Source organism: Kitasatospora cheerisanensis KCTC 2395, from assembly GCF_000696185.1.
GTDB lineage: Bacteria > Actinomycetota > Actinomycetes > Streptomycetales > Streptomycetaceae > Kitasatospora > Kitasatospora cheerisanensis.
On sequence record NZ_KK853997.1, the window covers coordinates 501,900 to 552,683 of the forward strand.

43 protein-coding genes, 1 tRNA gene and 5 pseudogenes are annotated in these 50,784 nt (G+C 75.1%); 20 read left to right on the forward strand and 29 right to left on the reverse strand.

The features are described 5' to 3' along the window. Positions 1-115: 115 nt before the first annotated feature. Both KCH_RS02220 and KCH_RS02225 read right to left on the reverse strand, forming a co-directional pair. A complete protein-coding gene (locus KCH_RS02220; protein ID WP_035858482.1) occupies positions 116-715 on the reverse strand; it encodes a DinB family protein in 600 nt (199 codons plus the stop codon). 16 nt (positions 716-731) lie between these two features. Continuing rightward, complete coding sequence (locus tag KCH_RS02225) at positions 732-1,088, reverse strand: VOC family protein (protein WP_035858484.1); 357 nt, start codon at positions 1,086-1,088, stop codon at positions 732-734. A 72-nt stretch (positions 1,089-1,160) separates the two neighbouring features. Between KCH_RS02225 and KCH_RS02230 the strand changes: the two genes are divergently transcribed. Then, entirely contained in the window at positions 1,161-2,171 is a 1,011-nt protein-coding gene (locus tag KCH_RS02230; RefSeq protein ID WP_084223125.1) for a sigma-70 family RNA polymerase sigma factor, read from the forward strand. Positions 2,172-2,517: 346 nt separating this feature from the next. On the opposite strand, the gene KCH_RS02235 is transcribed toward KCH_RS02230, so the two are convergent. The 3 genes from KCH_RS02235 to KCH_RS02245 are packed head-to-tail and all read right to left on the reverse strand — an operon-like array spanning position 2,518 to position 5,149. Continuing rightward, positions 2,518-3,189 carry a response regulator transcription factor gene (locus tag KCH_RS02235; protein ID WP_035858487.1) on the reverse strand — a complete coding sequence of 224 codons (672 nt, stop codon included), beginning with the start codon at positions 3,187-3,189 and terminating at the stop codon, positions 2,518-2,520. Further along, positions 3,186-4,421, reverse strand: a complete 1,236-nt coding sequence (locus KCH_RS02240) for a sensor histidine kinase (RefSeq protein WP_244305098.1) — start codon at positions 4,419-4,421, stop codon at positions 3,186-3,188. Before KCH_RS02240 ends, KCH_RS02235 begins: the two co-directional genes overlap by 4 nt. A gap of 20 nt (positions 4,422-4,441) precedes the next feature. Continuing rightward, a complete protein-coding gene (locus tag KCH_RS02245; RefSeq protein WP_157031843.1) occupies positions 4,442-5,149 on the reverse strand; it encodes a hypothetical protein in 708 nt (235 codons plus the stop codon). A gap of 706 nt (positions 5,150-5,855) precedes the next feature. Between KCH_RS02245 and KCH_RS02250 the strand changes: the two genes are divergently transcribed. Then, positions 5,856-6,266 (forward strand): hypothetical protein, encoded by a 411-nt coding sequence (locus tag KCH_RS02250; RefSeq protein WP_035858489.1) that lies wholly within the window; start codon positions 5,856-5,858, stop codon positions 6,264-6,266. Positions 6,267-6,310: 44 nt separating this feature from the next. Here KCH_RS02250 and KCH_RS02255 read toward each other — a convergent pair whose 3' ends face one another. After that, positions 6,311-7,822, reverse strand: a complete 1,512-nt coding sequence (locus tag KCH_RS02255; RefSeq protein WP_084224136.1) for an MFS transporter — start codon at positions 7,820-7,822, stop codon at positions 6,311-6,313. A gap of 259 nt (positions 7,823-8,081) precedes the next feature. Between KCH_RS02255 and KCH_RS45795 the strand changes: the two genes are divergently transcribed. Then, positions 8,082-9,074, forward strand: a complete 993-nt coding sequence (locus KCH_RS45795) for an Lrp/AsnC family transcriptional regulator (protein WP_035858491.1) — start codon at positions 8,082-8,084, stop codon at positions 9,072-9,074. 153 nt (positions 9,075-9,227) lie between these two features. On the opposite strand, the pseudogene KCH_RS46405 reads toward KCH_RS45795, so the two are convergent. From KCH_RS46405 to KCH_RS02270, 3 genes and pseudogenes are all read right to left on the reverse strand, one after another. Beyond that, positions 9,228-10,343, reverse strand: a pseudogene (locus KCH_RS46405) (FtsX-like permease family protein); the annotation flags it as partial. A gap of 218 nt (positions 10,344-10,561) precedes the next feature. Then, on the reverse strand, positions 10,562-11,674 hold the full coding sequence (locus KCH_RS43785; protein ID WP_244305101.1) for an ABC transporter permease: 1,113 nt from the start codon (positions 11,672-11,674) through the stop codon (positions 10,562-10,564). 25 nt (positions 11,675-11,699) lie between these two features. Beyond that, a complete protein-coding gene (locus tag KCH_RS02270; RefSeq protein WP_035858493.1) occupies positions 11,700-12,473 on the reverse strand; it encodes an ABC transporter ATP-binding protein in 774 nt (257 codons plus the stop codon). 148 nt (positions 12,474-12,621) lie between these two features. Here KCH_RS02270 and KCH_RS02275 point away from each other — a divergent pair, with 148 nt between their 5' ends. Both KCH_RS02275 and KCH_RS02280 read left to right on the forward strand, forming a co-directional pair. Then, entirely contained in the window at positions 12,622-13,914 is a 1,293-nt protein-coding gene (locus tag KCH_RS02275) for a sensor histidine kinase (RefSeq protein WP_035858495.1), read from the forward strand. After that, a pseudogene (locus KCH_RS02280) lies at positions 13,902-14,563 on the forward strand (LuxR C-terminal-related transcriptional regulator). Before KCH_RS02275 ends, KCH_RS02280 begins: the two are co-directional and overlap by 13 nt. A 373-nt stretch (positions 14,564-14,936) precedes the next feature. Here the strand turns inward: KCH_RS02280 and KCH_RS02285 are convergent. The 8 genes and pseudogenes from KCH_RS02285 to KCH_RS38985 form a co-directional block, all read right to left on the reverse strand. Beyond that, on the reverse strand, positions 14,937-16,292 hold the full coding sequence (locus tag KCH_RS02285) for a PP2C family protein-serine/threonine phosphatase (protein ID WP_084223127.1): 1,356 nt from the start codon (positions 16,290-16,292) through the stop codon (positions 14,937-14,939). Positions 16,293-16,827: 535 nt separating this feature from the next. Next, positions 16,828-17,967 (reverse strand): protein kinase domain-containing protein, encoded by a 1,140-nt coding sequence (locus KCH_RS38980; protein WP_157031845.1) that lies wholly within the window; start codon positions 17,965-17,967, stop codon positions 16,828-16,830. Next, a complete protein-coding gene (locus KCH_RS36650) occupies positions 17,964-19,436 on the reverse strand; it encodes a WD40 repeat domain-containing protein (RefSeq protein WP_051652643.1) in 1,473 nt (490 codons plus the stop codon). Before KCH_RS36650 ends, KCH_RS38980 begins: the two co-directional genes overlap by 4 nt. Continuing rightward, positions 19,433-20,860 carry an SAV_2336 N-terminal domain-related protein gene (locus KCH_RS02300; RefSeq protein ID WP_279635821.1) on the reverse strand — a complete coding sequence of 476 codons (1,428 nt, stop codon included), beginning with the start codon at positions 20,858-20,860 and terminating at the stop codon, positions 19,433-19,435. The genes KCH_RS36650 and KCH_RS02300 overlap by 4 nt, the downstream gene beginning before the upstream one ends. 3 nt (positions 20,861-20,863) lie before the next feature. Beyond that, positions 20,864-21,885: pseudogene (locus tag KCH_RS02305) on the reverse strand (AAA family ATPase). Positions 21,886-21,919: 34 nt separating this feature from the next. Then, positions 21,920-24,139, reverse strand: a complete 2,220-nt coding sequence (locus KCH_RS45800) for a VMAP-C domain-containing protein (RefSeq protein WP_035858501.1) — start codon at positions 24,137-24,139, stop codon at positions 21,920-21,922. Positions 24,140-24,144: 5 nt separating this feature from the next. Beyond that, a complete protein-coding gene (locus KCH_RS02315) occupies positions 24,145-24,579 on the reverse strand; it encodes a CU044_2847 family protein (protein WP_063750250.1) in 435 nt (144 codons plus the stop codon). A 69-nt stretch (positions 24,580-24,648) separates the two neighbouring features. Further along, positions 24,649-25,845: a GyrI-like domain-containing protein gene (locus KCH_RS38985; RefSeq protein WP_084223131.1), complete on the reverse strand. Its 1,197-nt coding sequence runs from the start codon at positions 25,843-25,845 to the stop codon at positions 24,649-24,651. Positions 25,846-26,074: 229 nt separating this feature from the next. Between KCH_RS38985 and KCH_RS02325 the strand changes: the two genes are divergently transcribed. Next, complete coding sequence (locus KCH_RS02325; protein ID WP_035858502.1) at positions 26,075-26,464, forward strand: hypothetical protein; 390 nt, start codon at positions 26,075-26,077, stop codon at positions 26,462-26,464. A 99-nt stretch (positions 26,465-26,563) separates the two neighbouring features. On the opposite strand, the gene KCH_RS02330 is transcribed toward KCH_RS02325, so the two are convergent. Continuing rightward, a complete protein-coding gene (locus KCH_RS02330; protein WP_157031846.1) occupies positions 26,564-27,193 on the reverse strand; it encodes a hypothetical protein in 630 nt (209 codons plus the stop codon). Positions 27,194-27,516: 323 nt separating this feature from the next. Beyond that, positions 27,517-28,326, reverse strand: a complete 810-nt coding sequence (locus KCH_RS02335) for a class I SAM-dependent methyltransferase (RefSeq protein WP_341865332.1) — start codon at positions 28,324-28,326, stop codon at positions 27,517-27,519. Between the two features lie 383 nt (positions 28,327-28,709). Between KCH_RS02335 and KCH_RS02340 the strand changes: the two genes are divergently transcribed. From KCH_RS02340 to KCH_RS02355, 4 genes are read left to right on the forward strand one after another with little or no spacing between them, the layout of a single operon-like run. Further along, the gene (locus KCH_RS02340) at positions 28,710-28,916 is read left to right on the forward strand and encodes a hypothetical protein (protein ID WP_035858506.1); all 207 of its coding nucleotides are present in this window, start codon (positions 28,710-28,712) and stop codon (positions 28,914-28,916) included. A gap of 41 nt (positions 28,917-28,957) precedes the next feature. Then, positions 28,958-29,632: a hypothetical protein gene (locus KCH_RS02345; RefSeq protein ID WP_035858508.1), complete on the forward strand. Its 675-nt coding sequence runs from the start codon at positions 28,958-28,960 to the stop codon at positions 29,630-29,632. Beyond that, positions 29,629-30,549 (forward strand): DUF6895 family protein, encoded by a 921-nt coding sequence (locus tag KCH_RS02350; protein ID WP_035858510.1) that lies wholly within the window; start codon positions 29,629-29,631, stop codon positions 30,547-30,549. The genes KCH_RS02345 and KCH_RS02350 overlap by 4 nt, the downstream gene beginning before the upstream one ends. After that, positions 30,546-31,511 carry a serine hydrolase domain-containing protein gene (locus KCH_RS02355; RefSeq protein WP_051652647.1) on the forward strand — a complete coding sequence of 322 codons (966 nt, stop codon included), beginning with the start codon at positions 30,546-30,548 and terminating at the stop codon, positions 31,509-31,511. Before KCH_RS02350 ends, KCH_RS02355 begins: the two co-directional genes overlap by 4 nt. A gap of 70 nt (positions 31,512-31,581) precedes the next feature. Here the strand turns inward: KCH_RS02355 and KCH_RS38500 are convergent, their stop codons facing one another. Both KCH_RS38500 and KCH_RS02365 read right to left on the reverse strand, forming a co-directional pair. Further along, entirely contained in the window at positions 31,582-32,166 is a 585-nt protein-coding gene (locus tag KCH_RS38500; protein ID WP_157031847.1) for a hypothetical protein, read from the reverse strand. Next, positions 32,166-35,555 carry a hypothetical protein gene (locus KCH_RS02365; RefSeq protein ID WP_035858512.1) on the reverse strand — a complete coding sequence of 1,130 codons (3,390 nt, stop codon included), beginning with the start codon at positions 35,553-35,555 and terminating at the stop codon, positions 32,166-32,168. Before KCH_RS02365 ends, KCH_RS38500 begins: the two co-directional genes overlap by 1 nt. Positions 35,556-35,974: 419 nt before the next feature. On the opposite strand from KCH_RS02365, the gene KCH_RS02370 reads away from it, so the two are divergent. Continuing rightward, complete coding sequence (locus tag KCH_RS02370) at positions 35,975-37,213, forward strand: S53 family peptidase (RefSeq protein WP_035858514.1); 1,239 nt, start codon at positions 35,975-35,977, stop codon at positions 37,211-37,213. Positions 37,214-37,318: 105 nt separating this feature from the next. Here the strand turns inward: KCH_RS02370 and KCH_RS02375 are convergent, their stop codons facing one another. Then, the gene (locus KCH_RS02375) at positions 37,319-37,753 is read right to left on the reverse strand and encodes a RidA family protein (RefSeq protein WP_035858516.1); all 435 of its coding nucleotides are present in this window, start codon (positions 37,751-37,753) and stop codon (positions 37,319-37,321) included. Between the two features lie 136 nt (positions 37,754-37,889). Here KCH_RS02375 and KCH_RS02380 point away from each other — a divergent pair, with 136 nt between their 5' ends. From KCH_RS02380 to KCH_RS02405, 6 genes and pseudogenes are all read left to right on the forward strand, one after another. Continuing rightward, on the forward strand, positions 37,890-38,696 hold the full coding sequence (locus tag KCH_RS02380; protein ID WP_035870527.1) for a fumarylacetoacetate hydrolase family protein: 807 nt from the start codon (positions 37,890-37,892) through the stop codon (positions 38,694-38,696). A gap of 152 nt (positions 38,697-38,848) precedes the next feature. Continuing rightward, positions 38,849-39,352 carry a cupin domain-containing protein gene (locus KCH_RS02385; protein WP_035858519.1) on the forward strand — a complete coding sequence of 168 codons (504 nt, stop codon included), beginning with the start codon at positions 38,849-38,851 and terminating at the stop codon, positions 39,350-39,352. Next, positions 39,352-40,278, forward strand: coding sequence for an acyl-CoA thioesterase (locus tag KCH_RS02390; protein ID WP_035858521.1), 927 nt, complete (start codon positions 39,352-39,354; stop codon positions 40,276-40,278). The genes KCH_RS02385 and KCH_RS02390 overlap by 1 nt, the downstream gene beginning before the upstream one ends. After that, positions 40,275-41,884: pseudogene (locus KCH_RS02395) on the forward strand (AMP-binding protein). The gene KCH_RS02390 and the pseudogene KCH_RS02395 overlap by 4 nt, the downstream one beginning before the upstream one ends. Further along, complete coding sequence (locus KCH_RS02400) at positions 41,881-44,259, forward strand: bifunctional salicylyl-CoA 5-hydroxylase/oxidoreductase (RefSeq protein WP_035858523.1); 2,379 nt, start codon at positions 41,881-41,883, stop codon at positions 44,257-44,259. Before KCH_RS02395 ends, KCH_RS02400 begins: the two are co-directional and overlap by 4 nt. A 58-nt stretch (positions 44,260-44,317) precedes the next feature. Next, positions 44,318-45,175, forward strand: coding sequence for a PaaX family transcriptional regulator (locus tag KCH_RS02405; protein ID WP_244305102.1), 858 nt, complete (start codon positions 44,318-44,320; stop codon positions 45,173-45,175). A 57-nt stretch (positions 45,176-45,232) separates the two neighbouring features. Here the strand turns inward: KCH_RS02405 and KCH_RS02410 are convergent. The 4 genes and pseudogenes from KCH_RS02410 to KCH_RS02425 form a co-directional block, all read right to left on the reverse strand. Beyond that, positions 45,233-45,306: transfer RNA gene (locus tag KCH_RS02410), tRNA-Met, on the reverse strand. A gap of 75 nt (positions 45,307-45,381) precedes the next feature. Next, entirely contained in the window at positions 45,382-46,038 is a 657-nt protein-coding gene (locus tag KCH_RS36655) for a DUF4232 domain-containing protein (RefSeq protein ID WP_051652648.1), read from the reverse strand. Positions 46,039-46,172: 134 nt separating this feature from the next. After that, positions 46,173-46,772, reverse strand: a complete 600-nt coding sequence (locus tag KCH_RS02420; RefSeq protein ID WP_157031848.1) for a hypothetical protein — start codon at positions 46,770-46,772, stop codon at positions 46,173-46,175. A 144-nt stretch (positions 46,773-46,916) separates the two neighbouring features. Continuing rightward, positions 46,917-47,254, reverse strand: a pseudogene (locus tag KCH_RS02425) (response regulator transcription factor); the annotation flags it as partial. A gap of 134 nt (positions 47,255-47,388) precedes the next feature. On the opposite strand from KCH_RS02425, the gene KCH_RS02430 reads away from it, so the two are divergent. Beyond that, positions 47,389-47,865, forward strand: a complete 477-nt coding sequence (locus KCH_RS02430) for a hypothetical protein (RefSeq protein ID WP_051652650.1) — start codon at positions 47,389-47,391, stop codon at positions 47,863-47,865. 23 nt (positions 47,866-47,888) lie between these two features. Here the strand turns inward: KCH_RS02430 and KCH_RS40790 are convergent, their stop codons facing one another. Then, complete coding sequence (locus KCH_RS40790; protein ID WP_051652651.1) at positions 47,889-48,494, reverse strand: helix-turn-helix transcriptional regulator; 606 nt, start codon at positions 48,492-48,494, stop codon at positions 47,889-47,891. Next, entirely contained in the window at positions 48,440-48,751 is a 312-nt protein-coding gene (locus KCH_RS40795) for a hypothetical protein (RefSeq protein ID WP_157031849.1), read from the reverse strand. The genes KCH_RS40790 and KCH_RS40795 overlap by 55 nt, the downstream gene beginning before the upstream one ends. 263 nt (positions 48,752-49,014) lie before the next feature. On the opposite strand from KCH_RS40795, the gene KCH_RS02440 reads away from it, so the two are divergent. Then, on the forward strand, positions 49,015-49,521 hold the full coding sequence (locus KCH_RS02440) for a BlaI/MecI/CopY family transcriptional regulator (protein WP_063750101.1): 507 nt from the start codon (positions 49,015-49,017) through the stop codon (positions 49,519-49,521). An 86-nt stretch (positions 49,522-49,607) separates the two neighbouring features. Further along, positions 49,608-50,111 (forward strand): MarR family winged helix-turn-helix transcriptional regulator, encoded by a 504-nt coding sequence (locus KCH_RS02445; RefSeq protein ID WP_035858527.1) that lies wholly within the window; start codon positions 49,608-49,610, stop codon positions 50,109-50,111. A gap of 77 nt (positions 50,112-50,188) precedes the next feature. On the opposite strand, the gene KCH_RS02450 is transcribed toward KCH_RS02445, so the two are convergent. After that, complete coding sequence (locus KCH_RS02450; RefSeq protein ID WP_035858529.1) at positions 50,189-50,683, reverse strand: DUF2231 domain-containing protein; 495 nt, start codon at positions 50,681-50,683, stop codon at positions 50,189-50,191. Between the last annotated feature and the right edge of the window lie 101 nt (positions 50,684-50,784).

The window sequence follows — 50,784 nt, forward strand, 5'->3', positions numbered from 1 at the left end:
GGCGCAGCGCCCGGGCGCACGGGTGCGGGCCGACGACGGCGAGTACGACGACGGGCACGGCCAACAGGTCGGCCACGAAAGCGTCAGGAGGGAGGCGGGTGCGGCCCCCGTCGAATCAGCTCCGTTCGGCCGCCGCCGCGACCCGCTCGCGGTGCCGGGCCCACCAGTGCGAGTCGGCGGTGGGCAGCCGGTCGACGTCCGGCCGGTAGCCCACCCTCCCGTCGATCAGCTCGCGGACGATGTCGGCGTGGCCGGTGTGCCGTTCGGTCTCGGCGATCAGGTGGACCAGCACCCGGTGCAGCGTGGGCGTGCCGGACTGCGCCGGCCACCAGGGGACGTGGCCGACGGCGTCCAGCGGCAGCGCGTCGACGGTGGAGTCGGCGTGCCGCCAGGCCATCCGGTAGGTGTCCGTGATGTACCCGCGGGACTCCTCCGCGGTGGCCCACTGGTCGGTGTTGGGCGGGAGGCCGTCCGGGCCGAGGTCCGGGCGGAACCAGGGCACCGGCTCCGCGCAGTGCCGGTCGAACACCCAGCCCAGGTACAGGAGTTCGACTCCGGCCAGGTGCTTGACCAGGCCGAGCAGGTTGGTCCCGGTCGGGGTGAGCGGGCGGCGGACGTCGCGCTCGGGCAGGCCGTCGAGCTTCCACAGGACGGTCTCGCGGGCGTCCTGCAGGTGCCGGCGCAGGTCGCTCTTGGGGTCGGTGGTCGTGGTCATCGCGGTTCTCCCGGTCTCAGGCACCGAGCAGGCCGACGGGGTTGCCGTCCGGGTCGTCGAACACGGCGATCCGGCCCCGGCCGGGCACGCTCCGCGGCTCCAGCCGGCGGCGCCCGCCGAGCTCCTCGGCCCTGGCGAGCGCCTTCTCGACGTCCGCGACCGGGAAGTACACGACGATGCCGGTGTACGGGCTGTCCGGGCCGGCCTGGCCGATCCCGCCGGCCGGCTCGCCGCCGTCCGCGCCCACCAGCGCGTACGTGTCGTCCAGCACCTGCACCGGCCAGCCGAACAGTTCCTGGTAGAAGCGGTGGGCGCGCGGCGCGTCGGGGGTGGAGATGTCGAACCAGGCGGGGTGGGCGGCATCGCTCGTCATGGGGGTTCTCCTCGGGTGTCGGGAACGGTCGGTCGAGGAAGTGACTCCCGCGGTGGGGCAGAATCGTCGCCCGTGAGCGAGGAATTTTCCGATCTGGTGGCGGCCCGCGACGGCGACGACGCCGCGTTCGCCCGCCTGGTGGCGCCGCTGCACCGGGAGTTGCACGCGCACTGCTACCGCATGCTGGGTTCCGCGCACGACGCCGACGACGCGCTGCAGGAGGCGCTGGTGCGGGCCTGGCGCGGCATCGCCCGCTTCGAGGGCCGCAGTTCGCTGCGCTCCTGGCTGTACACGGTGGCCACCCGCACCTGCCTGGACGCCGTCGAGCGCCGCGGCCGGCGGGCGCTGCCCGTCGACCTGGGCCCGGCCAGCCCCCGTGCGGTGGTGGACGCCGCGCCGCTGACGGAGGTCTCCTGGCTGGGCCCGTACGCCGACGCGGGTCTGCCGGTCGGGCCGGCCGGACCGGCCGCCCGGTACGAGCAGCGCGAGGCGGTGGAGCTCGCCTTCGTCGCGGCGGTGCAGCACCTGTCGGGCAATCAGCGGGCCGCGCTGCTGCTGTTCGACGTGCTGGGGTTCTCGGCCGAGGAGATCGCCGCCATGATGGACACCTCCGCCGCCGCGGTGAACTCCGCGCTGGCCCGGGCCCGGCGGCAGCTCGCGGCGAAGGCCCCGGACGTCTCCCAGCAGCAGACGCTGCGGACCCTCGGCGACACCCGCGTCCGGAGCATCGCCAGCTCCTTCGCCACCGCGCTGGAACGCGGCGACGCCGATGCCCTGGTCGCGCTGCTCACCGAGGACGTCACCTGGTCGATGCCGCCGCTGCCGCACTGGTACGCCGGCCGCGACGCCGTCCGGGAGTTCGCCGTGGCCGTCCCGATCACCCGCTGCCCGAGCTGGCGCCACCGCCTGACCACGGCCAACGGCCAGCCCGCGGTGGCCTTCTACGTCGGCGCGGCACCGGACGCGGTGCACGGGGCCTGGTCCCTCACCGTGCTGACGCTCCGTCAAGGTGCGATCTCGGAGCTCGTCTCCTTCCTGGGCCCGGAGCACGTGCTGCGCGCCGGCCTGCCGGAGACGCTCTGACCGCCGGTTCGCCGTACCGTCGGTTCGCCGTGCCGTACTCGCGCCAGGTGCCTTCCCCCTGGCCGAGGCGGCCGTTGGCCTTGACGAGGACGGTCGTCTGCCACTGGTGGCCGCCGGCCTCGCGCAGCGCGGCGAGCATTTCGGGGAGGTCGTCGGGCCCGGCGCCGGGGGTGCGGACGGACCGGGCGTCCTCCGCCGCGAAGTCCCCGGCGAGCTCGTGGAGGCGCCAGGGGCGGCCGGTGAACGCGGACCCGGCCATGCGTGCCAGGGGTTCCACCCACCATCTGCACGGTTCCGTACGACTATTTGTGCGCCAGCGTACAGATCGGGCCCGAGCAAGGGCCGGTCACCGGGCCGGGCCGGCCCCGCCCGCCGTGACGAAGCCGCTCTCGTAGGCGGCGATGACGGCCTGGGTGCGGTCGCGCACCCCGAGCTTGCCGAGGATCCGGCCGACGTGCGTCTTGACCGTCTCGGCCCCGACCCGCATCCGCCCGGCGATCTCCGCGTTCGCCAGTCCGGCGGCCATCAGGCGCAGGACCTCGCGCTCCCGGTCGGAGAGCCGGTCGACCCGGGAGCGGTCGGGGGCGACGGGGGCGTGCCGGAGGGCGAGGTCGCGGACAGCGGCGGGGAAGAGCAGCGACTCGCCGCGTGCCACCAGCCGCACCGCCCGGACCAGGTCGTCGGCGGTGGCCCGTTTGAGCAGGAAGCCCTGGGCGCCGGCCCGCAGCGCCTCGTACACGTAGGCGTCGTTCTCGAAGGTGGTGACCACCAGGATCCGCGGCGGGTCGGGCAGGGTGCGGATCAGGTGCGCGGTCGCGTCGATGCCGGAGAGCCGGGGCATCCGGACGTCCATCATCACCACGTCGGGGCGCAGTTCGGCCGCCAGGGCGGTCGCCTCCAGGCCGTCGGCGGCCTCGCCGACGACGTCGAGGTCGGGTTCGGCCTGGAGGATGGCGCGGAAGCCGGTGCGGATCAGGTGCTCGTCGTCGGCGACCAGCACGCGGGTGGTGGCGGTCATGCCGAACTCCCCAGCGGCAGGCGGGCGGTGAGCAGCCACTGCCCGGCGTCGTCCGGCCCGGCGTCGAGGGTGCCGCGCAGCAGGGCGACCCGTTCGCGCAGGCCGGTCAGGCCGCTGCCGGTGCGGGTGCGCCGGCCGGCGGGCGGGCGCAGCGGGTTGGCCATGGTGATCTCCAGGGTCTCCTGACGGACGGTCAGCCGGACGTGCACGGGGGCGTCGCCGGCGTGCTTGAGGGCGTTGCCGAGGCCTTCCTGCACGATCCGGTAGGCCTCCCGGGACAGCGTTCCCGGCAGGGTCCGGGCGCGGAGTCCGTCCTCGGCGTAGTCGACGGGGGCGCCGGCGGCGCGGGTGCGGTCGAGCAGGGCGGGCAGGTCGGCGAGGGTGTGCGGCGCCGTCCGGTCGTCCTCCTCGCGCAGCAGGCCGAGGACGTGGTCGAGTTCGGTGACGGCGTCGCGGGCGGTGGCCTCGATGGCGGCCAGGGCGGTGGCGGCGAAGTCGGGGTCGGTGCGCAGCAGGCGGGCGGCCGCGGCGGCCTGGACGCCGACGGCGCTGAGGGCGTGGCCGACGGAGTCGTGGAGTTCGCGGGCGACCCGGTTGCGTTCGGCCATCCGGTCGGCGCGGCGCTGGGCGGCGGCGAGACGGTCGGCGGGTGTCGGGCCGAGGAGTCGCGGGGCGAGGCGGGCGAGCCGGCGGCCGGCCGGGAACGCGAGGGCGACGGGCAGGGCGAGCAGGGCGAGTCCCAGCGGCGGTGCGGTCCACGGGTGTTCGGCGATCGGCGCGGCCCAGCCGGGGCCGACGGTGTGCGGGCGGAGGACGGGCAGCAGCAGGAGCAGTGCGCCGGCGGGCGGCGCGGCCAGTGAGATCGCGCCGGTGAGGCCGCCGAGCAGGGCGTGCAGGGTGAACCAGAGCGAGGTGCGGCGGCGGGCGGACCAGCTGTCGGCGGGCGTGGCGAGGACTTCCTCGCTCGCGCCGCACAGGGTGCGGGCGATGGCGCCTTCGAGGGAGCGGGCGACCGGCAGCAGTCCGGCGGCGGCGACCAGCGGGAGGGCGAGGGCGAAGGCGAGGAGCTGCGTCTCCAGCCGGAAGTCCCCGTCGGCCAGTCCGGTGACGCCGACCGCGGAGGTGGTGAGCAGCTGAAAGGGCATCAGCAGGGCGGCGCCGAGCAGCAGGTGGAGCCAGCGCAGCCGGGCCCGGCGGTCGACGGCTGCGCGCAGTTCCCGGAGCACGTTCACGGCCTCCTCGCCGGGCTGGGTCAGCGGACCTGGTCGGTGGCCGGGCGCGCGGCGCCGGCAGCCGCGGCCGGGAGTCCCCCGAGGCCGGCGCCGAGCACCAGCAGCCCGGCAGTCGTCTCCGCAATGTACACAGCGATCATGGTGGCGGAGCAGGGGTGGTCGGCGGAGCGGGCGAGGGCGCCGAGGTTGCCGAGCAGGCCGCCCCAGCCGTACGCGGCGGCGCTGCCGACCCAGGCCAGCGCGAGCGGCAGCCAGGTCCGGGCCCGGGTCCGCCCGGTGGCCAGCGCCAGCAGCCCGGCGGCGCCGGCCAGGGTCACGGCGGCCAGGACTCCTTCGGTGATGCCGTTCTGGCCGGCGAGTTCGGTGACGCGCTGGGGGGTGAGTCCGAACTCGGCGCCCAGGGACCAGGCGAGGCGCACCGTTCCGACGGTCGCCAGCAGGGCGGCGGCGAGGGCGGCGGCGGCGCGGGCGGCCGCCGGGAGGCGGCGGGCGAGCACGCGCACGGGCGTGTCGAGGAGGGGGCCGTGCCGGTCGCGGGCGTGCATCGCGTAGGCGGTCAGCAGGACGGCGCCTTCGACGATGAAGCCGCCGTAGACGACGGCGTAGACCCACGGGTCGAGGAAGCCGTCCTGGTCGCGGAAGGGGTTGGGGGCGCCGAACAGCACCTGGGCGGCGCTGAGCGGGACGGCAAGCATGATGACGGAGAGCAGCCCGGAGGCCATCCACATCGGCAGGGCGAGCAGCCAGGGGCGGACCCGGGGGCCGCCGGCCGGGTGAGCAGGTAGGCGATGAGCGCGGCGGTGGCGTCCATCAGGAAGGTCACCAGGTTGACGAGGACCCAGGTGCCGTGGCCGACCCGGTGCCGGTCGACGACGCCGAGGTCGACGCCGAGGACCCAGAGCGCCTTGAGCGCGAGGTAGGGCAGGCAGGCCACGAGGGCGGCGAATCCGAGGCGGCGGCGCCGGCGTTCGCGGCGCGGGTCGGCGGCGGGGCGGGCGGGCTCGAGGAGCGTGGAGGTCATGGGTCGAGCCTGTCGGCCGGGCGCGGCCCGGTCCTCCGTCCGCCCGACGATCCGTGTCCCCCGCACGGGGGACGAGGACCGTCAGCCCCGGTCAGGGGGTGACGAGCGGGAAGTCGTCCAGCGGGCGGCCGGGCTCTACGGGGCGGTTCTCGTCACCGGTCGTGGATGTACCTGCGGGTGTCGCGCCGGGCCTGCTTCACGCCAGTCCTGACACGGCGTCACCGATCTGCTTGACACCCAACACGGCCACGCCGAGGCCGAGCTTCAGCCAGTACTCCCGTTCCCACACAGTCCGTCACATTCCCCGCACCGAACTGCCGCACGGGGACGGCTTCTGAGCCGTGGTCAGACGATCTTGGTCGCTGCTATCGTGCCTGGGCAATTCGCGGTAGGAACGTACGAAAAGGGGATTCATGCGCAAGTCACAGCGGACGGCGGCCCTCGGGCTCAGTGCTCTGGGCATGGTCGCGGGCATGGTGACCGCAGCTGCTCCGGCCGAGGCGGCCTCGACGCCGAGCGGGGCGTGCGGCAGTGGCTACTACCTGATCGACCAGCACGCCCTCGGGTCGGTGGCGGACGTCTACCTGTTCTACAACGGCTCCAGCAACTGCGCCGTCACCTGGGTGCGGAGCCCGAACGGGACGCGGACCTACGACCTGCGGGTGAACATCGAGCGGAAGAGCGACCTCAAGTCCGCGGCCGACGGCGGGTACTACAACTACTACGCCGGCCCGGTGAAGCTGAGCGCCGCGAACACCTGCATCTCCTGGGGCGGTTCGGCCGAGGGCACCCGCTGGGCGTCCGGCTGGGAGCACTGCGGCTGAGCGCCGAACGGCCCCGGGGAACCGGGGCCGTTTCGCGTCGGCGGTCAGGCGCTGCGGTCGAGCTGGCGCTCCCGGGCGGGCGCGGCGGCGGGCGCCGGCGGGGCGGCCGGGCGCAGCAGCAGGGCGCAGGCGAGGGCGGCGAGCAGGGCGAGCGCCGCGGAGACCAGCAGGCACAGGTGCATGCCGTCGAGGAAGGCTTCGCCGAGCGCGCCGAGCGCCGGTCCGGTGGCCGGGCCGAGGTCGAGCGCGGCGACGGCGCCGAGGCCCTGGGCCTGCGCGGTGTCGAGGATCTGCGGGGTGCCGGGCAGTCCGGCGAGGTGGCCGGGGAGTGCGTCCAGGGCGCGGGTGGTGAGCAGCGCGCCGAGGACGGCGGGGCCGAGCGCGGCGCCGACCTGGCGGAAGGCGTTGTTGCCGGCGGCGGCCATCCCGGCCAGGTGGAAGGGCACGGCGGAGACCGCGGAGGCGGTCATCGGAGTGAGGACCGCGCCCATGCCGAGGCCGAGCAGCACCAGCCGCCAGGCCAGCGACAGGTAGCCGGTGTCGGCGTCGACGCCGGTCATGGCGAGCATCGCGGCGGCGACCAGCAGCAGGCCCGAGGTGATCAGGACGCGCGGCGACACCCGGTGCATCAGGCGCCCGACCGGGAGGCCGACGAGCAGCGAGGTGCCGGACACCAGGACCAGCCGCAGACCGGCCTGAAGGGTGGTCAGGTGCTGCACCAGGCCGAAGTACAGGCTGAGGACGAAGAAGAAGCCGATCAGTCCGAGGAAGCTGACCATGGCCACCAGCGCGGTCGCGGTGAACGCGGGGCTGCGGAACAGCTGCGGGTCCAGCATCGGGCTGTCGCTGCGGAGTTCGACCACCACGAAGGCCGCGGCGGCGACCGCGCCGAGGACCAGCGCGGTGACGACGGCGGGTTCGCCGAAGCCGTCCGCGCCGCCTTCGATGACGCCGTAGACGAGCGCGGTGACGGCGACGGCGGCGGTGAGCTGGCCCGGCCAGTCGAGGCGGCGGCCGTGCGGGGCGCGGGAGTCGGGCAGCCGGAACGCGGCGGCGGCGAGGGCCGCGGCGGCGACGGGTATCGGCAGCAGGAAGATCCAGCGCCAGGCGACGTGCTCGAGCAGCAGGCCGGCGATCAGCGGGCCGACGGCGAGCGAGGCCAGCAGGCTCATCGCCCAGAAGCCGATGAACCGGCCGCGCTCGCGGTGGTCGGGCACGGCGTGGCTGATCAGCGCCAGGGTGCTGGGCAGCAGCGCGGCGGCGCCGATGCCGGAGGCGGCCTGCCCGGCCCACAGGGCCTGCACGGAGCCGGAGCACAGCGAGATCGCCGCGCCGAGCACGCAGCAGGCCATGCCGGCCTGGAAGACCTTCTTGCGGCCGTGGACGTCGCCGAGCACGCCGGTGGTGAGGATCAGCGCGGCCATCGGCAGCACGAACGCGTCCGAGACCCAGGAGAGTTGGGCGGTGGAGGCGTGCAGGGCGCGCTGGATCACCGGCAGGCTCGCCGACACGGTGGTGACGGGCAGGTAGGCGACGAAGACGCCCAGGCAGGCCATGACGAGCGTGGCGGCCCGTCCGGCCCGGGGGTCGGGCGTCGTGGCGGAGTTCACGGAGTGCTTCCTTCGGCTGCTGCGGGGTCTCCCCCGCCGTCCCGGGGCGCCGGCCGTGCGGCGGGCGCCCGCCGCCGGGGCGGCGGTCGGCGGCCGGTCCCGGGGCGCCGATCAGCTTCCTTCGCGGCGCCCCGGATCTCCCAGGCGATCGCGCCCCGTGTGCCGGAATCACCATTTCCGGCGGCCCCGATGTCATCATTTCCTCATGCCCGACGCTCTGGACCACCGAATCATCCACGGCCTGCGCTGCGCGCCCCGGGTCTCCTTCCGGCGGCTCGGCGAGGTGCTGGACGTCTCCGAGCAGACCGTGGCGCGCCGGTACGCGGCGCTGCGCCGGGACGGCGTGGTGCGGGTCGTCGGGATGGGCAATCCGGCGGCCCGCGGCCAGGCGGAGTGGATCGCGCGGCTGCGCTGCCGGCCGGACGCGGTGGAGCCCCTGGCGAACTCGCTGGTCCGCCGGCCGGAGGTGGCGTTCGCGAGCATCGCCTCCGGCGGCTCGGAGATCATCTGCATCGTCCGCTCCCCCGCCGGCACCGCGCGCGACGACCTGTTGCTGCGTCAACTGCCGCGCGCCGGTGCGGTCCTGGACGTGCACCTGGACCTGGTGCTGCACGCCTTCGGCACGCCCGGCACGGCCGGGTGGACGGGCCGCGCGGGCTCGCTCACCCCCGGCCAGGTGCACCGGCTGACCGCGGACCGCCCGGTGCCGGCGGGTCCGGCGCTGCCGGCCGGGGAGGAGGACGCGCCGCTGCTGGAGGCGCTGGCCGAGGACGGCCGGGCCACCCACACCCGGCTGGCCGAGCTGACCGGCTGGTCGAAGCCGCGGGTGGCCCGTCGCCTGGAGGCGCTGGAGGAGGCGGGCTCGCTCACCTACGAGGTCGACACGCTGACCGAGCGCCTCGGCTACGAGCTGAACGCCACCCTGTGGCTCCAGGTGGACCTGCCGCGCCTCCAGCGGATCGGCGAGGAGATCAGCGGCCACGAGGAGTGCGCCTTCGCCTCCGCGACCAGCGGCCGGCACAACCTGATGGCGGTCGTCATCTGCCGTGACACGCAGGACTTCTACCGCTACCTCAGCACCGCCGTCGCCCGCATCGAGGGCGTCAACGGCTACGAGATCAGCATCCGGGTGCGCCGCCTGAAGCAGTCCTCCTCGCTGGTGCAGCACGGCCGCCTGGTCCCCGCGCCGCGGACCTGAGCACGGCCACCCGGCCCCGCCCCGCGGGCCCGAGCACCCGCCGCGGGGCCGCGGGTCACTCCCGGACGCCGACGGCCGCCACCGGCGGGTGCGCAGCGCGAACCGGGTGGGCAGCAGGATCGCGGCGAATCCGACCAGCGCGGTCGGCGCCACGATCGCCAGGTACAGCGGCACGGGGACGTGCGGCACCGGCGAGCCGGTCAGGCCGAGGCTCACGGTGGCCAGCGGCAGCAGCGGCACCGCGGTGCCGGCGGCCACCGCCACGGCCACCGCCATCCCGGCCTCCACCCGCACCATCCGCAGCACCTGCCGCGGCGGCGCACCCACCAGCCGCAGCAGCGCGAACTCCCGGGCCCGGCCCAGGGTGGCCAGGACCAGCGTGTTGGCCACCGCGATCGCGAGGTACCCGAAGACCAGGGCCAGCGGCAGCGCGCTGGTCAGCACCGACGCGCCGGCCTGGGCGCGCTGGGCCGCGGACAGGCCGCCCCGGTCCAGCACCTCCAGTCCCGGGTAGCGGGCGGCCAGGCCGCGCAGCGCCCCGGCGACGCGGCGCGGGTCGGCGCCGGCGGCGGTGCGGACGAACACGGCGTCCTCCAACTGCCGGGTGCTGTGGGCCAGGACCGTCTGCTGAGGCAGCGTCACCTCGCCGAAGCCGAGGCCGCGCCGGTAGACGGCGACCACGGTGGGCCGGATCCCGGTCCCGTCCGGCAGGGTGAGCCGGATCCGGTCGCCGACCCGCACGCCGAGGGTGGCGGCCGCGGTGGCGCTGACGGCGGCGGTGTCGCCGTGCAGGTCCGCCGGGCTGCCCGCGACGACGCCCAGGTCCAGGGTCCGCGCCGGGTCGCCGGTGACGCCCTGCGCCTGGTAGCTGAAGATCTCCGGCGAGTCGAGGACCTTCCGGGAGCCGTGCACCGCCACCCGGACCACTCCGGTGCTCGCGGCGACCCCCGGCAGCGCGGCGGCGGCCTCGACCACGCCGGGCGGCAGTCCGCCGGGGCCGCCCTGCAGGGTGAACTCGGCCCGCACGCCCGCCGCGGCCTGCTGCTCGGCGGCGGCCGCGATGGTGGTCGGAATGCCCAGCTGCACCAGGGCGAAGCCGACCGCCAGGGTGAGCGGGCCGATGCCGGCCGCCAGCCGGCGGGCGTGGGCCCGGGCGTTGGCGACCGCCAGTTGCCCGTGCGGCCCGGTGCGCCGGCGGACCGGCCCGGCCAGCAGGCGAACGGCGAGGCGCACCAAGGGCGGTGCGAGCATCAGCACGGCGACGATCATGACGAGGCCGCCGGTGCCCGCGCCGGCCACCGCGAAGACGCTGCCGGAGTACAGCGGCAGCAGCGACGCGCCCGCGCCGAGCAGGAACAGCAGCACGCCGAAGAAGGTCCGGGCGCGGCCGGCCCTCGCGGGTTCGCCCCGGGCCTCCCCGAGGGCCTCCACCGGCCGGACCGCGGCCGCCCGGCGGACCACCCCGATCGCGGCCGCCTCGGCGGCGATCACCGAGGCGAACACCGCGACCAGGCACGCGAGGGGCCGGCCGACACCGCGAAGTCGGCGGGGATCACGCCGATCGCGCCCAGCGCGCCCATCAGGGCCTTCGCCACCAGGACGCCCGGCAGGCAGCCGAGCACGGACGCCGTCAGCGCGACCACCAGGACCTCGGCCGCGAGCATCCGGACGATCTGCCGCGGCGTGGCGGCGACGGCCCGCAGCAGGGCCAGTTCGCGGCGGCGCTGGTGCACGGCGAGGGCGAGGGTGCTCGCCACCACGATCATCGTGATCAGCAGGACCGTCGCGCCGAGCGAGGCCGCCAGTTCGACCAGGTCGGAGCGGGCGGCGGCGACGTCCGGGAACTCCACCCGGCCGCGGTCGCCGCCCAGCCGGGTGCCGGCTCCGGTCCCGGCGAGGGCCCGGTCGATCCGTTCGGCCGCCTGCCCGGGGTCGGCGCCCGGCGCGAGCAGCACCCCGACGGCGTCGATCCGGCCCGGGTGGCCGTACAGCGCCTCGGCCTCGGCGTCGCTGAAGAACAGCGCCGCCGACCGCAGCGCCCCGTTCCCGCCCCGCCACTCGGCCACGCCGGTGACGGTGTACTCGCGTGCCTCCTGCGTGGCCGCCACCCGGACCCGCTGCCCGGGCCGCGCCTTCACCCGGGCGGCCAGCCGCGCGTCCAGCACCACCTCGCCGGCCTGCCGCGGTTCCCGACCCGCCGTCAGTTCGAACGGTCCGAGCGCGGCCGCGGCCCAGCCGTGGCCGGCCGAGGGCTGCTCGCCGCCGCCCGCGTCGAGGCGGCCGCGCCCGTCCACCAGCCGGGCGGGGAAGCCGACGTCCGGGACCGCCCGGCGGACGCCCTCGACCGCGGCCACCCGGTCGAGCACCGCGCGGTCCAGCGGTGCGGGCCGGTCCAGCGGCCGCTGCTTGGTCTTGCCCTCGGTGACCTTGAACGACTCCGGGCCGCCGACCACCACCGGGGCACCCGCGTAGCGCTGGACGGCCACCCCCGGTCCGAGCCCGGACTGCAGCAGCACGCCGAACGCGGTGATCAGCATCGACGCCCCGAGCAGCGCGACGAACGCGCCGACGAGCCCGGCCTTGCGCTCCCGAAGGGTCATCAGAACGAGCTTGAACTCCACCTGTTCACCCCTCCCCGTCGAGGCGCGTCCCGTCGAAGCGGGCCCCGTCGAGGCGCGCCATCCGCGCGGCGACCCGCTCGGCCGTCGGGGCGTCCATCGCCTCGGCGAGGGCCCCGTCCGCCAGGAAGACGACCCGCTGCGCGGAGGAGGCCGCGATCGGGTCGTGCGTCACCATGACCACGGTGTTGCCCTCCCGGTCGACGATCTCCCTCAGCAGCGCGAGGACCTGACGGCCCGTCCGGCTGTCGAGCGCGCCGGTCGGCTCGTCGGCGAAGATCACCTCGGGCCGGGTGATCAGCGCGCGGGCGATCGCCACCCGCTGCTGCTGGCCGCCGGAGAGCTGCGCCGGCCGGTGCCGCATCCGGTCGGCCAGCCCGACCCGCCGGGCCGTCTCGGCGAGCCGGCCGGGCTCGACGGCGCGCCCGGCGAGCATCAGCGGCAGCGCGATGTTCTCCGCCACGGTCAGCGAACCGAGCAGGTTGTACGCCTGGAAGACGAAGCCGACGCGTTCCCTGCGCAGCATGGTCAGTTGGGCCTCGTCGAGCGCCGCCAGGTCGGTGCCGCCGAGGCGCACCGTGCCGGTGCTCGGCCGCTCCAGTCCGGCCGCGCAGTGCAGGAAGGTGCTCTTGCCGGCGCCGGAGGGGCCCATGACGGCGGTGAACGTGCCTCGCTCGAAGGCCAGGCTGAGGTCGCGCAGCGCGGCGACCGCTCCGCCGCCCCGCCCGTAGGTCTTGCCGACCGAGCGGAGTTCCACCGCCGCAGTCCCGCTGTGCGCCATCGCTTCCCCTTCCGCGCCCCGCCCTGGGACCGGCACCGACGCTAGGCCTGACGGCCGGTCAGGGACCATGGCGTGCACTGGAGTCGGCGGGTGCAGTTCACTGCACCCGCCGCTGGTAGCGTGGGCGGGGATGGGGGGCTCGACGAGGATGGACGGCACTGCCCGGCGGCTGCCGGTCCGGGTGACGACGTGGCGGGGCTTCGCCCGGCGGGCGGCCGGGTCGCTGCGCTACCTGCTGGCGGCCGGGGCCACCGCGGTGCCGGCGCTGCTCGGCCTGTACGCGGTCCTCGCGGTGCTGGTGCTGTGCCTGGTGGGGCCGGGGCTGGCCCTGCTGCCGCCGGTCCTGCTCCTGCTGCGGCGGGTGGCCGATGCGCACCGGCGGCGTGCAGGGCGGTGGTTGGGGTGCGAGGTCCCGTCCCAATACCGGCCGGCGGAGGGGCGGGTGCTGGCCCGGGCGCAGGCGATGCTCGCCGACCGGGCGACCTGGAGCGACCTGCTGTGGCTGGCGGCGCACGGCGTGCTCGGCACGGCCGGTGCGGCGCTGGCGCTCGGGCTGTGCTCCGGTGCAATGAGCTGGCTGACGGTTCCGCTGTGGTGGCGGCTGGTGCCGGAGCCTCCGCAGTTCCTGGTCTGGGACGTCGACTCGTGGGGCGCGGCGCTGGCCGCCTGCCTGGTCGGGGTGGGCTACGGCGCGCTGGCGGGCTGGCTGCTGCCCCGGTGGGCGCAGTTGCACGCGCGGCTGACCCGGGCGCTGCTCGGGCCGCGCGGGCGGCGGGCCTCGCTGGCCGAGCGGGTCGCGGAGCTGACCGCCACCCGGGCCGGGGCGCTGGAGGCGCACGCGGCCGAACTGCAACGCATCGAGCGGGACTTGCACGACGGGGCGCAGGCCGGGCTGGTGGCGGTCGCGCTGCGGCTGGCGGTGATGAAGCAGGTGCTCCGGACCGATCCGGAGAAGCTGCCCGAACTGATCGACCGGGCCGCCGAGTTGACCGAGCTGGCCGTCGAGTCGCTGCGCGGCACGGTGCGTTCGATCTGCCCGCCGGTGCTGGTCGACCACGGCCTGGCGGAGGCGGCCCGTTCGCTGGCGGCGGCCTGCCCGGTCCCCACCACGCTGGACGTGGAGCAGGACGGGGCGGGCGGCCGGGCCCCGGTCGCGGTGGAGGCCGCCGCCTTCTTCGTGCTGTCGGAGGCGCTGACGAACGTCGCCAGGCACAGCGGGGCCGCGGCCGCGCAGGTGCGGCTGCGGGTCGCGGCGGGCGGGATCCGGATCTCGGTGCGGGACGACGGCCGGGGCGGGGCGGCGACCGGTGCCGGGCCCGGTGCGGGCAGCGGGATCCTCGGCATCAGGCGCCGGGTCGCCGCGTTCGACGGCGTCACCGAGTTGCACAGCCCGCCCGGCGGGCCGACCGAACTTCGAGTGGAGCTGCCGTGCGGATCGTGATCGCCGAGGACAACGCGCTGCTGCGGGAGGGCCTGGTGCTGCTGCTGACGAGCGCCGGCCACGAGGTCTGCGCCACGGTGGAGGACGGGGACCTGCTGCTGCCGGTCCTGCTGGAGCAGCGCCCGGACATCGCGGTGCTGGACGTCCGGCTGCCCCGACGTACCGGGACGAGGGGCTGCGCGCCGCGACGGCGGCCCGGGAGCAGCATCCGGACCTGCCGGTGCTGGTGCTCTCCCAGTACGTCGAACACGTCCGCGCCGCGCAGCTGTTGAGCCGGGGCGCGGCCGGTGTCGGGTACCTGCTGAAGGACCGGGTCGGGCGGGTGGAGGAGTTCCTGCGGGCGCTGGAGCGGGTGGCGGCCGGCGGGGTCGCCATGGACCCGGAGGTGATCTCCCAGCTGATGGTGCGCCGGACCTTCGACGACCCCCTGGACGTGCTCAGTTCGCGCGAGCGGGAGGTGCTCAAGCTGATGGCGGAGGGGCACGGCAACGGCGCGATCGGCGGGCTGCTGTTCATCGCGGAGACGTCCGTGAACAAGCACATCGGCAACATCTTCGCCAAGCTCGGCCTGCCGGCCACGGACGGCGGGCACCGCCGGGTGCAGGCCGTCCTGGCCTATCTCGACTCCGTCGCCGCGCAGGCCGGGTGAGCCTCGCGGGGTGCAGTTCTCTGCACCCCGGAACGGCAGCCGGCCCGACTGCGCGGGCCGCCCCGGCGGCCGTAGGTTCGCAGTGCGGCGGGCGGGACCGCCCGCCCCCGAACCCCGTGAACAGGAGCGCCCCGATGTCCGATTGGCAGCCGCAGAAGGAACGTCCGCTCTGGCCCTGGATCCTGCTGGCCGTCGTGGTGGTGGGCGTCTGCATCAACGTGACGCTGAGCCTGATGTAGCGGGCCCGTGCAGCACCGTGGTCGCCGGCCTCTCGCTGCTCCGGGCGCCGACTTCGGCATCGGCCTGCTCCCCCGCGACAGGCTCGACGCGCTGTCCGCCGAACTCGCCGAACTGCCGCTCCGACCCGGCCCGTTCACGATCTCTTCGGGGTGCGGATCGCCAGCACCGCCATGTCGTCGTGGCCGTCGCCCGGGTGGTGGTCGGCGAGCGCCCGCACCAGTTCCTCCAGCGGCAGGGCGGCGTGCTCGGCGGCCAGCCGCGCCAGCGCGTCCAGGCCCTCGTCGAGGTGGCGGTCGGGCCGTTCGATCAGACCGTCGGTGAAGAACAGCACGGTCGCGCCGTCGGGCAGCCGGTGCGAGTGGTCGGGCCGGTGGATCGCGGTGTCGACGCCGATCGGGATGCCGGGATCGCCCTGCAGGTACCAGGTGCCCCCGTCCGGGCCGAGGACCAGCGGCGGCGGGTGCCCCGCGGTGCTCCAGTGGATCGTCCAGCCCTGCCCGTCGGCGGGCTCGATCCGCGCCAGGAACGCCGTGGTCACCGGCAGGTCGGTGATGGCGTGCACGGTGCGGTCGAGCTGGGTCAGCACCGAACTCGGCGGGCTGCGGCGGTCGTAGAGCAGGGCGCGCAGCATGTTGCGGGCCTGCGCCATCGCGGCGGCGGCGTGCAGGTCGTGGCCGACCACGTCGCCGATGACGGCCGCGCAGGCCCGGTCGGGCAGGATCACGGCGTCGTACCAGTCCCCGCCGACGCCGGCCGGCGAGGCGGCGGTGCGGTACACGGCCGCCCCGGAGAAGGGCGACAGGTCCGGCAGCGTCGGCAGCAGCATCCGCTGGAACTGCGCGGCGCTGTCCCGCACGTACCCGAACAGGCGGGCGTTCTCGATCGCGATGCCCGCCGCGCCCGCCAGCGCCCGCACCACCTCCTCGTCGGCCTCGTCGAACGGCCGGCCGTCCTGACGCTCCGACAGGTACAGGTCGCCGTAGATCTCGCCCCGCACGGTGATCGCCACGCCCAGCAGCGTCCGCATCGGCGGATGGCCGGGCGGGAAGCCCACCGACGCCGGGTGCGCGGCGATGTCCGACACCCGCAGCGGCTCCGGATGCCGGATCAGGTGCCCGAGGACGCCGCGCCCGCGCGGGAAGTCGATGCCCTCCAGCGCGGCCCGCTCCTGCGGCGACAGGCCCGCGGTGATGAACTGCTCCAGCCGGTCGCCGGACGGGGCGAGGATCCCGAGCGCCCCGTACCGGGCCCCGCCCAGCTCCATCGCCGTGGTGACGATCCGGTGCAGCACCGCCGGCAGGTCCAGGTCCCCGCCGATCGCCAGCACCGCCGACAGCAACCCCTGCAGGCGCTCCTTCGCCCCCGCCAGCGCACGCAGCTGCGCCGCGATGCCGTCCGGCTCGCCCGCCTCCGCGGCACCCTCCGTCCGACTCGCTCCACCCGCTGCTGCCGCAGGGCCCTGTCCCGACCTCGGCGTCTCGTCGCTCATCGAGGTCAACGGTACGCACCACCACGCCGCCCGAACCGCCCAACACGCGGCCACTCAGCCCGACCCGCCCTTTACTTGGCAATTGACGGGCATTCAGGACCACACCCCCGACACCGGCACCGGACCAGCATCCCGGCCCCGAGCCCCACCTGCTCCCCCGTGCGCACCAGCCTCGCCCGCCGAGGGGAGCGTCCCGACCCCTGACCCGACCTCGGCCCACGGCTGTCCGAACGCTCCCGCGCCACCGCGCCACCTTGGTGCACCGAGGAGCCGACGCGCTCCCTCCCGAAGGTCGACCGCAGGCGCCGTGGACGCGGCGGGGCACCCCGCCCCCGCCCGACTGGTGCGGCACGGTCGTCGGCGACGGCGCCGCGCCAGACGCGTGGACTGCTGCACCGACCACCCACCACCCGCCGCCACCGTGCGAATCGCCGACCGCCAGGCCCTCCGCCTCCCACACACCACTCCGCGCCAGGCCATCCCGCCCACCGAGGCCGAGAACTGACCGCACCTCACCCCGCGCCGGGCTCGCCGGTCAGTGTCGCGACGGCGTCGAGGAGCAGCGCCCGGGTGTCCTGTTCGGCCGCGCCGAGCAGGTCGAGTACGGGTGTGGTGTCGAGCTCGGCGGGTGCCTCGACGTCGTCGACGCGGACCAGCAGCAGGCTGCCCCGTGCCACGGCCGCCGCCACCTGCTCCCACCATCCGTGGCGGGCGGCGACCTGGAGGACGGCCGTCCGGGAGAGCAGCAGGACGGTGTGTTCGGGGCCGAAGGCGGGGAATCGCAGCCCGGCCTCGGAGTCCAGCAGGACGGTCTCCACCAGGTAGCGCCCGGCCAGTTGGCTCTGGATCCAGGATCCCCACGCCCCGTCCGCGCGGGTGCGCCCGAGGTGGAGCTCGGGAGCGGCGACCCTGCCCGCGGGGCGGGCAGCCGGGACAGCCGCTGGAACGCCCCGGCGACGGTCTCGGCGCTGTCCGGCCGCTGCGCCGGGTCCTGGTGGGTGAGGGCGGCGATCAGCTCCCGGACCTGCTCGGAGGCCCTGGCCGGGAGGGCCGGGTTGCGGGGGCCGCGCTCGGGCAGCGACGGCGGCCCGTCCGGGGGCAGCAGCGTGCCGGAGAGCAGCGCGAGCGCCAGCCGGCCGAGGGAGTACAGGTCCCCGTCGGGCTGCCCGTCCTCCCCGGCCAGCCGCTCGGGCGCGGCGTACGGCGTGGCGTGCCACAGCGGCGGGCCGGTCCGGTCCATCGGGCTGGGTTCGGTGATCCTGGCGTTCCCGTCCTCGTCGATCAGCACCTCCTGCGGCGACACGCTGCCGTGCGCCTCCCCGGACCGGTGCACGGCGGACAGGCCGTCGGCGATCTGCGCCAGCCAGCGCAGCTGGTGACTGATCGTCACGGACTGCCCACCGGCGATCACTTGGGACAGCGCCCGCCCCGTCCCCCACGCCGACACCGTGTAGGCCTGGTCCCCGTCGACGCCCATCGCGAGCAGCGGCAGCAGGTCCGGATGGGGCGGGGCCGACCGCAACGGCCCCTCGGCCAGGGCGGCGGTCCGCCGGTCCGCCGCCGACCGCATCCTGATCAGGACGGACGCGTCGCTGCCGTTCGCCTGCGCGACCCACAGGCCGTCCAGGTCGCGCAGGACCCGGTAGTCGACGCCGCCGACGACGAGATCGGTCAACGGCCGGGGCCGGGCGGCGCGCCCGGGCACGGCGGACCCCGGCGGGCGAGGGTGCCGGTGCCGGGGGCGGCCACGGCCCTGATCGAGTCCGGGGTCCAGAGCCGGGGGCGGCGGCTCGTGTCGGCGACCAGCACGTGCGGCGCGCCGCTGTGGGTGACGACGCGGGCGATCTGCCCCTCGGGGATGGCCGTGCTGCCGTACAGCACCCCGGAGGACAGTTCCCAGCGGCGTACCGTGCGGTCGTCCGAGACGGTGATCGCGGTCGCGCCGCCCGTCCCCACGACGAGTTGGGTGACCGGCCCGGTGTGCCCGGTCAGCACCCTGCGGCACCTGCCGTTGTTGGCGCTCCAGACCCGGACGGTGCTGTCGTCGCTGATGGTGACGGCCTGCGGCTGCCGGTCGACGATGTTCAGCGCGATCCGGTTGACCGGCCCGGTATGACCGGTCATCACGATCTTCGACTGCCCGTCGAGCAGGTCCCAGCCCCGGCAGGTGCCGTCGGCGGACGCGGTGAACACGTAGGTGCGGTCGTACACGGTCGTCACGGCCGCGTGCGTGACGGGGCCGCGGTGCCCGGTCAGCACGCTCCGGCAGGTCCCGCCGGTGAGGTCCCAGACCCGCGCGGTGCCGTCCTGCGAGGTGGTGATCGCGTACGGGCGGCGCTCGAAGACGGTGGTGGTGGCGAAGGTGACGGGGCCGCGGTGGCCGGTCAGCACGTTCCGGCAGGACGTGTCGACGAGGTCCCAGATCCGGGCGGTCCCGTCCTCGGACGCGGTGATCGCGTGCAGCCGGCGGTCGAGCACCGCGGTGGTGAGGAAGGTGACCGGCAGTTCGTGGCCGATCAGCGCGTACTCGCGCTGCCACCGCGCCATGCTCCAGACCTCCACGGAGCCCGTGCCGGTGCACACGAGCGCGTGCGGGTGGCCTTTCACCACCGCGGCCTCGGCGTGGCTCACGCCCTGCGGGAATGTCGCCCTCCGATTGGACACCTGGCTGAAGCCCGCCGGGGGCCAGAGGGTGACGCCCCGTCGGTCGTGAACGACGCTGTACGTCATTCCGGTGGCCACCACCATGGCGACACCGATCTCCGGGCGGGCGCCCTCGGCCGACACCGCCGCCGGCACCACCTCGGACTCGGCCTCGACCTCGGGCACCGGCACGACCTCCGGCTGACGCTCAACCTCGGGTGCCACCTCCGCCTCGGCGCCGTCGGCCACCGCGTCCCCGGCATCCGTCGCGGCCGGCGCCGCCCCGCTCTCCAGGCTGACGCCCAGGTGCCGCAGCAGCGCCGCGCCGATGGTGGCGAACGCGGCGCCCTCGGGAACGGGGCCGCCGCGCAGACCGGGGTCGGCGAGCCAGGCGGGGAAGTCCGGTGAGCTGCCGGCCAGGGCGCTGATCCGGTCCGACACGGCGTGGGTGACGGCGACCAGGCTGCCGGTCGGGAAGGCCGCGAAGAGCTCGTCCTTCACGGCGGCGGGGAAGTCGAACAGCCGCTGGTTGGGCGGGAGTTCGGGCCCGTCCCGGCGGGCGGCGGGACGGGGCGGAGGAGCCCGCCGAGGAAGACCTCGGCCAGTGGCACGGATCCGGACCGGCCGGTCGGGTCGAGCGCGGACTGCACCAGCCGCATCACCGGCACGCTGACGGGGGCGAGCGCCGCGAGGTGCGCGGCGAGCCGGTGCGCCGTCGGCGAGACTCCGGCGACGAAGCGTTCCAGCGTCCGCGCCGCCGGCCTGGGGGTTGACGGGGCGTCAGCGGGCCGGGCGAGGGTCGGCGGCTGCCACAGCGGCAGTTCCGCCTCGGTGCCGCCGGCGGCCAGCAGCCGGGCCCAGTCGGCGAGCGCGGCGGGGGTCAACTCCAGGACGGGCACCGGATTTTCGGCCGCCTGGCCGGTGAACCAGGGCAGCAGCGGATCGCGCACGCTCCAGGTGTGGTTGGCGGCGCCGCGCCGGTCCGTCCGGACGCTGAGGTGACGGGCCGCCAGGCCGGTGCCGGCCCAAAGCCGTCGGGGCAGGGTGTGGACGACGGCCAGCGGCCCGCTGCGGCCCCAGTCGGCGAGGACCTCGCGCATCCGGCCGTCCCGCCAGGCCAGCCCGGCGCCGTCGCTGACGACGACGATCAGGGTCTGCCCGGTGGGGTCGACGACCGCCTTGGTGGGCACGGTGGCGGGCGCGTCGGTGAACGGCCGGGGGCGCAGCGCGATCGGGTCCGGTCCGCGCGAGCGCAGGCCCAGGTGCTGGATCTGCCGGAAGGCGCCGGTGTGTTGGAGCAGGTCGGACAGTTCGGCGACCAGCCGCCGCCACAGCAGCATCGACACGCCGTCGTCGACGACCAGCAGGCAGCGCAGCCAGCGTTCCCGGGCCGGGCGCAGGACGACGATCGGCTGGCGGCTCTCCGCGATGGCCTCGGCGGAGGCGCGCTCGTCGATGAACCGGTGGTGGCTGCTGGGCCGGTGCTGCCGCAGCGGGCGCAGGCTGCGGGCCAGCAGCCGTTCCTGCGGCAGCTCCTTGGGCTCGGGCACCCGCAGCCCGTGGCCGCCCCCGCGGTGGTCGTTCCCGCCGCGGCGGGCCCGGTCGGGGCCGGGCGCGCGGCGGCGTGCAGCGGCAGGCCGTCCGGCGGGGGCAGCCGCTGCGCGGGTTCGGCAGGCTCCGGTTCGGCGGGCGGCGGATCGCCGGCGGGGGCGTCCGTTCCCGGCGGCGCCGGTCCGGGGCGGCGGTCGTCGGCGGGTGCCCGGTCGGCCTCCGGCGTGCCGGGAGCGCCCGGGGCTCGGCGGGTCCGGCCTGCCGGGGCCGGAGCCGGTCGGCGAGCCAGAGTGCGTCGAGCAGGGCGTGCGCGTCGAGGTCCAGCCCGGCCTCGGCGAGGGCGGCCAGGACGCGGGGGCCGTGTCCGGGTGCAAGGGTCAGCTCGTCCCGCCGAGGCTGCGGAGCACGGCCCGCAGCACGTGGTCCTGGTTGGCGGGGACGCCGCCGGTGCGCAGGAAGACCGCGTTGAGGAGCTGGTCGGTGGCGAGTTCGCCCTCGGCGCGGCGTTCGAGGAACTCCTCCAGGAGCGCTTCGGCCGCGGGCAGGGCCGCGCCGCCGAGGTGGGTGGTGACGATGTCGAGGAGGCGGTCGCGGTCGGGGTCGGGCAGGTCGAGGCGCAGGCAGCGGCGCAGGAAGGCCGGCGGGAACTCGCGTTCGCCGTTGCTGGTGATGACGACCACCGGGAACTCGGTGCAGGTGATCCGCCCGTCCCGGACGGCGACGGGGTGCCGTCCGGCCCGGCGGGGTGCACCAGGACCTCGCGGGGCGCGTCGTCCTCGGGGGCGCGCCGCAGTTGGGCGAGTTCGGGGATGTCGAAGAAGCCGTCCTCGAACACGGTCAGCAGGTCGTTGGGCAGGTCGAGGTCCCCCTTGTCGAGTTCGTCGACCAGCAGCACCCGCGGCAGCGGTCCGGGCACCAGCGCGGTGCCGACCGGGCCGAGGTGGATGAACGCCCCCGGGTCCGCCCCCGGGTCCGCGCCGGGATCGTCCGCCGCTTCGGCGCGTTCGCGGCGCAGCGCGCTCTCCCGCAGCCGTCCGATGGCGTCGTAGCGGTAGAGCGCGTCCTGAAGCGTGGAGCGGGAGTTGACGGGCCAGTGCAGGACGGCGCCGAGTCCGAGTTCGTGCGCGACGGCGTGGGCGAGCGAGGACTTTCCGGTGCCGGGGCGGCCGGTGACCAGCAGCGGGCGGCGCAGGTGCAGGGCGGCGTTGACGATGTCGGCCTCGGCGCGGCCGAGCCGGTACGGGAAGGGCTGCGGCCCGTCGGGGGCGCGGTCGGGGCGGGTGCCGAACCGTCGCCAGGGCGGGGCGGCGGGCAGCGCGCTGACGGCGCGTCGGACGCCGTCGCCGTGGAAGAGCTGCCAGCCGTCGGGGGCGGTCTCCGGGGTGGTGGCCGGGTTCATGCGGGCGCTCCGGGAGGTCGGTGGTCGGTGGTGGTCACAGGGCCGGCCGCTCTTCCGGGTCGAAGAGGTCCAGGACGGCCGGCGCGGGCCGGTCGGGGTGCTCCTGGGCGAGGGCGGGTCGTACCGGGTGCTTGCTGCTGTCGCCGTGGACGAGGGCCCGGTAGCGGCGGACGCGTTCGGCGAACCCGTCGTGGGTGCCGTCGGGGCCGACCGGGTCGAAGTGGTCGCTGGGCAGCAGCCCGGCGGTCTCCCGGTCCCACAGCACCACGGGGACGCCGACGACCAGGCAGATCGCGGCGTACCGGTGGCGGACGGCGGTGTCGGGGGTGCGGACCACGACCCGGGCGGTCCGCTGGTCGTGCTTGACGGCGGCGACGACCTGGCGGGGTTCGCGGTGCGAGTCGTCGAGGTGCAGCGGGGGCGCGTGGTCGCGGTGGGCCCAGCGGCGGCGCAGCGATCCGGTGCGTTCGGCCTGCCGGACGCCGCTGAGTTCGCCGCCGAGCCGCACCACCACCTGGTGGTTGAGGCCGAGCGGTTCGGGGCCGAAGCCGAGGCCGTACGGGTCGTCGGGTTCGGCGGCGTCCCAGTCCTCGACGGGCAGGCCGAGGTCGTGCGGGTCGAGGAAGAACTCGACCAGGGCTTCGCCTCCGCCGGCGGCCACGATGGCGTGGATGTGCCGGGCGACGGCGTCCGGCGGCAGCGGTTCGGCGGCCTGTTCGGCGGGTCTGGGCCGGCCGCCGTCCTCGTCGATCCACACCTGGCAGAGGAAGCGGCCGGGTCCGCTGCCGCCGGCGTGCTGGTAGCGACTGAGGCCGACGGCGACCCGCGGCCGGGCGGGGGTCCGGGTGTCGCGGGCGGCCCAGTCCGCGGCGTCCGCCCGGTGTTCGAACAGCGCCGGGTCGGGGATGCCGAGCCGGCGGGCGACCCGGCCGGTCCAGTCCTGGTGCTCCTCGGCCACGGCCGGCCGGGTGCCGCGCAGTTGGGCCGCCCGGAACTCGGCCAGCCGCAGCAGCGGCGGCACCCGCGGGACGCCGGGGGTGGCGGACGGCCCGCCGTGCAGGGTCTCCAGGTGGGCGATCAGCTCGGGCACGGCGGCCTGTTCGAGGGCGGCGGCGTGCTCGCCGCTGCCGGGCAGCCGGAGTCCGGCGGGCAGCGGGACGTCCGGCAGCGCGGCCCGGAACGCGCTGCCGAGCGGGAGTTCGGGGACGGGCTCGCCGAACAGCCGGACCAGCCAGCCGTGTTCCTCCGGCGAGAGCAGCGCGGCGGTGCCGAGCAGTCGGCCGTGTGCGGCGAGGCGGTCCGCGGCGACGGGGTGCGCGGCGCGCAGCGACTCGCAGAGCGCCGCCAGCGCCCGCGGCGTCTCGGCGAGCACGGCCGCGAGTTCCTCCGGGGCCGGCCCGCTGTCCTCGGCGCCGAGCACGGCGAGCCCGCAGGCCCCGGCCATCGCCCGCGCGTGCCGGCCGCGGAGCGCGGCGGTGGGCAGTTCGGCCCGGACGATCGCGGCCAACCGGCGGTGGCCCTCGGCGCCGGCCGAGGCGTGCCGCTCGTCCGCGCCCTGGGCGGGCGGCAGCAGCCGATCCGCCGTCACCTCGCCCATCTTCTCGGCGAGTTGCTCGCGTGCGACCTGCCACGGGACGGCCAGTCCCCGGTCGTCGTACCCGGCGCCGTTCAGCTTGCCCACCACCAGGCCGACCACGGCCTCGTCCCGGGGCGACCAGAGCGGCCCCCCGCTGTAGCCGGGGACGATGCCCGGCCCGGTGGCGAGGGCCCGGTCGAGGTAGGACAGCGCCGGGCCGCAGGCGGTGACGGTGGTGTCGACGTAGCTCTCCGGCGCCCGGCCGCTGTACCAGGCGCGCACCCGGTGCCCGCGGCGCAGCGCCCGCCAGCGCTGTTCGACCACGGCGGGCGGCGGTTCGCCGTCGAGTTCGAGCAGCGCCAGGTCGCCGTGCCACTCCGGCGTACCGGCCCGGACGGGGCCGCCGCCCGGGGCGCGCGGGGCGATCCACACGGCGCAGCGGGCGGTGGCGGTGCCGGTGCGGAAGCCGACCCGCAGCGTGGCCGGGCCGGGGTCGGCGGGGTCGAGCTGGTCCCGGCCGAGCGCGTCGTTGACCACGTGCGCGCAGGTCAGGACGAGCCTGCCGGTCAGGTACACCCCGCAGCCGGAGGCCTGGCCGGTGCCGGTGAGGACGGTGGCCAGCGAGGAGAGCAGCGCCTGCTCCGCGGTGTCCCCGCCGGTCCCGAACCAGCCGCCCATGGCGGTCAGCTGCCGGCGGGCTGAGCGGGCAGTGCGGGGGGCGCGGGCGGCAGCTTCCAGGTCGCCGAGACGGTCATCGTCGCCTCGGCCTTGCCGCCGACGATGCCGAGCTTGAGGTCCGCGCCGAACTGCACCCCGAACTCGACGGACACCTCGTCGGGCCGGGCCGGTACGGCCGCCACCGTGTCGTGGACCTCCTGCAGCAGCGGCACCAGCGGCTTCAGCGCCAGGCGCAGCGCGTCCCGCGCGAGTGCCGCCGTCCGGGCGCCCGCCCCGCTGGACACGGGGACCGCCCCGACCAGGTCCGGCGGCCTGCCCCAGTCCGCGTCCTCCGCCTGCTCCTTCCCGTCGGCCGGCCGGGCCGCGCCGGGGCCGATCGGGAAGACCCGCAGCATGATTGACGTGTCGTCAGAGAGTCCGAGCTCGATGTACTCCGTCACGCCCACGAGTATGGCGGCGGCCGCCCGGGCGTGTCGGGGAAACCGGCAAGCAGGCGCACATCCGCGACGTCACCGCGCTCCCGACTCCGGCTCGGGCCCGACCGGCTGGCGGACCACGGTCCGCAGCTTCTCGGGCGCGGCCCGGCGCGGATCGCCGAGGTAGACCTCGTGGTGCAGCGCGGTCGGCCGGAGCCCGTGGGCCGGCAGGTACTCGTGGTGCAGCCGGTGCAGCGCCGGGCCCTCGTCGTCGTACGGGCCGATGTGCAGCAACTGGGCGCTGGGGCCTTCGTGCAGCGTGAGCCGGCGGACCTCGGCGACGGCCGGGAGCTTCTTCTTCGCCAGCGCCGTCTGCCGGGCCTCCTCGACCTGCTCCTCGGTGATCCACGGCGGCAGGCTGATCAGCATCGTCCAGTTCCAGCTGTCCTTGGCCCGGCTGGTGAACGCCTCCGGCCGGTCCGCCCACCACAGCCCTTCCAGCGGCCCGACCACGAAGTCCCCGCCCTCGCTGCGCTTTCCGGCGAACTTCAGCGTGTACGCCACCGCGTACAGCGCCTCCACCGCCCTCGTGTACGCGGGCGCCGTGTTCGGGTTGCCCGTCCCGTCCACGGCCAGGAACTGCTGCGGGGGCACGTCCACCACGGCCCAGTCGGTGTTCTTGGGCGCGTAGAGCTCCTTCAATTCCTTCTTGACGTCGTACGGCGCCATCTTCGGCTCTCCTCCTTGACGGCGGGCCTCGCCCAGCGACGCCCGGTAGCGTTCCAACCAGTCCTGCTCGGCCCGGAGTTGACCGAGGCTGTAGTCGAAGATCGCCCGCACGAACTCCGGCCCGGGCTCCCCCGCGGCCTCGGCCCGCCGCACCTCCTCGATTCGCTCGGCCAGCGCCCGCGACCGCCGCTCCAGCGCGGCCAGCACCCGCGAACGGTCGACGGCCGGCTGATTGGCCAGCCCCACCAGCACCCGCGGAAACACCGGCCGCAGCTCCGCGAGCGCCTCCTCGGCCGCCGCCGCACACGCCCGCCGACCCTCCGCGGTCGCGGCGAACACCTTCCGCCGCTTGTCGCTCCCCGAGGTCGACCCCTCGGTCTGCTCGATCAGCCCGCGCTCCCGCAGCCTGGTCAACAGGTAGTAGATCGAACTGAACCCGATCTCGGTCCACTCCCGCATCCCGCGCTCGGCGATCACGGCATCCAGCTCGTACCCGTGCCGCGGCTGCTCCACCAGCAGCCCGAGCAGGGTCAGTTCGGCGGCGGTCAGGCCTGTGTCCATGTCGCTATCCTAGCGCTGTAATAACCGCCCGCACCCCGCCCCAACTGACCGCCCTCCCCGCCCGGTTCGACGCCCGACGCCTGCCCGCCGGGGCCCGCCCCTTCCGCGACCGCCCTCGCCCCGAGCCCCCCTGACGGGTCATCACCTCGCCGGCCCGCACTCCCGGCCGCCGCGGCCGGAAGACGCCACGCGTGACGAACCCACCCTCACCGGCTGGTATTACTGAACCATGCAGGAAGAGACCGCACGCACCGCGATCGACACGTTCATCTCCGCGTTCAACGCCTCGGACGACAGCTACGTCACCACCCTGCTCTCCCAGGCCCTGACCTCGGACGTGGTCTTCTGGGGCCCCCTGGGCCGCAGCGAGGGAATCGCCGCCGTCGAGCGCTTCGTCCTCGACATCCGCCACCACCCGGCAGGCCCCGGCACCATGGTGCGCTGCTCGGCAGTCGACATGCCCGACGAATGGGCCCGCTACCAGTGGGTCTTCACCACCCCCGCCGGAGGCCCCCGCCTGGCCGGAACCGACGTCGTCCACCTGCGCCGCAGCCTCATCGACCAGTTCATCGTCTTCGCCGGCGAGATCGACCCGCCCGCCGCCCACCCGGAGCGCTAAAGCCACTCCCCCGCCGGGAGCGCCCACGTGTTCGACCTGGCCGCCGGCCCACCGTGCTCGCCCCCGCCGGGGCCGTGGCGACGAGCCGGCGGCGGGTGCTCAGTACAGCTTCTTCACCGCGGTGTTCAGGGTGTTCTTCCACGGGATCACGGGCGGATCGCCCCAGTAGCTCTGCCACAGGACCAGCGTCACCGTGTCGCCGTCGCGGCCCACGCCCCACAGGTAGTTGACGTCGGGGCGCTCGGTGGCGTTGGAGTCGAAGGTGTGCATCCCCTGAAGGGTCGCGCCCTCCTCGACGTTGATCACCCCGTAGTCGCGGTAGGTCGCGGTCACGCCGGGCCGCTGCGGGGCGTGCGCGCAGGCGATGTAGTCCTGCCGGGCCTTGTCCGCGAAGGCGATGGCCTCGGCCTCCGTGGCGAAGACCGCCACCTTCTGCTGGGCGAGCGCGGTCTCCGCGGTGGTGAAGTCCCGGTGCCAGACGTTGACTTCGGCCGGCTCGCCGGGCCAGCCCACCACACAGTCGAAGTAGTCGCCCCACCCCCGGACGGTCGGCTGGGCGCGCCACGACTCGGTCTTCGGCAGGTCGGAGATGTACAGGGTCCCCGGCTGCGGCCGCCACTGGTCGGCCTCCGCCGCCCGCCCCGGGGCCGCCCCGGCCCCAGCGTCCCGACCGCCAGCACTGCGGCCCCACCGCGACCGCGCCCCGCGCAGCCGTGCACGTACTCCCATGGCTTCCCTCTCTCCGTGCGCTTCGATCACCCCGTCCCGCCCCGGCCGGGGCGGACTCCCTGCCACGGTGGGGTGTCCGCACCCCTGCGGCAGGGCCTTTCGGTCGGAATGACCGAAAAGTCCATGGCTGTCGACCGGGAAGCCGGCCAGTGCGGCGGCCACCGGCCGGACGGTGCGGCAGCGCCCGCCCGACAGCCCCCGACGCGCCGCCGCGCTGTCCACCGGCGCAGCTTGCCGCGGCCGTCGTGAACTCCCCGGCGCCGTCCGGCAGATCGGCGGCTCTCCGCCCGGCGGGCAACGGCCGTCCACGCCCCGGCGCCCGCTCAGGCCCGGGCCAGGAACAGTTCCGCCGACATCGACGCGGTGACCGGGCCCTCCCCCAGGCGCGCCGTCATCTCCTCCGCCAGCGCGGCGTGCAGCGCCGGGTCCTCCGGCCGGCCGCCGCGCTCCGCGACGGCGGCGCGCAGCGGGGTGCCCGTCAGGAACCCGGTCGCCACCGCCCCCGCGGATTCGGCGGTGCCGTCCAGCACCACGGTCTCGTGCCGCTCCAGCGCCAGGCCGCCGCCGGCGAGGTCGGCGGAGACCTGGCCGGGGTCGTGGTACCCGTGCGGCAGCGTACGGAGGAACTCCGGCGGGTCGGCGTGGAACACCTGCGCGACGGCAGCCTGGACGGCGGCGTCGAAGCCGTGCTCCTCGATCGGCCCCCACGTGCTGAACAGCAGCCGACCGTCCGGGGCCAGCACCCGGCGGGCCTCCGCGAAGGCCGCCGGCCGGTCGGGGAAGAACATCGCGCCGAACTGACACACCACCAGGTCGAACGACCCGTCCTCGAACGGCAGTCGCTGCGCATCCGCCTGCCGCCAGGACGCCGTCGGCACCCGCTGGCGCCCGTACCCGACCATCGCCTCGTTCAGGTCCGTCGCCACCAGCTCCGCCGCGGGCAGCGCCACCACCAGCTCGGCCGTCAACACCCCCGTGCCGGCCGCGAGTTCAAGCACCCGCCGCGGTCGCAGCGCAGCGGCCCGCCCGGCCAGGTCCACCGCGAACGGCCGGAACAGCACCGGTACGAGGTACCGCTCGTACGCCTCCGGCATGGACGACGACCAGCGCCGGTCGGCAGGAACTCCGCTCACCCCACCCACGCTAGCCCCGCCTCCGCGCCTCCCCCGCGCAACACACCCGACGACGCACGCGCCTCCCCGCTCGGCCTCCTCGGCGACCGGCCGCGAGCCCCGCCGGAGCGACCGGCCGGCCACCGTGCGCCGGCCCGGTTCGCAGCGCTCCTCGACCCCTGGAACGCGCCCGGAGAAGCGATCCCGACCCGCCCTCCGGGAGGCGGCACTTCCCGTCAGAAAGACCCGACCGGACGAGTTGACAGAATCATGACAGCCGCTCATTTCCGCCGCCCCCGCCCGCCCGCACTCCGCATGCGTGGATCGGAGCACGCCCCTAGCGTGGGGAGAGGACATCGTCGACCCGACGATGACGTCCGTCCTTTCCCAAGGAGGCGTATCCGATGCTTGCCCAGACCGTGCTGCCCAGGGAGCCGGCGCTTGCTCCCCTCCGGGTGTCGTCGCCCGAGATCGGCGCCGTGAAGGCGCTGATGACCGAGGACGAGTCGGCCGTCAGTGACGCGCCGCTGTACCGCCCCGAGGCCGCAGGCTTGCTGCTGCTGCTGGGCCTCGTCCTGCTCTCCCCGAAGGAGCCCAAGGAAAAGAAGTAGCACCGACCCGGCATCAGATCGGAAGAAAGTAGTACACCCTCATGCCGTTCGCTGATTCGCCCCAGCGGGAGTACGCTGCCGCGACCGAGTGGGCGGCAGGCCGCGCCCTCGACGCTCTCACCGGTGCCGAGGGCGCGGCTCTTCCCGCCGCCGACGTGCCCGAGCCGCAGGCGCTGCTCGCCGCCGACCGGGTTCTCGGCCCGGACGTGTTCGCCCCGGCCCTGCTCACCGGCCGCCCGACCCCGCCCGAGGTGGCCGCCCGCGCCGCCGAAGCCTTCGTCCTGTTCCCGGCCGACTGGTCCGGCGTCCACGCGTGGCGCGACCGGGCCACCGCCGAACTCCTCGCCCGCGCCGGGCACCCCGTCGCGGCGGAGTCCCCGCCGCTGCCGCCCGACCCCGGCGAGCACGGCTGGCAGCGCTGGTCGGTCCTGATGGCGCAGCTCTGCTGTCTCGCCCTCCCGACGCTGGACAGCCCCGTGCACCAGCGCGCCCGCGAGCACCCGCTGGCGCTGGCCCGCGGCGCGACCCGCGCCATGCTGCGGCGCGACCACCGCACCGCGACCCGGCTGGTCCGCTGGCTGGCCTGGTTGCAGAGCGTCGGCACGCCGCTCGCGCTGGAGCTCCGGCCCCTGCTGCGGCAGCTCGCGCTGACCGGTGACGGCACCGCCCGCACCGCCCTGGACCTCGCTGTCGCCGAACGGCTGGCCGCGGCATGAACCAGACCCTGCTGAGCAACGCCCACCAGCTCGCCACCCGCTCGCTGGCCTGGCTGTACGCCACCCACGACCAGGGCCACGGCGTCCTCCCCCCGGAGGACAGCAACGTCGACCTGGACCTCTCCAACCCCGACAACGCGTACAAGCCGATCGGCGAGTGCGCGCTGGCCGGCTCGCTGGTGCTGCGGGAGTCGGTGGCCGGGCCCACCGACCGGGAGCGGGCCCGCGCGCTGCTGGACTTCGGCTGGCAGCAGCTGCGCCAGGGCGACCTGCTGTACGAGCGGCAGTTCCGGCACATCCTGATCAGCGACCCGCTGGAGATGTACGGGCACTTCCACCGCTCCGGCTACCGGCACGCGGCACTGGAGGACCTGCTGCACAGCCTGGACGGGCTGCGCTCGACGCATGCCGTGGAGGCGATGGCGAACCGGCAGCTGGCGGTGGTCAACGCCCGGTCGGTGGTCGGGCTGGAGAGCAAGCCCGACTGGGACGCGCTCGCGGCGACCACCTGGCTCGGCGCCCGGCCGGAGCCGTGGGCGATCGACTGGATCACCGGCTACAACGTCACGCACACCGTGTTCCACATGACCGACTGGGGCGCGGTGCCGGACCGGCTGCCGGTGCCGCTGCAGGAGTACCTGGCCGAGTGGCTGCCGGTCTGGGTGGACATCTGGCAGGAGACCGGCCAGTGGGACCTGATGGGCGAGCTGCTGATCGTGGACGCCTGCCTGCCCGAGTCGGTCTGCGACCCGGACAGCCTGGCGCAACTGGTCGCCGTCCAGCACCCGGACGGGCTGCTGCCGCGCGACCTGGACCCGATCGACGAGGACCCGGGCAAGGCGTTCAAGGAGAACGAGCACACCGCGGTGGTGGGCGTGCTGGCCGGCACCCTCACGCTCGCCCGCACCCTCCGGTGAACCCGCACCTGGCCGCCCTGGTCGGCACCGTGCCGCCCGGGTCGGCCGTCACCCTCGCCGTCGCCCGACCGGGCGGCGGCGAGGTGCTGTGCCACGGCCGGACGGCGGGCGACTCCGGCGAGCCGGTGACGCCGGACACCGGCTTCGAACTCGGCTCGGTGAGCAAGACGTTCACGGCGCTGCTGCTGGCGGAGCTGGCCGCCCGGGGCGAGGTCCGCCTCCGGGACACCGTGACGGTCTCCGGGGTGCCGCTCAGCCTGCTGCACCTGGCGACCCACACCTCGGGGCTGCCCCGGGTGCCGCCGGGGCTGCGCCGGTCGGCGCTGCCCGCCTGGTTCAGCAACCCGTACGCGGCGTTCTCCGCCGAGGAGTTGGACCGGGCGCTGGAGCGGACCCGGCTGCGGTTCCCGCCCGGGAGCCGGGTGCAGTACTCGAACTTCGGGGTGGGGCTGCTCGGCCGGGTGCTGGCCGAGAGGTCCGGGGGCGGCTACCCGGGGCTGCTCGCGGAGCGCGTGGCGGGGCCGCTGGGGCTGACCGGGACGGGGTGCGAGCCGGGCGCCGCGGTCGGGTACTTCCGCGGGCGGGCTCTGCCGCCGTGGCGGATCCCGGCGCTGCCCGGGGCGGGGGCCGTCCGCTCCAGCGGCCGTGACCTGCTGCGCTACCTGACGCTCCACCTCGACCCGGGCGGCGCGCCGACGCCGGGGCTGGCGGCGGCGCTGCGCGACGTCCAGCGGCCGCGGCTGGTGAAGCCGCGCTCGGCGGACCGGCTGTGCCTGGTGTGGAACCTGCGGCCACTGCCCGACGGGGACGTGCTGTTCCACTCGGGCGGCACCCGGGGCTTCACCGCGTTCGTGGGGTTCTGTCCGCGGCGGGGCACCGCGCTGGCGGCGCTGACCAACTCCGGGCCCCGCTTCAACAGCCGGTTCATCCAGACCGGGTACCGGGTCTTCCGGGGGCTGTGACGGCGGCGGGCCGCCGGCGCTGGGTGCGCCGGCGGCCCGCTGTCGTGCTGTCGTGCTGTCGTGCTGTCCGTCAGGCGGAGAACCAGCCGGTCAGGTCGGCGGTGACGTTGACGCTGCCGGTGGAGTTGTACAGCGTGACGCGGCCGTCGACGACCGGCACCACGACCGGGTTGGAGACCGTCCCGCCCGGGGTGTAGTTGACCGAGGACACGCCGGGGCGGTTCGTCCCGTGCGGGTACGCGGTCAGGTAGCCGGTCGCGGTCGGGTCGGTGACCGTCAGGTTCAGCACCACGGCGGTGGCGCCGTACGGCACTCCGCCGACGCCGTTGACCTGGAAGGACACGATGCCGTCCGGGCCGACGACGCCCTGGCGGGCGCCGGTGCCGTTGCGGGTGTCGAGCAGCCGCAGCGGGGTGGCGGACGCGTAGGTGCTGGTGCCGGCGGCGGAGTAGTAGCCGGTGACGTCGGCGACCAGGTCCACCGTTCCGGCGCTGTTGCGCAGGTCGACCTTGCCGTTCACCACCGGGACGGTCACCAGGTTGGCGACGGTCCGGCCGGGGGTGAAGTTGAGGTTCGAGGTGGCCGGCGGCTGCTGGCCGTCGGGGTAGGCGGTGATCCAGCCGGTGGCCGTCGGGGAGACCGCGGTCACGTTCATCACCACGGCGGTGACGCCGTCGGCCGGGACGCCCTTGACGCCCGCGACCTGGAGGCTGACGGTGCCGCCCGCGCCGATGCGGGCCTTGGGGCGCCGGTGCCGTCCCGGGTGTCCAGGAACCGGGCCGGGGCGACCGGGGTGAGCGCGGAGCCCTGGTCGGCGGCGTCGGTGTAGTAGCCGGCGACGTCGGCGACCAGGTCGACCGTGCCGGTGCTGTTGCGCAGGTCGACCTTGCCGTCGGCGACCGGGACCGTGACCTGGGCGGGCACGGTGCGGTGGGCGGCGAAGGACAGGCTCGGCAGGTCGGGGGCGGTCTGCCCGCCCGGGTACGCGGTGACCTGGCCGTTCTCGCTCGGGTCGACGGCGGTCAGGTTCATCACCACGGCGGTGACGCCGCCGGCCGGGACGCCCTTGACGCCCGCGACCTGGAGGCTGACGGTGCCGCCCGCGCCGATGCGGGCCTTGGGGGCGCCGGTGCCGTCCCGGGTGTCCAGGAACCGGGCCGCGGTGAGCGGCACGAACCGGGACTTGACGGGGGTGTCCGCCGCGGTGACCTCGAAGGCCTTCGGCAGGTAGCCCGGGGAGGGCTGGCCGGAGGTGTAGCCGATGCCGTCGAGCACCAGGTCGTAGCTGCCCGGGGTCAGGCCGCGGGTGTCGACGAGCACGTGCAGCTCGGTGCCGTCGGCGTTCACGGACTGCGGGTAGACCAGCTTCTGGTAGGCCGGCGCCAGCTCGATCTTGCTGCCGATCGAGAGGCCGGTGCCGTGGATGACGGCGGGCACCAGGGTCTCCGCCCGGCCGGTGGCCGGGGTGATGGACTTCGGGAGGCCGTACGCGTGCGTCGGGTTCCCGGGCAGGCCCTGGAGGGTGTACTCGATCGGGGTGGCGATCTTGTTCGGGCTGAGCATCAGCAGGGCCCGGCCGGCGGTGGAGCCCCAGTTGGAGCAGGCCGCGCCGAACTGGCCGTAGGACTGCATGCACTGGAAGCGCGTGCTGGAGGCGCCCCACTCGTCCGGGCCGGCGAAGGTGAACCACGGAATGTCCGCGCCGGTGTTGCTGGAGCTGCCGCCGATGGTGAAGCCCTGGCTCGGGTTCACGTCGATGACGCCGCAGTAGGCGGGGGCGGACTCGGTGAGCACGCCGCTGTGCTGCGGGAAGCCGTTCGCCGAGAGCACGTTGGACGCGCACTCCGGGGCCCAGCCGTCCGCGCCGCCGACCTTCCAGACGTCGACGTTGGCGTGGATCGGCGCGTCCTTGTAGCCGGACGCGACGACCACGGCCACGTACGAGGTCGAGCCGCTCACCTGGCAGCCGACGCCCCACTGGGTGCACTGGATCGTGCCGTCGGCGTTCACCGCCATCAGCAGGGTGGACGGGTCGTAGCGACTGCCGACGGTGCGGCTGCTCAGCCAGAGCTTGTCGGTGGCCGCGCCGCCGACCCGCACGCAGCGGGCGTCCAGCGCCGAGGTGAAGTCGAACGAGGTGGACGGGCTGCCGACCTTGGTGTCGGTGCGGGTGGTGCACTGGGCGCTGGGCGAGATGTCGCGGCGCACCAGGTGGTAGGTGTCCGGGCGGCCGGTGCCGACCAGCATCGCCGTGTACGGGGCGCCCGGGGCCAGCTTGCAGGTGGTGGTGGAGCTGCCCATGGTCGAACAGGCGGTGTTGCCCGCACCGTCGTTGACGTAGACGGCGGCGTTCACCTGGTTCAGGTTGTTGGCGTAGTCCAGCATCTCGGCGGGCGCGTGCCCGGCGGCCGGGATGCTGAGGCAGCGCTGCTGGTCGGTCGCGGTCAGCGTGACCTCGGCGCCCCAGTCGCCGCCGAAGCCGGACTGCGGCCAGGCGGTGCAGCCGGCGGCGTTGTCGGTCCGGTGGATCACCAGGGCGTACGCCTTGTCGGGCGTGCCGGTGACGGCGGCCCGGAACGGGGCGGTGCCGGTCAGCTTGCAGACCGTGTAGGTGTAGCCGCCGTTGTCGCACTGCTTGGCGCCGTTGGCGTCGTCGATCTCGACGGCGACCGGGGAGCCGTCGGCGGGGGTCTGGTTGAGCAGGTACAGGCCCTTGCCGGAAGCGGTCGACAGGGTCAGGCAGCGGAGCTGCCCGGCCGCGCCGTAGGTGCCGGTGACGGCGCCGGAGGCGAGGCCGTCGTCGGCGGTGGCGGTGCAGCCGCGGGTCTCGGTGGCGGAGCGCAGCGAGATCCCGAACGCGCCGACGTCGCCGTAGTTGCCGTCCACCGCCCAGGTGTGGTCGCCGGCGGTCAGCGTGCAGTCGCCGCTCTGGCAGCCCTCCTGGACGCCGTCCGTCCCGAACAGGCGGCCGGGCAGGTACGCGCCGGTGGCGCTCAGCGGGCCGTAGAGGTGGCGGCCGGCGGCGGGCACCCGCAGGGTGCGGCAGCGCGCGGTGGAGGTCAGGTCGGGGGCGTCGCCGTAGGCCTGCGGCTGGACGAGCTCGCAGCCCTCGGGCCGGGAGAGCCGGGCCGCGGAGAAGGTGTAGTCGACGGCCTGGCCGGAGACCTGCTGGACCGTCACCCGGTACGGAGCGGTGCCGGTCAGCGTGCAGTCGAGGCCGCGGCTGGTGTCGTTGGTGTACGAGTCGCAGATCCGCTTGCCCGCGCCGTCGTAGACGGTCCAGGTGGCGGTGTACGACGGCCCGTAGCTGCGCATGACGTCGCCGGCGGCGAGGTCGGTGGTGTAGCAGTCGCCGACCGAGCCGGTGGGCAGCGAGGCGGTGAAGCGCTTGGCGGTGCCGAGCTTGCTGTCCTCGCCGGCCAGCGTCGTGCAGGCGGTGGTGGACAGCAGCGGCCGGTAGGCGACGGACACCGCGTTGTCGCTGTAGGAGTTGTTGCGCAGGCTCAGCGTGTACGTGCCGGCCGCTCCGGTGGCGCAGCGGAGCGCGCCGGGGCTGTAGCTGATCACCCGTTCGCAGGCGACGGCGGAGCCGTCGGGCGCGGTGAGCGTCGGGTAGAGGTCGTACTGCTGGGCCGCCAGCACCTGGAACAGCGCGAGGTCGTGGTCCTGGCTCAGCGTCAGGGTGAGGTTCGCGGTGGCGTTGTACGCCACCGTGCAGGTGACGGGCGCCTGCGGGTCGAGCGCGGCCGGGCAGGCGCCCGCCGGGTCGGACTCCTGCAGGGCCTTGGCGGCCGCCTTGTGCTCGGCCTCCGGGTCGGCCTTGGGCGCGGCCTGCGGCTCCGCCTTGGCCGTCTTCGGGGCGGACGCGGCGGGTGTCTGCGGCGCTCCGGCCGCGGGCTTGGCGTCGGCCTCGGTACCGGCCGGGCCGCCGGCGGCCGCGAAGGCGGTGCCGGACTGGGCGACCAGCGAGGTGAGCAGCAGCGCCCCTGCGGCGAACACCCCGACGGAACGCTTGGATCTGCCGACGAACGGCAGCGGTCTCATCAAACCCCCCAAAGGTTCGAAAACGCCCAACACCGGTGCTCGCCACCGGTGTTCGAGGCAGGCGGAGTCTAGCGGGCCGTACACACAGCATCGCCACCGATATTCGGACGTCCGGGCGGACGGGCGCCGCCCGGCCGCGGCGGCTGCGGAAGATGAGAAAGACAGGCGTCCTTTACCCCCGGGGTTCTGTGTATGGAGGAACCGTCACCTGGGGTGCCCCGGCGGTAAAGGGCGGGTCCAATCTCGGGCCCGGGCATTGTTGTTGACGGGACATCATCACTAGCGTCGTCCGCGGCTCACCTGTGCGATTCCCCCCGGCGCAGGAGCCTCGGCCCCCCAGTCATGCCGTCGCTCCCGCCTGCCCTGCCGCACGGTCGCGGGCCGCCCCGTTGTGCTCCCCCACCTCTGGAGGCAGTTCCTTGCGTACCCTCACCGCGCCCTCGCTGTTCAGCGCCGCGGCGCTGGCGCTCACCGCGTTCACCGGTCTCGCCGCCGCCGCGCCGGCGGACGCGCAGTCCACGCCCACCACGTACAGCAAGAACGGCGTGTCCTGGGTGCGGGCGTGCGACACGCTCGCCAAGGGCGACACCATGGGCTGCCACGCGCTGAAGGTGACCAGCGTGGCGCAGCACGTCAACGCGCTGGGCGTGACCCCGAACGCCACCCCGTCCGGCTACGGCCCGGCGGACCTGCAGAGCGCGTACAACCTGCCCGCGAACGGCGGGGCGGGCGCGACCATCGCGATCGTCGACGCGTACAACGACCCGAACGCCGAGTCGGACCTGGCGGTCTACCGCGCGCAGTACGGGCTGCCGGCCTGCACCACCGCGAACGGCTGCTTCAAGAAGGTGAACCAGACCGGCGGCACCAAGATGCCGACCTCCAACTCCGGCTGGGCGGGCGAGATATCGCTCGACCTGGACATGGTCTCGGCGATCGCGCCGAACGCGCACATCATCCTGGTGGAGGCGACCAGCGCGACCATGGCGAACCTGGGCACCTCGGTCAACACGGCGGTCAGCCTGGGCGCGAAGTACGTGTCGAACAGCTACGGCGGCGGCGAGTCCTCCTCCGACACCAGCTACGACTCCTCGTACTTCAACCACCCGGGCGTGGCCATCACGGTCTCCTCGGGCGACGGCGCGTACGGCGTCGAGTACCCGGCCTCGTCGAAGTACGTGACGGCGGTCGGCGGCACCGCGCTGACCCGCAACTCCAGCGCCCGGGGCTGGGGCGAGTCGGTCTGGTACACCAACTCGACCGAGGGCGCGGGCTCCGGCTGCTCCGCGTACGACGCCAAGCCGACCTGGCAGAAGGACACCGGCTGCGCCAAGCGCACCGTCGCCGACGTCTCGGCGGTCGCCGACCCGGCGACCGGCGTGGCCGTGTACCAGACGTACGGCGGCAGCGGCTGGGCGGTGTACGGCGGCACCAGCGCCTCGTCGCCGATCATCGCGAGCGTCTACGCGCTGGCCGGGACGCCGTCCACCGGCTCCAGCCCGGCCTCGTTCCCGTACGCGCACACCGGTTCGCTGAACGACGTCACCTCGGGCTCGAACGGCAGCTGCTCGCCGAGCTACCTGTGCACCGCGGCCACCGGCTACGACGGCCCGACCGGGCTGGGCACCCCCAACGGCACGGCGGCCTTCGCGGGCTGACGGCCGATCAGCAGGAGCGGCGCCCGGAGGGCGGCGGCGCGCAGGGAGAACCCCTGTGCGCCGCCGCCCTCCGGCGTGTCCCGCCCGCCGACCGGCCGTCAGGGATCAGGACGACGCGGGGCGGACCAGCCGCTCGTCGGGGATCACCGCGACGCCGAGGATCTCGATCATCGCCTCGGGCTGCCACAGGGCGGTGGTGCCGATGCCGGCCATCGCCGGGTACACCGGGCCGGCGAGCTCGCGCCAGACCTCGCCGATCTCCTTGCCGTGCGCCTGGTAGTCGGGGATGTCGGTGAGGTAGAGGGTGATGCTCACCAGGTCCTCCGGGCGGCCGCCCGCTTCGGCGAGGGTGGCGAGGACGTTGGAGAACGCCTGCCGGAACTGCTCGACGATGCCGCCGGGGACGATCCGCATGTCCCGGTCGAGGGCGGTCTGCCCGCCGAGGTGCAGGGTGTTGCCGCTGAGGGTGCCGTGCGAGTAGCCGCGGGGCTGGGGCAGCGAGGCGGGGTTGACCGGTACGGGGGCCGAGTGGCTCGCCATGGCGGGTCTCCTGCGGGTCGGTTGCCGTCGGGGCCGCCACGGTAGCAGCTATTGACAGTCCTGTGACGGTCGCAGAACCATTGAGACACCGCGCCCGGCAGTGGACGACGCCGGCGCCGAGGCGGAGGTCCCACCCATGCAGCTCGCAACGGTCGCTCTCCCGGACGGCGCCACCCGCGCCGCCGTGCTCCAGGACGGCGGGTGGCACGCGCTGCCGGCGCCCGACCTGTCGGCGTTCCTCCGCTCCGGAGAGCCGGTGCGCCCCGGCGCGGAGCTGCCCGGCGCCGTCCCGGTGCTGCCGCTGCCCACGCCCGCCAAGGTGCTCTGCTGCGGGCTGAACTACGCCGAGCACATCCGCGAGATGGGGCACGAACTCCCGTCCCACCCCACGCTGTTCGCGAAGTTCGCGGACACCCTGACCGGCCCGTCCGAGGACGTGGTGCTGCCGTCCGGCCTGCGGGTGGACTGGGAGGCGGAGCTCGCCGTGGTGGTCGGTGCGACGCTGCGGCGCGCCGACCGGGCGACGGCGCTGGCCGGGATCGCGGGCTACACGGTGGCCAACGACGTCTCGGTGCGGGACTGGCAGAACCGCACCTCGCAGTGGCTCCAGGGCAAGGCCTGGGACGGCTCCTGCCCGCTCGGCCCGGTGCTGGTCACCCCGGACGAGGTGGACCCGGCGGCCGGCCTGGAGGTGGTCTGCCGGGTCAACGGCGAGGAGGTGCAGCACGCGAGCACCAAGACGCTGGTCTTCGACCCGGCCGACCTGCTGGCGTACGTCTCCGCGTTCACCGTGCTGCGCCCGGGCGACGTGGTCCTCACCGGCACGCCCGGCGGCGTCGGCGCGGCCCGCGACCCGCAGCGTTTCCTGGCCGACGGCGACGTGCTGGAGACCTCGGTCTCCGGCATCGGCACCCTGCGCAACACGGTGCGCTTCACCGCCTGAACCCGACCGGGCCGGGCCGGACCCGACCGGGCGCAGCCGAACCGGACGGGCCGACCCCGGCGAGCCGCGCGCGCCGGGCGGCCCGGAAGAGCCGACGATCCATCAGAACAGAACCTCTCGAACCGCCCCCCAGCCACGACGAGGAGCTTTCCATGGACCCCACCCCCGGCAACTCCCCCGACTACCGCTCGTACCTCCTGGAGGGCGACAACTCGGCGTACGCCACCGGGAGCGGCCTGGTGGTCCCGGTGGTGACCCGGGCCGGCGCCGAGCCGGGCGACACCGGGCAGTCGGCCGGGGCGACCCGGATCTCGGGCATCAGCATCCAGCACACCCCGGCCACCCGGCTGTGGTTCGGCAAGGTCGGCAACGAGCCCGGCTACCGCTCGGTGCCGCACCACCACGGCGAGGCGGAGACCGGCGGGTACGTGCTGTCCGGGCGGGGCCGGATCTACTTCGGCGCGCGGTTCGCCGACTACCTGGACCTGTCCGAGGGCGACTGGGTGTTCGTCCCGCCGTTCCTGCCGCACGTGGAGTGCAACCTCGACCGGAACCGGCCGCTGACCTGGATGACCACCCGCACCCCGGAGAACATCGTGGTCAACCTGCCCGAGGTGCCGGACGCCGAGCTGCCCGACTGGCTGGACCGGCCCTGATGGCCGACACCACCTCGGAGTTCTTCGCCGCCGCGGTCGCCCTGGAGCCGGTCGCCCCCGAGCACTTCGACCTGGCGTTCACCGCGGTCACCCAGCCCTGCCCGTGGCCGAAGGCGTACGGCGGCGACCTGGTCGCGCAGGCGGCGGCCGCCGCCATGCGTTCGGTCGGGGACGGCAAGGCCCTGCACTCGATGCACTCGTACTTCATGCGCCCGGCCGAGATCGGCGAACCGGTGCGCCACGAGGTGGAGTTGCTGCGCGACGGCCGCGGCTACGCGACCCGGCAGGTGCGCGCCTACCAGCGCGGCAAGGCGCTGTACGTGTGCCTGGCGAACTTCGCGGCGGGCGAGCCCGGCGGCCGGTACGCCGCCGCGCTGCCCGATCCGTACGCCGACGGCCTGCCGGGGCCGGAGGAACTGCCCGGCTCCGCCGCGTACTTGGCGGACCGCGAGGGCGGCACCATGACCGGCGCGTCCAAGGAGTACTGGTCGGCGGGGCGCAGCTTCGACCTGCGGCACGTGCCGGGTCCGCTGTACCTGGACGTCGAGGGCGGGCGGGCGCCGCACCAGGCGGTGTGGGTGCGGCCGTTCGACGCGCTGCGGCCGGTGGAGGGGCTGAGCGAGGCGCAGCGGGACGCGGCGGCGCTGGCGTACGTGTGCGACTACACGATCCTGGAGCCGGTGCTGCGGGTGCTGGGGCTGGCGTGGGCGCGGCCGGGGCTGGTGACGGCGAGTCTGGACCACGCGATGTGGTTCCACCGTCCGCCGGGGCCGGGCGAGTTGGACGGCTGGCTGCTGTACGCGCAGCGGGCGGTGGCGGCGGAGTCGGGGCGGGGCCTCGGCGAGGGGCGGTTCTTCACGCCGGACGGGGTGCACCTGGCGACGGTGCTCCAGGAGGGCATGATCCGCGAGGGGGCGGGGAGATGAGCGGGGTGCCGTCCGGGTTCCGCGACCCCTTCGCGCGCGAGCACCTGCCGGCCGTCGAGCAGTGGCCGGCCCTGGAGTTCACCACCGAGCTGCTGCACTACCCCGACCGGCTGAACGCGGCTGTGGAGTTGCTGGACCGTCAGGTGGCGGAGCTGGGCCCGGACCGGCCGGCGCTGCGGACGCCGGCCGGGGAGGTGTGGACGTACGGCGAGTTGCAGTTGCGCTCGGCGCAGGTCGCGCAGGTGCTGGCGGAGGACCTGGGGCTGGTGCCGGGCAACCGGGTGCTGCTGCGCTCGCCGAACAATCCGTGGGCGGTGGCGGCCTGGCTGGGCGTGCTGCGGGCGGCGGGATCGCGGTGGCGACGATGGCGGCGCTGCGGGCCCGGGAGCTGGCGCCGATCGTGGCGAAGACCCGGCCGGTGGTGGCACTGGTGGACCACCGCTTCACGGCGGAGGTCCGGGACGTCCCGGTGGTGGCATTCGGCGGCGGCGGGGCGGACGACCTGGTCCGGCGGGCCGCCGCCAAGCCGGGGCGGTTCGCGGCGGTGGACACGGCGGCGGACGACGTCGCGCTGTTCGGGCCGACCTCGGGCACCACCGGCGTCCCGAAGATCACCGTGCACTTCCACCGCGATCTGCTGTCGATCGACAACACCTTCGGCCGGTGCACGCTGCGGCTGCGCCCGGACGACCTGGTGGCGTGCACGGCGCCGCTGGCGTTCACCTTCGGCCTGGGGATGCTGGTGGTGTTCCCGCTGCGGGCGGGGGCGTGCGCGTTCCTGACCGAGTCGGCGACGCCGGCGGAGCTGGCCGAGCTGGTGGCGGAGCACGGCGTGACGGTGCTGGCGACGGCGCCGACCGCGTACCGGCAGATCGTCAAATCCGGTCTGGCGCACCGGCTTTCGGGGCTGCGGCGGGCGGTGAGCGCGGGCGAGCACATCCCCCGGGAGGTGTGGGAGCAGCTGCGGGCGGAGGCCGGGATACGGGTGGTGGACGGCATCGGGGCGACCGAGTTGCTGCACATCTTCATCTCGGCGGCGGACGAGGAGATCCGCCCGGGGGCGACCGGCCGGCCGGTGCCGGGGTTCCGGGCGGCGGTGCTCGGGCCGGACGGCGAGGAGCTGGGGCCGGGCGTGGAGGGGCGGCTGGCGGTGATCGGCCCGGTCGGCTGCCGGTACCTGGACGACGAGCGGCAGTCGGACTACGTGGTGAACGGCTGGAACGTCACGGGCGACACCTTCGTCCGGGACGAGGACGGCTACTTCTGGTACCGGGCGCGCAGCGACAGCATGATCGTCTCCTCGGGCTACAACATCGCCGGCCCGGAGGTGGAGGCGGCCGTGGACAGCCATCCGGACGTGCTGGAGTCGGCGGTGGTGGCCGCGCCGGACGCCGAACGCGGCTCCGTGGTCTGCGCGTTCGTGGTGCTGCGGGCGGGCGCGGCCGGGGACGCGGCGACAGCGCGCAGCATCCAGGACCACGTGAAGCAGCAGCTCGCGCCGTACAAGTACCCGCGCGAGGTGCGGTTCGTGGCGGCGCTGCCGCGCAATCCGAGCGGCAAGCTCCAGCACTTCAGGCTCCGTCGGATCGTGGAGGGCACGGAATGAGGATCGCGATCGCCGGCGGCGGCCCGGGCGGGTTGTACTTCGCCGCGCTGATGAAGCAGTTGGACCCGGCGCACCAGGTGACGGTGTGGGAGCGCAACGCGCCCGACGACACCTTCGGCTTCGGCGTGGTGTTCTCCGACGAGACGCTGACCGGCATCGCGGGCGCCGACGAGGTGGTGCACGCCGCGATGGAGCGGGCCTTCGCCCGCTGGACGGACATCGACGTCGAGGTCGACGGGCACCGGTTCACCGTCGGCGGGCAGGGCTTCGCGGCGATGGGCCGCAGGGAGCTGCTGCAGATCCTCCAGCGGCGGGCCGCCGAGCTCGGCGTGCGGGTGCACTACCGGACGCCGGCGCCGGGCGTGGACGAGCTGTCGGCGGCGCACGACCTGGTGCTGGCGGCGGACGGCGTGAACTCGGCGGTGCGGGCCGCGCGGGCGGAGGTGTTCGGCCCGTCGCTGGACGGCCGCCGCAACAAGTACATCTGGCTGGGCACCGACCTGGTCTTCGAGGCGTTCCAGTTCTTCGTCAAGCAGACGGAGTGGGGCACCATGCAGATCCACGGCTACCCGTACTCCGCCGAGGGCTCGACCTTCATCGTCGAGATGCACGAGGAGGTGTGGCGGCGGGCCGGCTTCGACCGCACCGCCGGGCGGGAGTTCGGGCCGGGCGAGTCCGACGAGTACGCGGTCGGGCGGATCGCGGAGATCTTCGCCGCCGAGCTGGCCGGCCACCGGGTGCGCACCAACAACTCGCGCTGGCTGAACTTCACCACCGTGCGCAACGAGCGCTGGCACGACGGCAACGTGGTGCTGCTCGGCGACGCGGCGCACACCGCGCACTTCTCGATCGGGTCCGGCACCAAGCTCGCCATGGAGGACGCCCTCGCGCTGGCCGCCTGCCTGCACGAGCGGCCGACGGTGGCCGAGGCGCTGGAGGCGTACCAGGCGGAGCGCAGGCCGGTGGTCGAGTCGACGCAGCGGGCGGCGCAGGCCTCGCTGGAGTGGTTCGAGAACATCGGCATGTACGCCGGGCAGCAGCCCGCGCAGTTCGTCTTCAACCTGCTGACCCGCTCGCGCCGGATCACCTTCGAGAACCTGAAGGAGCGGGACGCCGGGTTCGCCGAGCTGATGGAGCGTGAGTTCGCCCGCGGCCAGGGCGCGTCCGAGACCGTGCCGGCGATGTTCCAGCCGGTCCGGATCGGGCCGCTGCCGCTGAACAACCGGATCGTGGTCTCCCCGATGGACATGTACTCGGCGGTGGACGGCGTGCCCGGGGACTTCCACCTGGTGCACCTGGGCTCCAAGGCGCTCGGCGGCGCGGGCCTGGTGATGACCGAGATGGTCTGCGTCTCCCCCGAGGGCCGGATCACCCCCGGCTGCCCCGGCCTGTGGAACGACGGGCAGCGCGAGGCCTGGCGGCGCGTCACCTCCTTCGTCCACGAGCGCAGTTCGGCGAAGATCGGCCTGCAACTGGGGCACTCCGGCCGCAAGGGCTCGACCCGGCTGATGTGGGAGGGCATGGACGAGCCGCTCCCGGACGGCAACTGGGAGGTGATCGGCCCGTCCGCGCTGCCGTACGGGCCCGGCTGCCACCTCCCCCGGGAGGCGACCCGGGCCGATCTGGACCGGGTGGTCGCGGACTTCGAGGCGGCGGCGCGGCGCGGCGCGGAGGCGGGCTTCGACCTGATCGAGGTGCACGCCGCGCACGGCTACCTGCTGTCCTCCTTCCTGTCGCCGGTGGCCAACCGGCGCACCGACGCGTACGGCGGCAGCCTGGAGAACCGGCTGCGCTTCCCGCTGGAGGTGTTCGACGCGGTGCGGCGGGCGGTGCCGGAGCGGATCCCGGTGACGGTGCGCATCTCGGCGACCGACTGGCTGCCGGACGGCAACACCGACGAGGACGCGGTGGAGATCGCCCGGGCCTTCGTCGCGCACGGCGCGGCCGCCATCGACGTCTCCTCCGGGCAGGTCGCCCAGCACGAGCGGCCGGCCTACGGGCGCTCGTACCAGACGCCGTTCGCCGACAGGATCCGCCACCGGGTGGCCGGGCCGGCCGGTGTGCAGGTGATCGCGGTGGGCGCGATCTCCTCCTACGACGACGTCAACTCGATCCTGCTGGCCGGGCGGGCGGACCTGTGCGCGCTGGGCCGCACCCACCTGTACGACCCGCAGTGGACGCTGCACGCGGCGGCCGAGCAGGACTACCGGGGTCCGGGCGCCGAATGGCCGGTGCAGTGGCAGGCCGGGCGCCGCAGGCCGCCGACCTCGCGCACCGACCGTGTCCCGCCCCGGCTCTCGCTGCTGCGCGAGGGCGCGGCCGGGCCGGTGCACCTGCGGTGGACGCCGGATCCCCGGATCGGGGTGACCGCGTGAACCCCCGGCCCGCGGCGGCGGTGCGATCATGTGTCCGGCGTCCGCCATACTCGGTGGGATGAGCGAGACGAAGGCCGCCCGGCCCACCGCGGCACGCCGTTCCCGGACCGTGCTGGTGACCTTCCTCGGCGCCGTCGTCCGCAAGATGGGCAACTGGATGCCGATCGCCGGCGCCGTCGAACTGCTCACCCAGGCGGGCCTGGACGCCTCCAGCGTCCGCACCGCGGTGTTCCGGCTCAAGCAGCGCGGCTGGCTGGCCGCCGAGACCCGCGGCGGGGCGCGCGGCTACGCGCTGACGCCCGCCGCACTGGAGGCGCTGGCCGCCGGGGACGAGGTGATCTGGCACGCCCGGCAGCCCGCCGACCTGGCCGACGGCTGGTGCCTCGTCAACTTCTCGGTGCCGGAGTCCGCCCGGGCCAAGCGCCACCAGCTGACCGCGCACCTGACCTCGCTGGGCTTCGGCAACATCGGCGCGGCGGTGTGGATCGCCCCCGCCCGGATGCTGCCGGCGGCCGGCCGGGCGATCGGCGAGCTCGACCTGACCGACCAGTGCGCGGTCTTCACCGGCGACCACGTCGGCGGGCAGGACCTCGCCGCGATGGTCCGCAAGGGCTGGGACCTCGCGGAAATCGACCGCCGCTACCGGGAGTTCCTCGCCGCCCGGACCGCCGAGGCCGACCGCCTCGCCGCCGCCGCCTTCGTGGACGGCCGGGAGGCCTTCGTCGGCTACCTGTCCGTGGTCGACGACTGGCGCAAGCTGCCGTTCCGCGATCCCGGCCTGCCCCCGCAGGTGCTGCCCGCCGACTGGTCCGGCCCCGCCGCCGTCCGCCTCTTCGAACGCCTGGTCGCCGCGCTGGAGGGCCGCGCCCTCGCGCACGCCGCGCCGTACTGGTCCGCCCAGCCTCGGAAGCCCTGAACGGCCCGAGCCAAAAAGGGCGGGCCCGGAACGAGAGTTCCGGGCCCGGCCTGTCAGTAGCGGGGACAGGATTTGAACCTGCGACCTCTGGGTTATGAGCCCAGCGAGCTACCGAGCTGCTCCACCCCGCGTCGGTGAACCCAACTCTACAGCACGTCGAAGGTCCGTCGAACCAATGACCACCGTCCCCCCGTGGCGCCCGCGGCTCAGCGGGTGGCGGCGACCGGGCGGACGTAGGTGCCGGGGTGGGTGGCACCGCTCTGGTCCTGCGGAGCGGCGCCGCTCCACTGGACCGTCAGCTGCCGGGTGTCGTCCGGCGGGGTGAGGACGATCTTCTGCACCTTGAACTCGGCCTGGCCCTGGCCCTGGCCGCCGGACGGCAGGTAGTCGATCCGGACGTACGCCTTGCCGCCGGGCTGCAGCGTGACCTGCTCGGGCTGGGCGGGCTGGTAGCGCGGCAGGTTCCAGGTGCCCTTGTCGCCGACCAGGTCCACGCCCGGGTAGCCCTTCATGGTGCAGGCCGCCTTGGACTGGTTGGTCAGCTCGATCTCCTCCGCGCCCTGCTGGTCGGGCGTCTGCGCGCCGGTGCCGGGCGCGAGCGCGGCCTTCAGGTCGGCCGCCACGCACGTGCGCGGCCCGGACCCGGCCGCCGGGGCGCTGCCTCGGCCGCTCGGCTGCGCGCTCGGCGGGGCCGCCTGCCCGCCGGTCGGGGCGGCAGCTGACGGCGCGGCGGCGGCCGGCGCGGAGGCGGCCGGGGCGGCGGGCTTCGCGGCGGTGTCGGCCGCATCGTCCCCGCACCCGGTCAGGGTGACCGTGAGGGCGGCCACCAGGCCGATGGCGGCGGACAGTTGACGGATGCGCATGGTTGGTCCCACTCGTGGTTCTGCGGCCCCGCGTCGCCGGGCCGGTGCGGTTCTGACGGCCGGGCAGGGCCGGCCGGGCGGCCAGCGTCCCGGAAGTGGATCAACGCCGGATAAACGGGGCGGGCGGACCCGCCTCAGACGTTGGCCGCGCACCCGAGCCGGGCGGCCTGCCGTTGGGTCTCGCCGCGGGGTTCGGCGCAGTCCACCACGAGCGCCACGGGGAACCGCGGCCGGAAGGTGGTGACGGTGCCGGAGACGTCCTGCTGTCCCGGGGCGGCGCCCTCGCAGTGGCGGACGTAGGAGCTGGTGATCCCCCAGTTGAACGCGAAGCCGACGAAGCGGCCGGAGTGTCCGACGCCGGTGACCGGGTTCTTCCCGTAGGGCTCCAACTCCCGTCCGAACTCCGGCAGTCCGGGGGTGGGCGACTGGCGGACGAAGGCCTGGTACGCGCGGCGGGCGTCCGCCTCGCCCGCGCTCGACACGGTGCTCGCGGTGAGCGTCCGGACGGGCAGCGCGCCGGGGAGGTCCAGCGCACCGCCGTCGGGCGCGGTGAGGGTGACGGCCGGGGTGAGGTACGTCAGCGTCTCCTGCTCCACGGCGGGCGTGAACTCGTAGCGCGGGTTCACGCAGTCCGTCGCCGGTGCCGCCGACGGCACCGCCGTGGCCGACGGTGCGGGCAGCGCCCGGTCCTGACGCGCCGTCGTGCAGCCGGGCACCGCCAGCGCCACAGCCACAGCCACAGCCACCGCGACGGCCCCCGCGCCCCGGGCGGATCGTTCTCCTTGCACGGCTCCCCCTTCGATCGACCCGATCATCGCGCGGGAGCGGGGCCGCGGGCGGTCCCGTGACCGGCTCGGTACCGGATGCGAACGCGGCTTTCACGAACGGCCGACCAGGCCGGACTCGTAGGCGGTGATGACCAGTTGGACCCGGTCGCGGGCGCCGAGTTTGCCGAGGAGGCGGGAGATGCAGGTCTTCGCGGTGGCGGCGGCGAGGTGGAGTTCGGCCGCGATCTCGGTGTTGGAGCGGCCGAGGCCGACCAGGGTGAGGATCTCCCGTTCGCGGCCGGCGAGTCCGTCCAGGGCGGGGGTGTCGGGCGGTCCGGCCGGCTGCCGGCGGGCGAAGTGGGCGATCAGGCGGCGGGTGACCGCGGGGCGATCAGCGCGTTGCCGGCGGCGACCACCCGGACGGCGGCGAGGATGTCGTCGAGTTCCATCGGCGACCACACCGTGACGGTGCAGGAGCTGGCGAGCCACGGCTACGTGGTGGTGCCGGTCGATCACCTGGGCAACTGCTTCAGCGAGCTGCCGAACGGGCTCGGCGCGGCCCTCGACACCTCCCGGATCGCGCATGTTCGGCTGGTCGAAGGGCGGCACGGCCACCGCGTGCGCCATGCTGACGGGCCGTCTGGTGCGGGCGGGGCCGGCGCTGGACGGGCCGATGCAGCCCGGGTCCGGGCACCCCACCGTGACCGAGGACCTGGACCGGCCGTTCCTGCTGATGACCGCCTCGTTCCCGCTCGCCGAGGGCCCGGACGTCGCCGAGTTCTGGTCCCACCTGCGCGGCTGGCGGCTGGAGGTCCGGGCCGAGGGCGCCGTGCACCCCTCGTACGGCGACAACGTCACGCTGATCCCGCAGGCCGGGCGGATGCTGGGCCTGACGGAGGAGCAGATCCGCCGCATGGTCGGCACCATCGACCCGGAGCGCGCCCTGCTGATCCAGCAGGCGTACCCGTTGGCCTTCTTCGACCTGCACCTGCGCCACCGCCGCGCGGCGCTGCTGGACGGGCCCTCGCCGCGCTGCCCGGAGGTGGCGTACCGCGGCTGATCCCCCGTGCCCGGCGCCGCCGTTCACTCCTGCGGTGCGGCGGCCCGCGCCAGTGCCCGGCGCCGGTGCTCGCGCGGGGAGAGGCCGTGCGCGGCCTTGAAGGCGCGGGTGAACTCGGGGGCGCGGGGGATGCCGCAGCGGGCGGCGATGCGGTAGATGGGCAGGGTGCGCAGGGCGGGGTCGGCGAGTTCGCGGTGCGCCTTGTCCATCCGCCGGGCGCGGATGAACGCGGCGACGGTCTCGCCGTCCGAGTGGCGGGTGAAGAGGCTGTGCAGGTGGCTGACCGAGATGTGGTGGGCGGCCGCCACCACGGGCGGGGTGAGGCCGGGGTCGTGCAGGTTCTGCCGGATGAACTCCCGGGAGCTCTCCACCAGGGCCCGCTGCCGGTCCTCCTGGGAGAGTTCGGCCTCCGCGTCGAGGATCCCGGTGAGCCAGGTGGAGACCAGGTCGACCAGTACGGACCCGAGCCGGCAGGCCTCGGCGGGCTGGAAGGCGGCGGCCTGCCGGTCCAGGCCCACCAGCAGGGCCGAGAGCAGCGCGCCGGTGCCCTCCCGGGCGGGGAGCCGACGCCCCGTCAGGTCGCGCATCCGGTGCGCCGGGACCTGGAGCAGCGCGACCGGGACGTCCACGCCCACGCCTTCGGCGGGGGGCTGTCCGGGGCGGCCTCGGCGAAGCCGAAGAACCGGCCGTCGGCCGGGTCCGAGCTGGTCGTCAGGTGGATGTCTCCCGGCATGAACTCCTCCGCCCCGTCCTGGCCCGCCAGGTGCACCCGGCCGCCGCCGGCCGTCAGCAGCGACAGGTGACAGAGCTCCTCGTCGCCGTCCCGCTCCGCCGGCTCGCCGCGCCGGGCGCCGGCCCGCGGGAAGCTGGTCACCAGCACGGTCACCCGCCCCAGTTGGTGCCTGCGCACCCGTACCCCCGGGTTCCGTCCGCTCCGACCGTCCGCACCGTTCCGGCCGACCTGTGCGCCCCCAACGCCCCTCCTTCGTCAACGGATCAAAATTCCCCCGCGTCATCATCAACCAGTGCCATGACCTCGCCAAGTAGGCACCCGGGCACCTGGCGTGATCCCGCCGCACCGGTGGCCACATCCGTCCGCTTAGAGTTAGCGAAGGCAAACCTAACCAGCAGGACCAGGACGGGAGAGCGATGGCGATCGGCGGCCAGGACAGCAGGCGACCGCACGGGGAACTGGTCGCGGACGTGCTCGCGGCGCTGTGGAGCGCGGGCCGGCCGCTGACGGCGCAGGAGGTGAAACGGGCCCTGGGGCGGCCGTTGGCCCGGACCACGGTGGCCACCATCCTGGCCCGGCTGCACGACAGCGGCACCGTGGTCCGCACCCGCCCGGGCCGGTCCTACGCCTACGCGCCGGTCTCCGACGCGGCCGGGCTGGCCGCCGGCCGGATGCGGCGCGAACTGGAGAAGGAGGACGACCGCAGCCTCGTGCTGCGCCGCTTCGTCTCCGCGCTGTCGACCGAGGACGAGGACCTGCTGCGGGAGTTGCTGCGCGACGCCGAGGGCGGAACCGAGGGCGGAACCGAGGGCGGAACCGAGGGCGGAGCCGAGGGCGGAGCCGGGAATGGGGCCGACGGCGGTGTCGGGGCGGGGTCGGACGACACCGGTGTAGACCGGTCGGCGGTCCCGTCGCTAGAGTGAGGACGGCCCTCGCTCCGCCGCACCCCGCCCGGGCGTCGACCGGTTCCCCCGAGGGCGTCTCCCGCTCTCCCGCGTTAGGAACCGGCTTGTTCGACGGTAGGAAAGAGTCGTCCGATCCCTTCGAACAGTCGGTCTACCTGCTGTCCGTCCTCGCCCGGGCGGCCGAGGACGGCATCGGCGAGCGGCTCGCGGCCCGCGGGCTGGGCCGGGTGCACCAGGAACTGCTGACCGTCCTCGCGCAGGCCGGCCCGCACGGCCGCGCCGACCTGGCCCGGCGGGTCACCGCGCCGGACGCGTCCGCCGCGATGGACACGCTGCTGGCCCGCGGCCTGGTGCAGGCGATGACGGTGCACCTCGGCGGCGGGCAGCAGGAGGTGGTGATGCTGTCGCCGGACGGGCAGGCCGAGTTGGCGGCGATGCACGCCGACGCCGCCGCCGTCCAGGACGCCATGATGGTCTCCTTCACCCGCGGCGACCGCGCCCAACTGAACGCGCTGCTGCGCCGGATGCACGTGGCGCTGGGGCGCGGCGAGGGCTTCGGCAGTCCGCAGTCGGTGTCCCGCAAGGTGCGCGGCCGGGACCGGGGCTGACGGGCCGTCGGGAGCCCGTGCCCCATCGGGGACCGGGATGACTGACCGTCAGGGACCGGTGCCCGGCCCGACGGGCGTCAGTGTCCCTCGCCGCCCTCGGTGCCGCTGCCGGTGAGGGCGTCCTGCCAGGCGGCCTTCGCGCCGGAGTCGCCGATCAGGTAGACGTCGACGACCGCGCCGACGGCGACCGCCGCGCACAGCACGCCGGCGCCGATCCGCAGCGCGGCGGAGAACGGGCGGCCGCCGCCCGCGGCGCGGCGGGCCGCCCACCAGACCAGCACGGAGAGCAGGAACAGCCCGGCGGCCCAGGGCAGCAGGCCGTCGCCGAGTTCGGTGTGACGGCGCACCAGGTCGGTGCGGTCGACGTGCCGTTCGAGCCACTCGCCGGCGTCGGTGGTGAGCGGGACGGCCGCCAGCGTGACCAGGGCGAGCAGCGGCAGCGCCAGGCCCGCGCGGCGGGCGGCGGCGGGGCTGAGCGCGCAGACGATCAGCGCCAGCGCGGTCAACGGGACGAAAACCACCACCAGGTGGACCAGCAGGATGTGCGCGGGCAGTCCGTCGATCGTGCTCACCGGTGACTCCTTCCGGCCGGCGGGCCCGGCAGCCTCCCGGTGCGGGTGGCGGCCGGGCGCGCACCATGGTGGCAGCCGAACTTCTCAGTTCCCCATGAACG

Bases quoted from the DNA above. Each gene is read 5' to 3' on its own strand.
- KCH_RS02400 (WP_035858523.1), top strand. From the start codon at position 41,881: ATGAGGATCGCGATCGCCGGCGGCGGCCCGGGCGGGTTGTACTTCGCC.
- KCH_RS02225 (WP_035858484.1), bottom strand. From the start codon at position 1,088: ATGACGAGCGATGCCGCCCACCCCGCCTGGTTCGACATCTCCACCCCC.
- KCH_RS02340 (WP_035858506.1), top strand. From the start codon at position 28,710: ATGCTTGCCCAGACCGTGCTGCCCAGGGAGCCGGCGCTTGCTCCCCTC.
- KCH_RS02235 (WP_035858487.1), bottom strand. From the start codon at position 3,189: ATGACCGCCACCACCCGCGTGCTGGTCGCCGACGACGAGCACCTGATC.
- KCH_RS02390 (WP_035858521.1), top strand. From the start codon at position 39,352: ATGGCCGACACCACCTCGGAGTTCTTCGCCGCCGCGGTCGCCCTGGAG.
- KCH_RS02250 (WP_035858489.1), top strand. From the start codon at position 5,856: ATGCGCAAGTCACAGCGGACGGCGGCCCTCGGGCTCAGTGCTCTGGGC.
- KCH_RS02245 (WP_157031843.1), bottom strand. From the start codon at position 5,149: ATGTGGATGGCCTCCGGGCTGCTCTCCGTCATCATGCTTGCCGTCCCG.
- KCH_RS02275 (WP_035858495.1), top strand. From the start codon at position 12,622: ATGGACGGCACTGCCCGGCGGCTGCCGGTCCGGGTGACGACGTGGCGG.
- KCH_RS02285 (WP_084223127.1), bottom strand. From the start codon at position 16,292: ATGAGCGACGAGACGCCGAGGTCGGGACAGGGCCCTGCGGCAGCAGCG.
- KCH_RS02255 (WP_084224136.1), bottom strand. From the start codon at position 7,822: ATGGCCTGCCTGGGCGTCTTCGTCGCCTACCTGCCCGTCACCACCGTG.
- KCH_RS38985 (WP_084223131.1), bottom strand. From the start codon at position 25,845: ATGGACACAGGCCTGACCGCCGCCGAACTGACCCTGCTCGGGCTGCTG.
- KCH_RS02380 (WP_035870527.1), top strand. From the start codon at position 37,890: ATGCAGCTCGCAACGGTCGCTCTCCCGGACGGCGCCACCCGCGCCGCC.
- KCH_RS02350 (WP_035858510.1), top strand. From the start codon at position 29,629: ATGAACCAGACCCTGCTGAGCAACGCCCACCAGCTCGCCACCCGCTCG.
- KCH_RS02430 (WP_051652650.1), top strand. From the start codon at position 47,389: ATGTTCGGCTGGTCGAAGGGCGGCACGGCCACCGCGTGCGCCATGCTG.
- KCH_RS02220 (WP_035858482.1), bottom strand. From the start codon at position 715: ATGACCACGACCACCGACCCCAAGAGCGACCTGCGCCGGCACCTGCAG.
- KCH_RS45800 (WP_035858501.1), bottom strand. From the start codon at position 24,139: ATGGGCGGCTGGTTCGGGACCGGCGGGGACACCGCGGAGCAGGCGCTG.
- KCH_RS02330 (WP_157031846.1), bottom strand. From the start codon at position 27,193: ATGGGAGTACGTGCACGGCTGCGCGGGGCGCGGTCGCGGTGGGGCCGC.
- KCH_RS02385 (WP_035858519.1), top strand. From the start codon at position 38,849: ATGGACCCCACCCCCGGCAACTCCCCCGACTACCGCTCGTACCTCCTG.
- KCH_RS02375 (WP_035858516.1), bottom strand. From the start codon at position 37,753: ATGGCGAGCCACTCGGCCCCCGTACCGGTCAACCCCGCCTCGCTGCCC.
- KCH_RS02345 (WP_035858508.1), top strand. From the start codon at position 28,958: ATGCCGTTCGCTGATTCGCCCCAGCGGGAGTACGCTGCCGCGACCGAG.
- KCH_RS43785 (WP_244305101.1), bottom strand. From the start codon at position 11,674: ATGACCCTTCGGGAGCGCAAGGCCGGGCTCGTCGGCGCGTTCGTCGCG.
- KCH_RS02270 (WP_035858493.1), bottom strand. From the start codon at position 12,473: ATGGCGCACAGCGGGACTGCGGCGGTGGAACTCCGCTCGGTCGGCAAG.
- KCH_RS38500 (WP_157031847.1), bottom strand. From the start codon at position 32,166: ATGAACGTGACCGCGGTCTCCCCGACGGCCACCGGCTGGATCACCGCC.
- KCH_RS02440 (WP_063750101.1), top strand. From the start codon at position 49,015: ATGGCGATCGGCGGCCAGGACAGCAGGCGACCGCACGGGGAACTGGTC.
- KCH_RS02365 (WP_035858512.1), bottom strand. From the start codon at position 35,555: ATGAGACCGCTGCCGTTCGTCGGCAGATCCAAGCGTTCCGTCGGGGTG.
- KCH_RS02405 (WP_244305102.1), top strand. From the start codon at position 44,318: ATGAGCGAGACGAAGGCCGCCCGGCCCACCGCGGCACGCCGTTCCCGG.
- KCH_RS45795 (WP_035858491.1), top strand. From the start codon at position 8,082: ATGCCCGACGCTCTGGACCACCGAATCATCCACGGCCTGCGCTGCGCG.
- KCH_RS36655 (WP_051652648.1), bottom strand. From the start codon at position 46,038: ATGCGCATCCGTCAACTGTCCGCCGCCATCGGCCTGGTGGCCGCCCTC.
- KCH_RS02325 (WP_035858502.1), top strand. From the start codon at position 26,075: ATGCAGGAAGAGACCGCACGCACCGCGATCGACACGTTCATCTCCGCG.